This is a genomic window from Parabacteroides faecis, from assembly GCF_014647375.1.
In the GTDB taxonomy this organism is placed as follows: Bacteria; Bacteroidota; Bacteroidia; order Bacteroidales; family Tannerellaceae; genus Parabacteroides; species Parabacteroides faecis.
In genome coordinates this window covers 1-57671 of record NZ_BMPB01000003.1, presented here as the reverse complement: position 1 = coordinate 57671, position 57671 = coordinate 1, and the positions used below count along the sequence as shown (strand labels likewise).

Below are 57671 nucleotides of genomic sequence, written 5' to 3'. Positions count from 1 at the left end.
CTCAACCGTGCTTCGGCAAGCCTTTCCGGTGGGGAAAGCCAGCGTATCCGTTTGGCAACCCAGATCGGCAGTCAGCTGGTCAACGTACTTTATATCCTCGACGAGCCGAGTATCGGATTGCATCAACGCGATAATGTCCGTCTGATCAACTCTTTGAAAGAGCTTCGTGATACCGGTAACTCGGTAGTGGTTGTCGAGCACGACAAGGATATGATGCTGAATGCCGATTACGTGATCGATATGGGACCGAAAGCCGGGCGTCTGGGGGGTGAAGTCGTTTATGAAGGAACGCCGCAGGATATGTTGAAAGTGAATACACTGACCTCTGCATACCTGAACGGGGAGACTGAGATTGCTGTTCCTGCCGAACGTCGTCCGGGAAACGGCAAGTTCATCACCATAAAAGGAGCTGGCGGTAACAACCTGAAGAATGTTGACGTGACCTTTCCGCTCGGAACGCTGATCTGTGTCACGGGTGTGTCGGGTAGCGGAAAATCGACGTTGATCAACCGAACCCTGCAACCGATCCTGAGCCAGCACTTCTATCGTTCACTGGAAGATCCGTTGCCTTATAAATCCATCGAAGGTATCGACAACGTGGATAAGATCGTCAATGTAGACCAGTCGCCTATCGGCCGTTCGCCGCGAAGTAATCCGGCCACTTATACAGGTGTCTTTTCGGATATTCGCAACCTGTTTGTCGACCTTCCCGAATCGAAGGTGAGGGGATACAAACCCGGACGTTTCTCGTTCAATGTATCCGGCGGACGCTGTGAAACCTGTAAGGGTAACGGCTACAAGACTATCGAAATGAACTTCCTGCCGGATGTATTGGTGCCTTGTGAAGACTGTCATGGCAAGCGATATAACCGTGAAACGCTTGAAGTCCGTTTCCGCGGTAAATCCATAGCTGATGTGTTGGATATGACAATCAATATGGCTGTGGAATTCTTTGAGAATATCCCGACCATCCTTTCTAAGATCAAAGTCCTGCAGGATGTGGGATTGGGTTATATCAAACTGGGCCAGCCTTCCACCACCTTATCCGGAGGAGAAAGTCAGCGTGTAAAACTGGCTACTGAGCTGGCCAAAAAGGATACCGGCAATACCTTATATGTATTGGACGAACCGACTACCGGTCTTCATTTTGAAGATATCCGTGTCCTGCTGGGTGTCTTGAACAAGCTCGTGGAAAAAGGCAACACCATCATCGTGATCGAGCATAACCTCGATGTGATCAAATGTGCCGACTACCTGATCGACATGGGCCCCGAAGGTGGCCGAAAAGGCGGCCAGGTCTTATTCACCGGCACTCCCGAGGAAATGATCAAGAAGAAAAACAAGAGTTATACGGCTCCGTTCCTGAAAGACGAATTAAAAAATAAATAGATATGAAGAATCCTATCCAAATGATCAAACAATGCGTAGAGAAGGAAGAACCCTACTTTCTGCTGCGCGGACAAGATATATGTGCTTTGGCGGCGATTGAGACCTATTACGCCGAGGTGAAGAAAAAAGTTAAAGATCCTTACTTTATAGAAGAGATCGAAGAGATAATGAAAGACTTCCGGGCCTTCCGGGAGGAACAGGAAACCCATATCCCGGATTAATTTATGGCGGACGACAGTTACAGAACCATTAAACAAGTAGCAGAGGGCTATTACACGGAGAAGCGCAGCCGCTTTATCTCGTATGCCATCCCGGTGCGTACGGTCGAAGAGGTGAAGGAGCAACTGGATAAATATCGTAAACAATATTACGACGCCCGCCATGTCTGCTGGGCCTATATGCTGGGGGCCGATCGCCTGACTTTCCGTGCGAACGATGACGGCGAACCATCATCCACAGCCGGTAAACCAATTCTGGGACAAATCAATTCCAACGAGTTAACGGATATCCTGATCCTGGTCGTTCGCTATTTCGGTGGCATCGAACTGGGCACCAGCGGCCTTATCGTTGCGTACCGTACAGCTGCCGCCGAAGCGATTGCTGCAGCCGAGATAGAGGAACGTACGGTTGACGAAGATATTACGGTCGCTTTCGAATATCCTTACCTGAACGGGATCATGCGTATTGTGAAAGAGGATAATCCCCTTATTGTATCCCAAAAGTTTGAAATGGACTGTGAAATGACTTTGCGTATACGCAAAGGAGAGGCGGAAAAGTTGAAGAACCGCTTATTGAAAGTCGAGTCGGCCTATCTGAAGTAAATTATTAATAATCTGAAACATGAGTTACCTGCTATTTTCGATTTGAGAGGATTTCTTTATTTTTGTACTCTGAAATCTAAACAAGCAAATAGTGGTAATATAATGAAGAAGATTCTGTTATTTTCTTTTTTCTTAGTGGTTGGTTTGGTTGTCTCGCAGTTTCTTCCTTCTCTTGTAGGAGCGAATTATTCGTTGGTGAAGACAGTATCCAATTCACTGTTGTATGTGTGTCTGGCCTTTATTATGATCAACGTAGGCCGGGAGTTTGAAATGGATAAGACTCGTTGGAGGTCTTATACGGAGGATTATTTCATAGCGATGGCTACCGCTGCTTTTCCCTGGATATTTGTGGCATTGTATTATATGTTCGTCCTGCTCCCCGACATCTATTGGTCGAGTGGGGAAGCCTGGAAAGAGAACTTGTTGTTAAGCCGTTTTGCGGCTCCCACGTCTGCCGGTATCTTGTTTACCATGCTGGCTGCTGCGGGACTGAAAGCATCCTGGGTATATAAAAAGGTACAGGTGCTGGCCATTTTCGACGACCTCGATACAATCCTGTTGATGATCCCGCTTCAGATCATGATGGTTGGCTTGCGTTGGCAGTTGGGAGTGATCATTCTTATCGTGATGGTATTGCTTATGATCGGATGGAAGAAGATGGGAACCTACAATATGCGGCAAGACTGGAAGGCCATTCTGCTTTATGCCATTGTTACGTTGGCATTTACCCAGGGAATCTATCTGGTGTCCAAACATTTTTACGGGGAGGAAGCGAGTATCCATATAGAAGTGCTGTTACCGGCCTTTGTACTGGGTATGATTATGAAACATAAGCATATCGATACGAAGACGGAGCACAATGTGGCGACGGCGATTTCATTCCTGTTCATGTTCCTGGTAGGAGTGAGCATGCCCGTGTTCTTTGGGGTCGATTTTGCCAAACAATCGGCGGAAGCATCGACCATTACCGGTGCACAGCCGATGATGTCATGGCCGATGATCCTTCTCCATGTGGTGATCGTCTCTTTCTTATCCAATATAGGAAAGCTTTTCCCTCTGTTCTTCTATCGCGACAGACGTAAGCGCGAACGTCTGGCTTTGTCGATCGGTATGTTTACACGGGGTGAAGTAGGGGCAGGTATTATTTTTATTGCCCTGGGATATAATCTGGGTGGTCCGGCCCTGATGATTTCTGTTCTGACCATAGTGTTTAATTTAATTTTAACTGGTATATTTGTAATCTGGGTAGAGAAATTGACCCGCAGCGCCTATCAGCTTGAGATGGCTGAGCAGCAAAGGCAATAAACACAGTTAGGAATTACGGAGACAGACCAGCAAGCTGTCTCCGCAAATATTAAAACAGAATGGATCGTACTATTAATGTTATCCTTAAACCGTTGCGCCGATTCGCCACACAGAAGTCGAGTGCCAGTTTTTTATTGTTTATGGCCACGGTATTGGCTATGATACTGGCAAACTCCCCCTGGGCTCACGCCTATCATCATATATTATCTTATCCTATTGACCTTCAGATTGGCAGTTTTAATTTGTTCTCCCATCATGGTGAACCCATGCCGATGCTTGCCTTTGTGAATGATGCTCTAATGGCGGTATTCTTTTTTGTAATCGGACTGGAGATCAAGCAGGAGGTATTGATCGGGGAATTGAGTTCGGTTCGTAAAGCACTCCTTCCGGTTATTGCGGCTTGTGGTGGTATGATCGTACCGGTCCTTTTTTATTTGCTTGTCTGCAATACGGCTCCGGAAGTACGTGGGGCTGCCATTCCAATGGCTACCGATATTGCATTTGCTCTTGCTGTCCTGGGATTGCTGGGGAAACGGGTTCCTTTGGGGATGCGGATCTTCCTGACAGCACTGGCCGTGGTGGATGATATCGGTGGTATTATAATTATAGCTTTATTCTATAGCGGACATATCGCCTATCAACCGTTATTGATCTCTCTGGCTCTGCTGGCTTTATTATATGTAGGGGGAAAAATGCGGGTAAATAATAATCTTTTTTATTATGTCGTCGGTTTCTTTGTGTGGGTATTGTTCCTTGAATCGGGTATTCATCCGACCATAGCGGGCGTGTTGGTGGCTTTTACCGTCCCTGCCCGTCCGAAGGTTAACCTGAATGACTTTACCTGCGATATGACCGGCTATCTGAATATGCTCGATTATACGGAGGTACGTCAGTCCAAAACGGCATCGGTATTGACACCAACACAGATACAAGTATTGAATAATATTCATTCGCTGGCTGATAACACGATCAGTCCGTTGCAGAGCATTGCCGACAAATTGCATCCGTTGGTAAATTACCTGATACTTCCGCTGTTTGCTTTCGTGAATGCCGGGGTTACGTTTGGCGATATCCAACCGGCATCGCTGGTGAATGTGCCGTTGGCTGTCTTCCTGGGATTATTTGTCGGAAAGTCGTTGGGTATTTTCTCGTTCACCTACCTCTTTGCCCGTACGAGAATGGGGTCTTTGCCTACAGGAATGACCCGCATGAATCTGTTTGGCGTTTCCATGTTGGGCGGTATTGGTTTCACGGTGGCATTATTTATTGCCAATCTTTCGTTTACCGGAATGGATGCGCTCGGAGCCGATTTATTGAATCAAGCCAAACTCGGAGTATTCACCGGATCGTTTGTTTCCGGTCTTTGCGGGTACTTACTGCTGAAGAAGTATTTACCGAAAATCCCGAAAGAATAACTTTCTGACTGTTAAATAAAGGTTTTTGTGTTGTCAAACACTTTGAACTTTAAACAGTGAAGAGTAATAATGCTTATTATTGCTTCGGCTTGTTCTCTCTTTTATTTAATACGGAATGATTATGTGTAGAATATGGATTTTTTTAGTGTTTTGTCTGGCTTCGTTGTTGGCATCGGCTCAATCATCTAAGGTGGAAGTTTCTTATGAGCTTTGTGAAGATGATATGATACGTGAGTTAATGGATTTTCAGGAAATTCGTTATTATAAAGTTTTTGTTAAAGGAGACTTTTCCGGTAAGATGTGTAATCTGGTGATGGTGCATTGCCGGGATGGTAAGTTCTCCTATGACAAGCCGGTACGTTTTCAGGAAAAAGATTCGGTGATTCAACTGACCTATTTTGCGCAATCAGTTGATGCCGATACATCTAAAATATCTTTGAAAAGTAAAGCTATACATTCGACCAGTAAATATGATGTGAAGAATTGTAAGAGTCATATATTAATGGAGACTTACACGGAAACTCCTCTGACTACGGCGGATACTATACCAGTAATAGCTTATACGACAGGTTTGGTTCAGAGTTTTATGTTTGAAGGAAAACCTGTAACCGGTATTGATTATTGCGGGTTACGTTTTGCGAAGATTAATCCTGAAAAATGGCCAGAAAAGTATGGGGTGAAGGATTTTGTTTATTATATCATTTATTTTGAACCTTTCGACACAGGGAAAGAGTAACTTTTTACTTCAAACAATATCTTGCGCTGATTGCCCCAATTATCGATCAGCGTAAGCATGTGTTTGCCCGACGGAACGGAACAGGCGATCTGGTGGTTGTCGGTGGTTTCTCCCAGGTAGGTATCGTCAAGATGCCAGTAAATCGTAGCGTCACCCCGGGCATGTGCAGCTTTGAAGACTAACTTTTCGGGTTTGCCGGAGAATCCTTTCGGCAGATACAAGACTGCATGGTGTTCCGGGTAGATCAGTTCGATCTGCTGGCTTTGTGTCTGTTCGCATCCCGGCTTGATGGGCGGGAGGGAAATATAATCTATATGGTAATTGCGGTAATAATATTCCTGGGAAGGTGGGAGAACAAACCAGGGACGGGTGATCATCCGGTCGACTGATTCGCAGGAGCTGTTTACGCGGAAACGTCCGTCGGCAGAGAGATGCAACAGTTGATGGTAAGGGCAGACGGGAGTATTGATACCTGAACGGGGAATATACAATGTGTCTGTCTGATCGCATATCTGCGATGCTTTATGACCGCTGTTACGGCAGATGGCTACCTCCTCCAGTTCATCGTACGGCATATCGAACCAACCACCACCGGGAAGCAAGGAGAACAGATCGAACAACACCGGGGCTGCATTGCCTACACCGGTCAGTCCCGGGCGGCCTTCGCCCGATGCGTTTCCTACCCATACACCGACCACATAACGGGGAGTTGTACCGATGGCCCAGGCATCACGTCCTCCGTAGCTGGTCCCTGTTTTCCAGGCAATCTGTTTCATCGATTCGAATTGTTGCCAGTCGGCTTCCTCTTCCGGGCGGTTGAGGGCGGACATCGCTTCGTAGGTGAACCAGATGGAAGCGGCTGAAAGAAGGGGCTTGTCGGTGAGACGCCGGTCTGCGACCGACCGGATCGGTTCCTTTTCTTTATTTATAAAAGGGGTTAGGGGGTGGATATCTTTCGGGTTGTATCGGCCGTTGTAAGGACGGTAATGTGTGAGAACCCGTGAAAGGGAGGCATACATTCCTGAGAGATCCCATAAGGTTCCTTCGGCTCCTCCAAGGATCAGGGAGGCCCCGTAGTGTTCTTCTGAAAAGCGGAGGGTGGTCATTCCCAATGCTTTCAGCAGTGTCATGAAACGTCCGGTGTTGTATTGCGATAACATGCGGACGAGCGGAACATTTAGGGAACGTTCGATAGCCCGGTGGGCAGGGACGGCTCCGTTGAATGTCTTGTTGTAGTTTTGCGGCATGAAGCCGTTTATATTCAGTGGGACATCAGACACGAGGGTGGAAGGAAGTATCTGTCCGTCGTGGAGCATCCCGGCATAGAGGAAGGGTTTTAATATACTTCCTGTGCTCCGGGGAGAGGTGATGATGTCTACCTGGTTTCCCCGTTTCTCATTGGCCTTGAAACTGGCGTTGCCGGCATAGGCCAGCACTTCTCCGGTTTCGACATCGGCAATGATGGCGGCGAGGTTGTGGATATGATTGGAGCTATATTCGAGCGCGTAGCGGTTGACTAGCTCTTGTGCCTGCTTTTGCAGGGAGTAATATACCGAAGTCGTGATACGTGTTCCTGGTGTGAGGACTGCCAGACGTTCCAACAGATGAGGGGCTTCGTCCGGCAGGGGGACAGGAGCTTCCGGCAGGGGTTCCATGCAGGATAGCTCATATTCGGTGTTGTCGATGATACCTCTTTCCTTCAGGGTGAGCAGAAGGTTATCGCGTTTTGTTTTTAGTTGTTTGCGGTTTTTTCCCGGATGGATCAGAGCGGGAGAGTTGGGCAGGACGGCCAGTGTGGCGCTTTCCGCCCAGGACAGGTCGGAGGCACTACGTCCGAAATAACGCCAGGCAGCAGTCTCTATGCCGACTACATTTCCGCCGAAGGGGGCATGGGAGGCGTATAAGTTGAGTATTTCTTTTTTACTGTGGGTCGTTTCGAGGAAGAGTGCCCAGCACATTTCGATACTTTTCTCGTAAAGAGTGCGATCTTTGTTCCCTCTGGCGATACGTGCCAGTTGCATGGTCAGTGTACTTCCTCCGCTGACGACACGGCGGTATCTGGCATTCAGGTAGGCGGCACGCAGGATAGCTGTCACATCGATCCCGGGGTGATAAAAGAAATACCGGTCTTCATAGGTTGTCAGACAGGTGATAAACTTATCCGGCAGCGAGTCTGTTGCCGGAAACCGCCATTGCCCGTCCGGCGCAATACGTGCTCCCAGCAAGTTGCCTTCCGAAGAATAAAGTAAAGTAGAATAGGATACCGGAAATAAAACACGGGGAACCAATAGGAACATTCCTCCCCACAAAAGAATGACAAACAGCAAAAAGAAAAGAAGTACCCTTTTACGGTTTGTTTTCAGTGAGGTAATTAGTCTTGTATGATTCATCTTATTTGAATAAATCAGAATGTGTACCTGTATTAGTTAGTAGTAGAATTAATTCAATATCATTTTGTTCCCATAGTAACAACCAGTCTGAAGTTATATGACATTCCCATAAATTAGCATATTTTCCGCTTAATTTATGCGGACGATACTTTATTGGTAATTTCCCGGTTTGTGATAAAACAGTAATCACCTCCTGAAATAAGGTAGGGTCACAACCGCGTTTAATACACAATTTAAAATCCTTATCAAACTGTCTGGTGGTTTTGGTTATATACATAAAGCTTGTTCTATTTTAAAAGGTGATCCATTAAATCGTCAATGTCTTTTGATGTGTAGACTCTTCCTTTGGCGGCATCTTCCAGTGATTGATCAATTTTATTCTTTTCTTCTTTGAATTGGATTGACCAGCCAAACTTCTGTGCGAGCTTCTTTAGAAGACTAATATCTACAGAAGGAATTATGATCTCCGCTCTTTGTAATACTCTAGTATCCATATTATTTTGTTTTAGTTGTTACAAAGATAGTCCTTTTTATAATACACATTCATTTCCGGTAAAAATAAATGTGTATATTCGTAAATTATCTGTTTGATCTGGAATAAGTAATAACCGTTAATTGGAAGAAATATGGCAAGGTATCTTTATTGGATGTGTTTATGCTATTTACTGTGCCTGTTGGGCAGTTGTACTTCAAAGAGTAGCGAAGGCGAGACGGATGAGTTGCCTTTTAATCCGAATGTAGAAGCCTTTACATCGGGGAAAATATCCCGGTATACGCCGGTGTATCTGATATTCAATCAGGATATACCGCAGGATAAACTGAAGAGTGACCGGCTGTCTAAACTGGTCCGTATCAAACCGGATGTTGCTGGAGAGTTTTCTTTCGAGAATAACCGGACCATTGTTTTCAAATCGGCAAAAGATTTTGAACGGAATACTTCCTACAAACTGTCGGCGGACCTTTCCGAATGGTTTGACGTGACAGGTAAAGACAAAGAATTTACCTTTGGTTTCTCTACCTTCCCGATGGCTCTGCGTGCGAATTTGGAATCGATGGAGATCAACAAAAAGAATGAGCTTGGCTATGATGTGTTGTGTACCTTGCTGACACCCGATAAGGAATCCCCCGAAACAGTAGAATCCTTGGTACGTTTCTCCGAAAAGGCGGATGCCGTATGGCAACACAGTCCCGACGGGAAAAAACATCAGGTCACTTTGCAAAATGTAGAAGCAGGAACTGAAGGAAGCCGGGAACTGATCCTTTCCGTTGCACCGAATAAACTGGGTGTCGATGAGGCTAAATTACTTTCCGTGAGTATCCCCGATCGGAATGATTTCGAAGTTTATGACGTAACCTATGTAACGGAACCTGAACGCTATGTGGAAGTGACATTCTCTAAGGAACTGGATTCTTCCCAGGATATGCAGGGGTTGGCATTTATTGCCGGTAATACCTCTGAAACGGTGAATGTGGAAGGAAACAGGTTACGTCTGTATCCTGATGCGCAACGTACAGGAGTGATGAATGTACATCTGAACAATCAGATCCGCAGCAAGAACGGACTGACGTTGAAGGATGATGTGACCCGTCAGGTGGAGATCAGCAGTCTGTTGCCGGATGTCAAATTTATCGGGCAGGGCGTTGTTATTCCCCAGTCTACACAGTTGCTCGTACCTTTCCAGGCTGTTTACCTCCGGGGCGTTGTGGTGCGTGTGATAAAGATACTCGAACAGAATATAGGACAATTCCTGCAAGTAAATAATCTGGACGGTACTTCGGACCTGATGCGTGTCGGCCGCCTGGTTGCCCGTAAGACGATCTTTCTGGATGAAGACGGCGGTGATCTGTCTAAGTGGAATACCTATGCCATCGACCTGAAACAACTGATGGACCCGGAACCCGGTGCTATCTACCGTGTTGAGCTATCCTTTAATAAAGACCTGTCCGCTTATCCGTGTGACGACTCTGTGAAGGTATCCCGCGAACAACTGCTGGCTGATAACGAGATCAAGTTCAAAGAAGAAAGTTCCCGTTTCGACAATGGCGGATATTATTATTACAACGGCGATTTCGACTGGAACGATTATAACTACAACGAACGTAATAATCCTTGTTCAAACAGTTACTATTATAATAAGGTAGAAGGTAAGAATGTCCTGGCAACCAACCTGGGCCTGATGGCTATGGCAGGTGAGGACAACGAAATGACTGTCCTGGTCCATAACCTTATTACCACGAACCCCGAGAACGGGGTCAATGTGGCTGCCTATAATTACCAGAACCAGCAACTAGCATCCGGCATCACGGATAGTCAGGGACAAACCCGCCTGAAGATTACTTCCGGCAAACCTTTTTACCTGATAGCCTCAATGGGCAGGGAACGTTCCTACCTGCGTGTGGATGGTGGTTCGGCTTTATCTCTAAGCTCTTTCGATGTTTCCGGCGAAGTTGTGCAGAAAGGCATCAAAGGATTTATTTATGGCGACCGGGGTGTCTGGCGTCCGGGTGATACCCTGTTCCTGAGCTTTATGCTGAATGACCGGGCAAAGAAACTCCCGGCTAATCATCCGGTGGTCATGGAATTGTACAACCCGCTGGGACAACTCTATTTGCGTAAGACGCAAACCAAAGGTGAACTGGGCTTATATTCGTTTGCCATGCCGACCGAGGCAGATGCACCGACAGGAGCCTGGAGCGTAAAAGTAAATGTGGGTGGCGTCAGCTTCACCAAACGCCTGCGTGTGGAATCGATCAAACCGAATCGTTTGAAGATAGACCTGTCCATGCCGGAAAAGACATTGCTGCGGGGCGAACCGCTGAATGCCCGTCTGCATACGGAATGGTTGCAGGGAGCAACAGCCAGGAACCTGAAATATGATATTCAGGGTACATTCATCTCGACACCGACCACGTTTGCCGGTTATAAGGATTTCTATTTCGATGATCCGTCGAAGACATTCAACAGTGAGGAAAGTAAACTGATATCCGGTACGACGGACGAGAAAGGGGATGCAACCATACAGGCAAAGTTCGAGATCGGCTCGACGGCTCCGGGTATGTTGATGGCGAACTTTGTGACCCGTGTCTATGAAGAGTCGGGCGATTTCAGTATCGATGCGAACCGGATGCTTTATTCTCCTTATAAACGGTATGCCGGTATCAAATCGCCGCAGCAGACACGTGATCAACTCAACACGGGGAGTAACTATACCTATGAAGTAGCTTCCACAGACTACCAGGGTAATCCGCAGGCAAACACGGAACTGGATGTGCAGGTCTATAAAGTCTATTGGTATTGGTGGTGGAGTTCGGACAACAGTAGCCTGGCTAATTACGTATCCGATTCGTACAACAAACCGGTCAAACAGTTCACTGTCCGTACCGGGGAGAACGGCAAGGGTACTTTCCAACTCTCGTTCAGTAATGAAGAATGGGGTACTTATTTCATCTCTGTAAAAGATAAGGAAAGCAAGCATTCTACCGGAGTCATGAGCTATTTCGACTGGCCTTACAACGAAGGACGCCGGAATGCCGACGGCAGCGAATCGGCCAGCATGCTGACATTCAAAACAGATAAAGACAATTACCAGCCGGGCGAGAAACTGATTATCACGATCCCGTCGGTAAAAGGAAGCCGTGCCGTTGTCAGTATAGAAAATGGAACGAAAGTCCTTTCCGTAACCGAGCATACCTGCGACGATCAGCAGACCGTGATCAAACTCGATGTGACTAGGGAAATGCAACCGAATGCATACGTCTACGTCACATTGCTCCAGCCTCATGGCATTACTAAAAATGACCTGCCGATCCGTATGTACGGAGTCGTTCCGTTTACGGTGACTTCACCCGAAAGCCATTTATATCCGCAGATCAGCGTGCCGGATGAGATCAAACCGGAAGCTAAATACGAAATCACTATCTCTGAGAAGAACGGACGGGAGATGGCCTATACATTGGCTATCGTGGATGAAGGTCTGCTCGACCTGACCCGCTTCCGTACACCCGAGCCCTGGAAGGCGTTCAATGCCCGCGAAGCTCTGGGAGTCAGTACCTGGGATATGTACAACTTTGTCGTCGGAGCTTATGGAGGACGCATCGAGCAACTATTCAGCATCGGCGGTGACGATGCCCTGAACAAAGGTCCGAAAGCTATCGTAAACCGCTTTAAGCCTGTCGTACAGTTTGAAGGTCCGTTCCTGCTGAGGGAAGGAAAGAAACAACATCATATCTATACCATGCCGAATTATAACGGGCGGGTGAAAGTGATGGTCGTAGCCGGAAACGGAGAAGCCTACGGACACGCCGACAAGAGCGTCTTTGTGCGTAAGCCGGTGATGTTGCTCGGTACGTTGCCGCGCGTGATCGGTGTAGGTGAGGAGATGGTTGTCCCGGCTACTGTCTTTGCGACGGAAAACGGGGTGGGTGATGTTGCTGTGTCAATCAGTTGTTCCGATAATATGGAAATAATGGGTTCGGCAACCCAGCAGCTTAACTTCACTAAGACAGGTGATAAGCAAGCCTCGTTCCGTATCAAGGTGAAAGACATGCCGGGAGCCGGACGGGTAACGATTACAGCATCCGGAAAAGGCGATAAATCAGTCTATGCAACGGATATAGAGATCCGTTCCGTCAGCCGTCCGCAAGTGAAGGTTCTGCCTGTCACCCTAGAGGCCGGTAGGTCATGGACACAAACTGTTCGTTTGCCGGGTATGAAGGGGACTAATTCGCTGACACTGGAGATGTCGGACGTACCGCCGTTGAACCTCTCCTCCCGTTTGTCTTATTTGATCGGATATCCTCACGGGTGTGTGGAGCAGATCACTTCCAAAGGTTTCCCGCAACTGTATATAGGTGAGTTTGCCGCTTTGTCGAAAGAGCAGCAGGTGACAACCGAGAACGCTGTCAAGGAGGTAATCCGCCGCCTGCGTTCTTACCAGACGGTGGACGGAGCATTCTCTTACTGGCCCGGCGGTACCAGCAGCAACGCCTGGGGAACGGTGTATGCTACCCATTTCCTGCTTTCTGCCGAGGCTAAAGGTTATCTGGTTCCCGACGGAATGAAGCGTAACGTATTGAATAACCTGCGGCGTGTAGCGCGCGACTGGAAACCGGTAAGTTCCTACTATGTTCGTTCGGAAGAGATGACGCAGGCATATCGTTTGTATGTGCTGGCATTGGGACAAGTACCTGAGGTTGGTGCCATGAACCGCCTGAAAGAAAATAAATCGCTGACACCGATGAGCCGTTGGCTGCTCGCTGCCGGTTATGCTTTGGTCGGACGTACCGATGTGGCGAAAGGTCTGATCGAAAAGACGACGGAAGTAAAGACTGACTATTCGGATTACGACCTGACATTCGGCAGCAGCCTGCGTGATGAGGCTATCCGTCTGATGACACTGACTTTGCTGAATGACGGTAAAGAGGCTGCTTTGCTAACCCGCGATATCTCGAAGGTTCTTTCTTCGGATGACTGGCTGAGTACGCAGTCCACGGCATTTGCTTTGGTAGCCCTGTCTGACTATATGGCGAAATACAAGGTCGGAGGTTCGATGGACTTTACCTATTCCTGCAGTGGAAAGACGGGCAACGTAAGTTCCACGAAGAATGTATGGACGGAAAAATTACTGGATAAAGCCGGAACATCTGCAATGGTTGACCTGCAGAATACAGGTAAGTCGACCTTGTTCGCCCGCATCCTGACCGAAGGTATTCCGGAGCAGGGCAAGGAAGAGGCCTATGCGAACGGTGTATCGTTGGCTGTCAGCTATACCGATCAGAACGGCCGCGCCGTAGATGTAGCCAAACTCCCACAGGGAACGAATTTTATGGCTGTGGTAACGGTTAAGAATCCATCTGCCCGGGGCATGAACAATCTGGTATTAACGGAGATATTCCCGGCAGGTTGGGAGATTCTCAATACCCGCTTTCTGAATGACGGAGCTACGGATAACCAGGCTACAGGCGTGAACTATCAGGATATCCGCGACGATAAGGTGTATAGTTATATCGATTATCTGCCATCGGGTCGTCAGGTGACTGTAAAGATCAACCTTTGTGCCGTCTATCCGGGACGTTTCTATCTGCCTCCGGTTTATTGCGAAGCGATGTACGATAATCTGATCCGTGCGAATACGGAAGGGAAAGAGGTTGTTGTTGAATAAACAGGCTTTTAGGCCTAAAATCTCTACTTACACTGTTCGACCGGCTTTTAGGAGATCTTGGATCGTAAGATAGTATAAGTATATCGAAACAAAAGCTTGCTTTATTCAGAAGCAAGCTTTCTATCTTTGCAGTATATTTATACAAATAGATTAATGAAGAAAAGACATTTACTATTCGCCCTGCTTTGTGGCGGACTTTTATCTTGTACAGCCCCTACGGCAACACAGCAGTTAGCCAAAGAAATCCTTGCCGATCAGAGTTTCCATGTGGTCGACAGTATGGCCCGTTCTGTGATCCGCAGCGGGTTCAATGCGGGAAGCGGTTATTCCCAGATATGGGCACGCGATATGAATACCTTTATCGAAGTAGCCTGTGAAGAGAGCAACCCGTCCGACCTGCGTAATGCAATCCTACTGTTCTTTGCTTTGCAACAGCCGAACGACGAAATGATAGATGGTTATGTCCTGAAAACAGATTTCAACTGGGGCGATGACCATCCGTATTATTCGGATGCGGCTCCCGACCATGTCGCTTTTAAGAATACGGTCGAAACCGACCAGGAATCTTCTTTGATCCATATCGTAGGAAAGTATATCCGTAAGACCGGCGACACCTCTATCCTGAATGAAACGGTTGCAGGCCGCACGGTCTACCAGCGTATGGTCGGAATGATCGACTATCTGATGAAAGAACGTTATAACGAGCAATATGGCCTTCTCTACGGTGCCATGACGGCAGACTGGGGAGACGTGCAGCCAAACGACGACTTCGGTTGCGATATGAACGAACTGTCCGACCCGGCTATCGATGTCTATGACAACGCCATGTTTATCATTGCCCTCGATTATATGCAGGAGATGACTGCGGACGAGGCAGACCAGACTCGTTGGAAAGAACTCCGCACCCGTATTGCTGCAAATACCCGTAAACATCTGTGGGATGCGCAGCGGCAGAAGTTTATTCCGCATATCTATCCCGAAAATTCTCCGATACCCGAAGGCTTTAATGAACTGGACGTGCATTATCACGGAGGAACGGCCATTGCGATTGAAGCCGGCCTGTTGTCTCCGGAAGAGATCGCTACGGTCAATGCGCAGATGCTGGAAAATGTCCGTCTGTCGGGTATGCCGAGTATCGGTTTAACCTTATATCCCACTTATCCGGAAAACTTTTTCCGTGGAGGAATGTCGAAAGCGTATATCTATCAGAATGGCGGCGACTGGACCTGGTTCGGAGGCCGTATGATCCAGCAGCTTATTGCCAATGGGATGGTAAAAGAAGCCTATGAAGAAGTACGTCCGATGATCGACCGGGTAATCAAAAACAAGGGTTTCTACGAATGGTACGGTATGGGCGGTGTGCCCAGTGGCTCCGGTCATTTCAAAGGATCGGCAGGAGTACTGGCAAAAGCTATCGAGATGTTTAATGAATGGTCAGAAGAAAATAAATAAATAATGAGAAAGAGTAATTATGATAAAAGTCCCTCGACAGCTGTCGACGGGGCTCTTTGGAAAGGTTGGGAGTCTGTGCTGGATAAGTTGAAGGAAGCATGCAACGTCCCGGAAAAGTTGGCACGAAAGGTCGTTGTCATTGAGTGTTATCATGGTGTATATCCGGAAGAACTGGCTGAACATCTGGCAACATTGCAACCTTCTTTGATGATTCATTCGGATCAGTGTTTTAAAGGCGTAAAAGACATTGAGAAGATGACTTATCCTTATCTGACAGACGATCGCCTTTTTGGACGTCGCGCACCCTTTTATTATGCAGACTTTCTGGATGCAGACAAAGTAAAAGAATGCCGGGAGAAGATAACAGCGTCTACCGGGTTGATTCTTATTTACGGACATGCCGCGGCAGAGATTGTCCGCAAAGCCGATGTGCTGGTTTATGTGGATATGGCACGTTGGGAGATACAGCAGCGTTTCCGTCGGGGTGAGATCGATGGGTTAGGTGTGAAGAACCGTGAGGAAGCCCCTTCCTACCATTATAAACGGGGATATTTCATCGACTGGAATGTCTGTGATGCCCTGAAGAAAGAATTACTGCCTGAAGTCGATTACTGGCTGGATACCCATATTGCCGGTATGCCGAAGATGATTACCGGTGAGACGATGCGTGCCGGTCTGGAAAAGACTGCCCATAAACCGTTCCGCGTGGTTCCTTTCTTCGACCCTGCACCCTGGGGCGGTCAGTGGATGAAAGAAGTATGCGACCTGGATAAGGAGCAGGAGAATTTTGGCTGGTGTTTCGATTGTGTGCCGGAAGAGAATAGCTTGTATCTGAAAGTTGAAGGCGAACTGTTCGAGATGGCTTCCAATAACCTGGTGTTCTATCAGACACGTAACCTGTTGGGTGGTCCGGTAGAATCGCGTTTCGGACAGGACTTCCCGATACGTTTCGACTTTCTCGATACGATGGGAGGGGGTAATCTGAGTTTACAGGTTCATCCGACAACTCAATATATCCATGATACGTTCGGTATCTGGTACACGCAGGACGAAAGTTACTATCTGTTGGATGCCGGTGAGGATGCAACAGTTTATCTCGGACTGAAAACCGGTGTCGATCCGGAAGAGATGATCGCCGCTTTGAATGAGGCGCAGGTCTCGGGCGAACCGTTCAACACGGAGAAGTATGTGAACAAATGGCCGGCAAAGAAACATGACCATTACCTGATCCCGAACGGGACCATCCATTGTTCGGGATCGAATGCGATGGTGCTTGAGATCAGTGCGACACCCAGTCTTTTCACCTTCAAACTGTGGGATTGGGGACGTCTGGGACTGGACGGTAAGCCGCGCCCGATCAATATCAAACACGGCTCTCATGTGATCCAGTGGGAACGGCAGACTGATTTTGTACGCGACCAGTTGGTCAATCATTTCGAACCGCGTGCCGAAGGTGAAGGTTGGGTGGAAGAACGTACCGGTCTGCATGAAAATGAGTTTATCGAAACCCGTCGTCATTGGTTTACCGGAATGGTGCCGCACAATACAGGTGGGGGAGTCAACGTTCTTAATGTGATCGAAGGTGATGAGCTGATCGTGGAGAGTCCGACGAATGCGTTCGAACCATTCATTGTCCATTATGCCGAAACATTTATTGTTCCTGCCATAGTCGGTGATTATACGATTCGTCCGTATGGTATTTCCGAAGGGAAACCCTGCGGAACGATAAAAGCATATGTTCGGGTGAAAGGATAAAATCGAATATCAATTAAAACACATATATATAATGTATAGTAACGATAACCGCATAGTAATGACTCTCGACGCCGGAGGAACCAACCTGGTCTTCTCGGCTATCCGCGGGGGCGATGAGATCGTGATCCCGATCACTTTACCCTCCTGTGCCTGCGACCTGGATCAGTGTTTGGGACAACTGGCAACGGGTTTCACCCGTATCCGCGAGCAACTGCCGGAGTCGCCGGTCGCTATCAGCTTCGCTTTTCCCGGTCCGGCAGACTATCCGGCAGGTATCATCGGTAACCTGCCGAATTTTCCCTCTTTCCGGGGAGGTGTGGCATTAGGCCCGTATCTGGAAGACCAGTTCAATATCCCTGTCTTCATAAATAATGACGGTGACCTTTTTGCTTACGGGGAAGCACTGACCGGTGCTTTGCCGGAGATAAATAACCGTTTGGAAAAGGCAGGCAGCATCAAACGTTATAAAAACCTGTTGGGTGTCACATTGGGTACAGGTTTCGGTGCAGGAGTCGTTATCGATGGAAATCTGCTGATGGGCGATAATGCTGCCGGAGGTGACGTCTGGTGTTTCCGCAATAAGAAATATCAGCAGTATATTGTAGAAGAAAGCGTGAGCATCCGTGCCGTACAACGAGTGTACCGGGAGCTTTCCGGAGACACAGCCACTTATACTCCGAAAGATATATTCGATATGGCAGAAGGCACCCGTCCGGGTAACCGGCAAGCAGCCCTTCGTGCTTTTGCCGAACTGGGAGAGATGGCGGGGGATGCCATTGCACAGGCAATCACGTTGATCGACGGCTTGATCGTGATCGGCGGTGGTCTGACGGGTGCGGCTAAATATATCCTTCCCGCACTTTTGCAGGAGATGAACAGCCAGACCGGCATGATGGACGGCAGTCGTTTCAGTCGTTTGCAAAGTAAAGCCTATAATCTGGATGACGAGACTCAATTCAGCCAGTTTGCAAAAGGAGAAGCGGTCAAGATACATGTTCCCGGTTCAGGTCGTGAAGTGGATTATGACCCTTGTAAACGTATCGGAGTTATGATCAGTAAGCAGGGTGCCAGTCGTTCGGTAGCTTTGGGAGCTTATGTTTATGCACTAAATCAATTGACAAATTAGTTGACAGTTGACAGATGACAATTGACAGTTTAGCTTCGCGCTCGATAAATAAATCGGCTGAAAGCCGAAATAGCTGTCACTTGTCACTTGTCAACTGTCAACTAAAATAATAAACAAGTTACGCCATGAATAAAAACAATTTCTTAAGTGCGGCTCTCTGTCTTTTGGCTGGTGGATTGGCTATTGCCTGTTCGCCGGTGAAGGAGGAGAGGGTTGCAGAAGAACTATCCCAATATGTGGAGCCACGTATCGGGACAGCCCATTGCCGTTGGTTCCATTTCACGCCGGGAGCTTATCCTTTCGGGATGGCAAAGCCTGCCCCGTCGACCAATGGGCATCTGGGGAATAACTCCGGTTGGGAAGCTACCGGCTATGATTACCGGGATACTTCGATCGAAGGTTTCCCCTGCTTGCATGAATTTCAGGTGGGCGGCATCGTCCTGATGCCTACGGTAGGCGAGTTGAAGACTGTCCCCGGTGCCGTGGATGATTCTACCGGAACCGGCTATCGTTCCCGTTTCGATCATTCGGAAGAGATTGCAACGGCCGGCTATTATTCCGTTAACCTGCAAGATTACAATATCCGTGCAGAACTGACCGCTACGCCCCGCGTGGCTTTCCAGCGTTACACCTTCCCGGCATCCGACGAGAGCCGTATCCTGTTCGATATCGGTAACAGGCAAGGAGAGAGCGGTGCTGTGAAAGATGCCTCCGTCACCCTGAACGAAGATGGTACAGTGGAAGGCTGGGTAATCACTATGCCGGAATACGTAAAGAAATATCAACCCGGAGCAGAAGTTCCTCTCTATTTCTTCGCCCAACTGGATAAACAGCCGGAAGGTTACGGTACATTTGCCGGAGAGAAGATACAGCCGGACACCCGACATATTTCAGGTATCGGATCAGGTTTGTACCTCACTTATAAAACGAACGAAGGCGAAAGCATTACGGCTAAGGTTGGCCTCTCGTACACATCCGTAGCGAATGCCCGCCTGAACCTGGAGGCAGAAGCACGTACATTCACCTTCGACCAGGCGAAAGAAGCCGCCCATCAGCAATGGGAAAACTACCTCGGACGCATCCGGGTAGAAACTCCGGTGAAGGAAGACAAGGTGAAATTCTACACCGGCCTGTATCATGCGCTGTTAGGGCGTGGGTTGGCGAGCGATGTGAACGGAGCTTATCCCCGCAACGACGGCAGTGTCGGACAAATTCCCGTGAAAGACGGCAAGCCGGTACATAATCTGTATAACACCGATGCAGCCTGGGGTGCCCAGTGGAATCTTTCGCAGGTATGGATATTGGCTTATCCGGAATATGCTTCCGATTACATCAGCAGTCATTTGCTGGTTTATAAAGATGCCGGATGGCTGGCGGACGGTATTGCCAACAGCCGTTACGTATCGGGTGTCGGCACGAACCTGCTGAGTACGATTCTGGCAGGCGCTTATCAATGCGGCATCCGTGACTTTGATGTAGACCTGGCTTATGAAGCATCCCTCAAAAATGAACTCGATGGTACGGACCGTCCGCTCGGTGCCGGTAAGGTCGATACGGACATGTTTCTCAAATACGGTTATGTCCCCCACCAGGATAAAGGCGACGGACCGGACGAAGCGTTTATGTTCTCCGCTTCCCATACTTTGGAATATTCTTATAGTGCCTGGGCCGTTGCCCAATGGGCAAAGAAGCTCGGTAAGACGGAAGATTACGATAAACTGATGTGGTTGTCCAAAGGCTGGGAACGTATCTATGACCCTTCGACCAATTTCGTACGCCCGAAAAAGGCAGATGGACAGTTCATCGGTGATTTCAACCCGATGCAGGTCTGGCGCGGTTTTCAGGAAGGAAACGCCTGGCAATACACGTTCTATGTGCCTCAGGATCCGGCAGGACTGGTCAGCAAGGTCGGTGCGGATGTTTTCAATCAACGCCTGGATAGTATCTTCACTGTTTCCCAAAAGCTGATTTTCAGCGGTGGTACGGAAGTCGGTGCTTTTGCCGGTCTGCAAACCCTGTATAACCAGGGTAACCAGCCTTGCTTGCATATCTCCTGGCTGTTCAATGAAGCCGGACGTCCTTCGCTGACCCAAAAATGGGTACGTGCCATCCTCGATGAGTTCTATGGTACGGACGGAATTCATGGCTACGGTTACGGACAGGATGAAGATCAGGGCCAGTTAGGTGCCTGGTATGTGATCGCTTCACTGGGAATGTTCGATGTGAAAGGCCTGACGGATTCATCGCCGTCTTTTGCTTTGGGCAGTCCGGTATTTGACAAGATAACCATCCGACTCAACAATCGATATTATAAAGGAAAAGAGTTTGTTATCGAAGCAAAGAACAACAGTAAGGAAAACGTCTATGTGCAGCAATACCGCTTGAATGGCGAGGCATATCCTGCCACCCGTATTCCTTTTGAAACAATCACTGCCGGAGGTCGTCTGGAGATGGATATGGGCAATCAGGCTGTGGATGATTACAAATAAAGAATATATACCATGAATAAACAAAATTCAAAAGCTATTTACCCCATCCTCTTCGGATTCTTTGTGATGGGCTTTGTCGATGTAGTAGGCATCGCTACCAATTATGTAAAGGTAGACTTTGCCCTCTCCGATACGCTAGCCAACCTGATACCGATGATGGTGTTCCTGTGGTTTGCCCTGTTCTCGATCCCGACAGGTATCCTGATGGGGAAAGCCGGGCGGCGCAATACTGTTGTGATAGCGTTGGCCGTTACCACTCTGGCCATGTTGCTGCCTTTGTTCCTCTACGATTTTGCTTCAGTCCTGCTGGCTTTTGCTTTGCTGGGTATCGGTAATACGATCCTTCAGGTATCGTTGAACCCGATGGTCGCCAACGTCGTCAACCCGGATCGCATCACCAGCGTCCTGACTCTGGGGCAGTTCATCAAGGCCATCTCTTCTTTTCTGGGACCGATCATAGCGGGAGCCGCCGCCTCTTTCTGGGGTGACTGGAAACTGATTTTCGCCGTCTATGCAGCAACGACACTTGTCTCTACCGTCTGGTTGATCTCGACCATTCCGGGAAAGGAAAAACTGGAAGAAGCGAAGGCTACTTTTGGAACGACGTTATCTCTTTTCAGCGATAAATATATAACCTCCTTGTTCCTGGGAATTCTCTTTATAGTCGGCATAGATGTCGGCTTGAACACGACCATTCCCAAACTCCTGATGGAGCGTACCGGCATGGCTCTTTCCGAAGCCGGATTAGGAACCAGCTTGTATTTTGCCGCCCGTACAATCGGTTCGTTTGCCGGTGCTTTCCTGTTGGCGAAACTTTCGGCAAGCCGTTTCCTGAAATACAGCATGTTTGTCGCCATCGTGGCGTTTGTCCTGCTGTTGGCGGTTCCCGACACATGGAGCATGTTCGTGATGATCGTGATCGTGGGACTGGCTTGTGCGAATGTCTTCTCGATCATCTTCTCGTTTGCCCTTCAGCATAAACCGGAGCGTGCGAACGAAATATCGGCCCTGATGATCATGGGAGTATCCGGCGGTGCGCTGATCACTCCGCTGATGGGGATTGTTGCCGACGGTTTCGGGCAGGTTGCCGGATTATCCATTCTCCTGCTCTGTATCCTTTATATTTGTCTTATATCTTTTGGAATCGATAAAAAATAGATGCTTATGAAAACACTAAAGACCTTATTTCTGGCAGGATTGGCATTGTTCGCTATGTCGTCCTCCGTATGGAGTGCTTCGACAGCGCCTCCGGCGATCGAAACCCACCTGTTCCCAGCCTTATATAAAACAGCGAAAGGCCCGGTGCAGAAAGTACGGGTAACCGTGAAGCATAGCGGTGCGCCTGTTACTGCTACGCTTATGTTGGGAGACCAGTCGCGAAAGGAGAAGTTGAATGATGGCGCTAACCAGTTCTTTTTTGAGATACCGGCTGTACAGTCCGTCGTGCAACTACCTCTGACGGTAATGATTGGGAAAGAAAAAGAGTCTGCTCAGGTAGAAGTGAAACCTATCCGCCATTGGCAGATGAATATGGTACAGCATACCCATACGGATATCGGTTATACCCGTTCGCAGACCGAGATTCTGGCGGAACACCTCCGTTACATCGACTATGCGCTCGACTATTGCGATGCAACCGACAATTACCCCGACTTCGCCAAGTTCCGCTGGACTTGCGAGATCGCTTGGGCTGTCAGTGAATACCTGAAATGCCGTCCCGCCGAACAGATCGCCCGGCTGAAGAAACGGGTAGCGGAAGGACGTATCGAGCTGGCCGCCATGTATCTGAACTTCGACGAACTGCCGGACGAACAGACATTGGCTGCCTCTTTGTATCCCCTGAAACAATTCCGCGATGCCGGTTTGAAGGCGGAAGTCGCTATGCAGAACGATGTGAACGGTATCGGCTGGTGCTTCAGCGAGTTCTTTGCCGACGCCGGTGTGAAGTATGTCAATATGGGAACACACGGCCACCGTGCCCTGATCTGTTTCGATATCCCGACCGTCTTCTGGTGGCAGTCTCCTTCGGGAAAGAAGGTGCTGACCTATCGTGCCGAGCATTATAACCAGGGTAACTTCTTCGGTATCCATACCGATAACTTTGAACAGTTTGAGGAACGCGTTCTGAATTATCTGGGAGAGATGGAAGCGAAAAACTATCCGTACGATATCGTTGCCGCCCAGCACTCCGGTTATTTCACGGATAATTCGCCTCCTTCGACCAAGAGTTGCGAGATGCTGATGAAATGGAACGAGAAATACGAATGGCCTAAACTCCGTACGGCCGTAGCCAGCGAGTTTATCAAAGAGGTGGAATCGAACTATGCCGATAAGATACAGACCATCCGTGGCGCATGGCCCGACTGGTGGACCGACGGTTTTGGATCCGGAGCACGTGAAGCGGCCATATCTCGTATCACCCATTCGGATATTATCGCCAATCAGGCAGGATTATCTTTTGCCGGTATGCTCGGAGCCAAACTCCCCGCACAGATAGACGACCAGATATACGATATCAACAAAGCGTTGTTGTTTTATGACGAACATACGTTCGGTTACAGTGAAAGTGTACGTGATGCCTATTGCAAGGAGACCTGGGAACAACGTTCCCTGAAACAGTCGTATGCCTGGGAGGCTTACCGCCATTCCGGCTTGCTGGGAGAGGTGACGATGGGATTGCTGCAGTCTTTCGTGCCAAAAGCTGAATATCCGTCTGTTGCCGTCTTCAATACCTTGAACTGGACGTATAGCGGCATTGCCAAAGTTTATATCGACCACCAGATCCTGCCGAGCGAAAAGGCATTCGAGATAGTGGATGCTTCGGGCAATGTCATTCCTGCCCAACCGGCAGAAAGCCGTTCGGACGGAACGTACTGGTCTCTTTATGTAAAAGACGTACCGGCTCTGGGATATGCGCAATATTATATTAAGGTAAAAGATGCTCCCCGTGCAGCTATACAATCAGCAGAGAAGCTGGAGAATGCGCATGTGGAAAATTCCTGGTATTCCATCGACTTCAATCCGCGTAAGGGCACTATCAGCAAACTCTTCGACAAGGAACTGAACAAGGAACTGACGACGCCGAATGCAGAGTGGGAGATGGGAGAGTTCATCTATGAGATCATCGACAGTCGTCATCCGATGGAACAATACCGTGCCCCGCAATTCCTTCGCCGCCGTCCGGAACGGATCCGTTTCGAACGTTACGAGAAGGGTGACATCTGGGATACCTACCGTTTCCGTGGCGAGACGGTTGCTGGCCGCGAGCCGAACAACCTGATGGTGGAGTTCCGTGTCTTCAACGTGACCAAGAAGATAGAAATCGTTTACCGCCTGCGTAAGAAAGCCGTTACCGATCCGGAGGCTGTTTACATCTCTTTCCCGTTTGAAGTCAACCAGGGTAAGATTTTCCTGGATGTTCCCGGCGGAAATATTCAGGCTGGTGTAGACCAGATACCCGGATCATCGAACGACTGGTACACGGTCCAGAACTTTGCCACGGCACGCAACAGCGAGTCGCAGGTTGTTATGGGTAGTCCGGAAATCCCTTTGATGCAGTTCGGTGCGATCAATACAGGACGTTATAAAGCCGGCGCCGTTCCGCAGTCCACCAATATGTATTCCTGGCCGATGAACAATTATTGGGTAACCAATTTCAATGCCGACCAGATGGGCGAGTTGCAATGGAGCTATTTCATCAACTCCGATAAGGACAACTCTCTTGGCTATGCCACCCGTTTTGCCTGGGAGAACCGTATCCCGTTCCTGACCCGCGTATTGCCGGCTGGTGCCAAAGGTTCCAAGGTCATCTCGCCGGCCTCTGTCTTTACGATTACCCCTGCCAACCTGTTGCTGGTAAACATGAAGCCTGTTGAAGGAGAAAAGGCCGTCATGCTCCAGTTGCGCGAGGTGGATGGGAAACCGGCTACCTTCGCCGTTACTTCCGATAAGGTCAACTTCACGAAAGTGACGGTTTGCGATGTTGTGGGAGACCCTGTAACCGGAAACGGAACGACAGACTTTGCTCCGTGGGAGAATAAGTTTATAAAGTTATCCTGGTAGTCTCGGATGAAAAAAATAGAGCATGCCGCTTATGGAAAGATTCTTCGGAAGGGAAGGCTTTTCATAAGCGGCATTTCTTTTTACCTCTCCTTCTCTGTCGTTTGATAAGGAAATATTTCTTACCTGAACTTTATTGCGATGAAAGTATCTTTTATATCTTTGTCGTGGCAATAACATTCATGTCTATGAGTTTTTATAAAAACAAGTAATTCCTGAGATAAAAATGCAAGTGGAAAATACAGATATTTTGCTGAAAGATGTACGGAATAATTTTGACAAAATCTATGTGATGTATTATTCCCGTATGTTTCGTTTTGCAAAGGAATATGTATTGTTTGATGAAGATGCGGAGAATATAGTACAGGATGTTTTCCTCCTGTTATGGGAGAAGAGAGAGGTGCTGGATATACAGATAAGTTTGGTTTCTTATCTTTTCGCATTAGTCAAAAATAAATCCCTCGATTATCTCAGGCGCAAAGTCATAGCAGACGAATATAAAGAGGAGCTTAGTGCAAAACTGGCATCTTTGGAATCACTGAATTATTCTTTTACTTCGGATGAAGAGATAGAACAAATACTGATGACTGCTATCGATAAACTTCCCGAACGCTGTCGCCAGGTTTTTCTTAAAAGCCGTATCGAAGGGAAAAAGAACCGTGAGATTGCCGACGAACTTGATTTATCGATGAGTACCGTAGAGAACCAGATGACCATAGCCTTACGGAAACTACGCATAGAACTAAAGGACTACCTGCCTTTATTACTCTTCCTATTGGATGTTAAATAATATTTATTTGCATACTGGCTTTGGGAGTAAATGGAGTTTGAAACGCTCTCCCTGTATACAAGCTGGAAAATGCACTACTTAATAACTAAATATTTTGAAGGAGAAATAACCGCAGAAGAGAGAAAGCTGTTATTCTCAATGATTCGGACGGATGCGAAAGTCAGAAAAGACTTCTCTTCCGTGCAGAATCTGTATGCATTATCCTCTTGGTTACCGAAAGAAAATGATGAATTGGATGCCGTCGATAAACTGGCAGGTTTCAAACAGGCTCATTGCAGGAAGAAACATAATCCGGTACCTTTTATGAGACATGTGGCAGGCTATGCCGCAGCCATCTGCCTGACTATCCTTTCCACCTGGATAGTGTTGGACAACCGACAGTCTCCGGAAGAGCATATTGCTTATGAAGAGTTCTCCATACCTTCCGGCCAGCGGGCGATGGTAAAGTTACATGACGGGACGACTGTCTGGTTGAACGCCCGTTCTACGCTCCGGTATCCGAATCGTTTTACCAGCGGAGAGCGTAAAGTGGAATTGGACGGTGAGGCCTTTTTCGAGGTCGAACATGACGAACAAAAGCCATTTGTCGTATCGACTGAAAAGCTGGATATAAAAGTGTTGGGTACAAAATTCAATGTATTTGCCTATAAAGGCAGGAATGAGTTTAATACGGCATTACTGGAAGGTTCGGTCAAAATATATGAACGGGAAGACGAGGCTAAAGCTCTGTTTATGAATCCTAACGAATGTGCCGAATTAAAAGACAATAAATTAGTAAAACGTCCTATGGGAAATACCGATTTCCTGCTGTGGAAAGAGGGAATTTATGCATTTGATGACGTCCCGTTTGAAGAAATAATAAAGAAACTCGAACTGTATTATGATATCGGGATAACGGTCAGTAACAGCAAGCTTATGAAATATAAATTCAGTGGGAAATTCCGGCAGCGCGACGGGGTGGAAAGTGCACTCCGTACATTGCGGAAAGTCTATTATTTTACGTATATGAAAGACGAAGAAAATAATAGCATAATAATCAGATAAAATAGAGAGATCATCAAATATGTTTAACCTTTAAATTATTTATTGCCTATGGAAGTATAAAGAAGAAAAAACGGCCGAAAGACGTTCCCGCATCCATTCGGCCGTCTGCTAACACGTAATCAAAAATAATTAAGTATTAACAAGTAAACAATACAAAGTTATGAAAAAAGAACCGAAAATTCTAAATGTTATGAGAATTTCAGCCATTCTGCTTTCCCTTTGTGTATTCTCTTCCTTTGCATCGAAAACAAGCTCGCAAAACGTGAAGGTGAATATCAGTGGAAAGACTATGACTATTGCGAATTTTATAGACCAGGTCGAACAACAAACCGACTATCTGTTTGTCTATAGTAAGAATGAAGTAGATGTGAATAAAACCATTCCTGTAAAAGCCGGCAACAGAACTGTCGCCCAATACCTGAATGATGCTTTTGCAGGCTCGGAAGTGAAGTTCGCTTTTGAGAATGATTATATCGTATTGACGAAAAACAGCCTGCCCTCCATCAAACAGCATGGTAAAAAAGTAACCGGTTCGGTGACTGATTCGTCAGGAGAGCCTATCATCGGTGCCAATGTGGTAGTAAAAGGAACGACCAATGGAACGATTACCGATGTCGACGGAAAGTTCTCGCTGGAGATACCGGATAAAGCAGTATTGGTAATTTCTTATATCGGTTACCTCACCCGTGAAGTCCCGGTGAACGGCCAATCCACAGTTAGTGCGGTATTGGCGGAAGACACGCAGGCACTGGACGAAGTGGTCGTTGTAGGTTACGGTACGATGCGTAAATCGGATGTAACAGGATCTATCGGAGTTGCGAAGGGGGAAGAACTGACGAAGAATCAGAACTTCAGTGCGTTGGATAACCTGCGAGGTAAAGTATCCGGTGTCAATATCTTTTCAAACTCCAGCCAGCCGGGAGCCTATTCCAACCGTGTTATTATCCGTGGTATGGCGACTATCAATTCATCTTCCGAACCGTTATATGTAGTGGACGGTGTCGTGATGGAGGATTTCGGATTGGTTAATCCGAATGATATCGAATCGATGGAAGTACTGAAAGATGCTTCTGCCGCAGCGATCTACGGTGCCCGTGGTGCGAATGGTGTCATTATGGTAACAACCAAGCGCGGAAAGAAGGATGGCGAAGGAACAGCCGTGAGCTATCAGGGATCGATCAGCGTTAGCCATATTGCACGTAAAATGGACCTGTTGAATTCTCAGGAATGGTGTGATACCTTTATGAAAGGATTGGAAAATGAAAACACTTACATGGGAAAGAACTGGTCTCTGGATCGTTCCTACTGGTTCCACGACCGTAATTACTTCGATGAGAACGGTAACCCGTTGTACGATACGGACTGGCAGGATGAAGCTACCCGTACAGCCGTTTCACACAACCATCAGATAAATATCCAGCAGGCAGGTAAGAACTCTTCTATGGGTGCTTTCCTGAATTATACCGACCAGCAAGGTATTGTAAACAATACGTATAATAAACGTCTGAATGCTAAGATCGCCTACGATGCCAACCCGACCCCGTGGCTTTCTACAGCCGTGAACCTGTTGGTTAATCATACTTGGGGACGTTATACTCCGGAAGATGGCGGCGGACAGGATGCCCGGCGTACAATGATCGAGATGGTTCCCTGGTTGCCGGTATACGATGCCAACGGCGATTATACGACCAGCACCACTTCTCTGACGGAAAGTAATTATTTCGGTTTGGAGGGTATGTCCAATCCGGCAATGATCCTGGACTTGCAAAAACGTATGCGTTATAATACGCAGATATTCGGTAATGCCGCCCTGACATTCCATTTGATGGACGGTCTGGACCTGAAGACCCAGTTCGGTATCGACAGCCATAATGCGACATACAGAGGCTATTCTTCTATTTCCCTGAATAACATCTCCATGCCTAACGGTTGGGCTGAATACCAGAACTGGAATTCTCTGTACTGGCAGGAAGAAACTTATCTGACTTATAGCAAAGTTTTCGGTCAGCACCGCATAAATGCAATGGCGGGATTATCCTGGCAAGAACGTACGCAACGTTGGAACAAGTCTCGTACGGAAGGGTTTGCCGACGACTTTTATGAAGACAACAACATGGCTGTCGGAACCAATCCGAGCAGTCCGGAATCGAGTTGGGAACGTTGGGCTATGAACTCCTATTTCCTGCGTTTGGCTTATACTTATAAAGATCGTTATTCGGCAACGGTAACAGGACGTGTCGACGGTTCTTCCAAGTTCGGAGATAATAATAAGTATGCCTTTTTCCCGTCAGCAGGTCTGGCATGGAATATTTCGCAGGAAGATTTCCTGGCGGACAGCGAGGTGATAAGCAACCTGAAGCTGCATACCAGCTACGGTCTGACAGGTAACTCGGAAATCGGCCCGTACAACTCTTTGGGTAAGACAGATGCCGGAACGCACCTGATCGACGGTAAACGTGCTCCCTGGTCTTATATCAAAACCATGTCGAACCCGGATTTGAAATGGGAAAAGACAGGACAGTTTGATATCGGTTTCGATATCGGTTTCTTCCAGAATCGCCTGAACCTCGATATTGCTTACTACAATAAGAAAACGACCGATCTGTTGCTCGATTGTCCGGTTCCTCACTCTACCGGTTTCAGTACTATCTTTAAGAATATCGGTTCTGTAAGGAACCAGGGTATGGACCTGATGGTGAATGCCACTCCGGTGCGTAGTAAAGATTTCACCTGGAACTCTGTTGTGAACCTGAACTATAACAAAAATAAAATCCTCGCTTTGGGTGATACCGATGCCGATGTGTACCTGTATGACTGGGTAGGTGGCGGAAGTATCCTGCGTGTAGGCGAAAGTATGGGTAGCTTCTATGGCCTGGAACGTCAGGGCGTTTATACTATAGAAGATTTTGAAGCCGGTAATTGTGAAAAGAGCCAGGTTGGCCGTGCAAAACGTTCTTCCGAAAAGACCATCATCGGTAAAGGATTACCTGATTGGACCGGTAGCTGGATCAATAATCTTTCTTACAAGAACTTCGACCTTACACTCGACCTGCAGTTCGTTTGGGGCGTTGAGACACTGCAACGTTTCTTCCACTCGACTTACGACCGTTTCGGTATTACCAATGGCCTGAAGAATATCCTTTATGATGCTTACGACGGAACAAATCCGGGAACCATGCAGCAGATGATCTATCTGCAGAGCGCCGAGCATAACGGTGTAAAACATGCCGGTCAGGATACTACAACCGATTCGCAATGGGTTGCCAACGGTTCTTATCTGCGTTGTAATATGTTGCAGATCGGATATACTTTCGATAGCAATGTCGTTAAGAAGATCGGTTTGTCCGGTTTACGTCTGTATGCAAGCGGTAACAACCTGTTCCAGATCGTTTCCAAAGATTTCCTGGGCTACGATCCCGAATCGACATCGGAAACCAGTTCGACTGATAAAGGAGCCGGTAAGTTTGGTCAGAACATGACGTTTTTCTCTTACCCGAGAGCAAGAACATTCACTTTTGGTGTTAATGTGACTTTCTGATTCATTTAACTTATTAAGACGATTAAAATATGAAAAAGATACTAACGACCGCGATTTTATGTGCCGGACTGTTCAGCTTTACGGCATGCAGTGATTTTTTGGATGAGAACCCCAAAAGCCAGCTGACTACTGTGGGGTATTATACAACGGAAGCACAGGCTCTGGCAAATGTCAATTATCTGTACCGCACAGGGGCCATTCGTCAGATAGCCTCCGCTCCGAGTGCGTATGTAGGAAGTTTCGCCTCTATTACCGGATTACTGACCGGCTATTTCCTGAACAGTTACGAAGGACAGGAGATCGTGTGTAAATATTCCCGTGAGTTGAACCGCCAGCAATATACCATGCAAATATCCGGTACGATGGACGGGATATGGGATGCCTGTTATAAGGCCATCAATGTCTCTAATGCCGCCATCAAAAGTATTCCGGATATCAAGATGGAGGAAGCCCTGTCCAAAAAACTTATCGGAGAGGCGAAGTTCTTCCGTGCCTTCAATTATTTTTATCTGGTAAAGACCTTTGGTGCCGTACCGTTCTATACGGAACCGTATGTTACTGCCGAAAACATGGAACTGGATCGTACGGGTGTGGAAACTATTTATGCCCAGATCGAGACCGACCTGAAAGAGGCGGCCGATGCACTGCCGGCGGCTAAGTTTGCGGATAATTCCCACAGGATCACTAAATATGCGGCAGCTATGATGTTGACCTCTGTGTATATGCAGCAAGGTAAGTATGCAGAAGCAGTCCCGTATGCGAAGATCGTAATCGATTCCCCGCACAGCCTGGCTACGAATGACGACCTGAAGATGAACAGTGCCTTCAACAAACTTCGTTCGACCGACGATCTGGATGAAGTGATCTATGCCCAGGAGTATGATAATGCGGTAAATACCAGTGACTGGTTCCCGACTTATGCCTTTAATTCGAGTGCCGTTTCCGTATTCGGAACTTATTCGATCTTCGAACGTGTCTATGGTCCGACAGACGAATTCCTGAATGTATACGAAAAGAACGACTTGCGTATCCAGCCGAACCAGTTCTTCCATTGGGAATACACCAATCCGAATACAGGGGCGACATGGTCTTCCAAGAATGCGGGCTGCTGGTATTATTACGACGAAGACGCTTTGCTTAGTACCGGTAAAGGAACGAAAGACTGGAATGTCTACCGGTATGCCGAAGCATTGCTGGACGGAGCCGAAGCTATCGCTCAAAGCCAGGGAGTAACGGCCGAAGCAGCCGGTTACCTGGCACAAGTGCAGGCACGTGCCGATATGGAAGGTAAAACGGCTGATCAGATCGCTTCCGAATTACAGAAATTGTCGAAACAAGCCTTTATCGAAGCCTGTTGGACCGAGCGTTTACGTGAGTTCCCGCTGGAATATAAGATATGGGATGATTGTGTGCGTACAGGTAAATTCCCTGTGATCTCCAAAACTGAGGCCGGCCGGATCGATTATGTCAACCTGGTGGGGGCACAGAATGCTTCCGGTGCGACATTTAAGGAAACCGACCTGTTGTGGCCGATCTCTGTAAATGAGATGCAACGTAATCCGAGTCTGACCCAGAACCCCGGTTATTCTGCCCAGTAAAAGATACTAGCAATGGATAAAAAGTGTTTTTAATTTAGTCGATCATTTTACATGTCAATGGTCAGAAATGGGAGAGGAGGAGTAGGATTACTCCTCCTTTTTTCATAAAAAGAGCCCCTTTATGTGATTTTGTATGCGAATTAAAGATATTTGTGTTCTTTCTGTACCGGATTGTCTTTATATTTGTGTGAATAATGAATTTGATGATTTGGCTAAATTTAAACTTGTGATATATCAACTAAAAATAAGTAAAACATGAATAAGAAAAGTGTATTGGCTCTTGCTTTGGTCACGATGATGGCCTGGGTAGGGAAGCCTGCTATGGCAGCTACCGGTACGGGTGCCTTCGATCCGGTAGAGTATGCAATGCCGTTGATGGGAACTCAATCGAGTTTCGAGCTGTCGACAGGAAATACCTATCCGGCTATTGCGCGTCCCTGGGGTATGAATTTCTGGACGCCACAGACCGGAAAGATGGGAGACGGATGGCAGTATGTCTATACGGCAAATAAAATTCGTGGTTTCAAGCAAACCCATCAGCCAAGCCCGTGGATCAACGATTACGGACAGTTCGCAATTATGCCGGTGGTAGGTACTCCGGAGTTCGATCAGGATAAACGTGCCAGCTGGTTCTCTCATAAGAGCGAGGTGGCTAAACCTTATTATTATAAAGCCTATCTGGCTGACCATGATGTGATAACCGAACTGACGCCGACCGACCGTGCAGCACTGTTCCGTTTCACTTTCCCGGAAAACGACCATTCCTACATTGTTGTCGATGCACTGGATAATGGATCTTATATCAAAGTCATCCCGGAAGAAAACAAGATCATCGGCTACTCGACCAAGAATAGCGGTGGTGTTCCCGAGAACTTCAAGAACTATTTCATTATCGAGTTCGATAAACCTTTCACTTACGAAGCCACTTTCGCCGATAATTCTTTGAAAGAAGGCGCGAAAGAACAGACTTCGAGCCATGTGGGAGCTGTGATCGGTTTCAAGACAAAGAAGGGAGAAATCGTTCATGCCAAAGTCGCATCTTCTTTTATCAGCTTCGACCAGGCTGCCATCAATATGAAAGAGTTGGGTAACGATAATTTCGATACCCTGGTTTCCAAAGGCAAACAAGCCTGGAACGATGTGCTGGGTAAGATCGAAGTGGAAGGCGGTACGTTAGACCAGTATCGTACATTCTATTCCTGCATGTACCGTTCCCTGCTGTTCCCTCGTAAGTTCTACGAAATCGATGCAGCCGGAAATGTCGTTCACTACAGTCCGTATAACGGCGAAGTACTACCGGGATATATGTTTACGGATACCGGTTTCTGGGATACCTTCCGTGCCCTGTTCCCATTCCTGAACCTGATGTATCCGTCAATGAACAAGGAGATGCAGGAAGGTTTGATCAATACATATAAGGAAAGCGGCTTCTTCCCGGAATGGGCAAGTCCGGGACATCGTGGTTGCATGGTAGGTAACAACTCGGCTTCCATCCTGGTCGACGCTTATATGAAAGGTGTGAAAGTGGATGATCTGGAAACCCTGTACAAAGGTTTGATCCACGGTACGGAGAATGTACATCCGACTGTTTCTTCAACCGGCCGTCTGGGACATGAATATTATAACAAACTGGGTTATGTTCCTTACGACGTGAAGATCAATGAGAATGCAGCCCGTACGCTGGAATATGCTTATAACGACTGGTGTATCTACCAGATCGCTAAAGAACTGGGCCGTCCGAAAAAGGAACTCGACCTGTATGCAAAGCGTGCTATGAACTATAAGAACCTGTATGATAAGGAAACCAAACTGATGCGTGGTAAGAACGCCGACGGTAAATTCCAGTCACCGTTCTCTCCGTTGAAATGGGGTGATGCCTTTACGGAAGGAAACAGCTGGCATTACACCTGGTCTGTTTTCCATGATCCTCAGGGACTGATCGACTTGATGGGAGGAAAAGATTCTTTCGTTATGATGCTCGATTCCGTATTTGCCGTTCCGCCATTGTTCGACGATAGCTATTATGGCCAGGTGATCCACGAGATCCGTGAAATGCAGATCATGAACATGGGTAACTATGCTCATGGAAACCAGCCGATCCAGCATATGATCTACCTGTATAACTATGCCGGACAGCCCTGGAAAGCTCAGTACTGGCTGCGTGAAGTGATGAACAAGATGTACACCCCGACACCGGACGGGTATTGTGGTGACGAAGATAACGGCCAGACTTCTGCCTGGTATGTATTCTCTGCTCTTGGTTTCTATCCGGTTGCTCCGGGTACGACCCAATATGTGTTAGGTGCTCCGTTGTTCAAGAAGGCCACTTTACATTTCGAGAACGGCAAGAACCTGGTGATCAATGCTCCCGATAACAGCGACAAGAATATCTATATCGAATCGATGTCGTTCAACGGCGTGAACTATACAAAGAATTATCTCGATCATAACGAACTGCTGAAAGGTGGTGTGCTCGATATCAAGATGGGCGACAAGCCGAATCTGAACCGGGGCGTTAACCCGGAAGATCTTCCTTATTCATTCTCTGTAGATGAAAAAAAGAAGAAATAACAATATATTAATTATAATATGAATGTGAAAAAACAATGGATGATGTCAGGCCTGGTTGTGTGCCTGACATCTTTCGTATTCTCTTGCCAGACGACAGAGAAGACGGCAACGGAGACGGATTACGTTTCTTATGTAGATCCTTATATCGGATCAGGTGAACACGGTCATGTATTTGTCGGGGCGAACGTCCCGTTCGGAGCCGTGCAGATCGGCCCGCAGAACATCCATAAAGGATGGGACTGGTGTTCGGGGTATCATTATTCGGATAGTGTATTGATCGGTTTTAGCCATACCCATCTGAGCGGAACCGGATGTGCCGACCTGGGGGATATCCTGGTCATGCCTTTTACCGGCAAGGTCCGTACGGCACGTGGTGAACAGGATAACATTGAAGGAGCTTGTTCCTCTTACTACCGGCATGAAAACGAATCGGTAAGTCCCGGTTATTACTCTTTACTTTTAGACAATGGCGTTCATGTCGAACTGACAGCTACCGAACGTGTCGCTATGCATCGCTATGCTTTCCCGCAGAACGAACCGGCTCATTTGCTGATCAACCTGAAAGAAGGGAACGGCGACCGTGCGTACGATACATATCTGAAGAAGATCGATGACTATACGGTAGAAGGCTATCGCTTCTCGCATGGCTGGAGTCCGCAGCATAAAGTCTTCTTTACCATGAAATTCGACCAGCCTGTCGCTTCACTCGAAGTATTCAATGACGACGAACCGGCAGGTACCGACGAGTTGACCGGCGAAAAGGTGAAAGGTGTCGTTTCTTTCAAAGAAGGCACCAAAGATGTGCAGGCGAAAGTAGCCATCTCTTCCGTCAGTTGTGAGAATGCGTTGAAGAATATGCAGGCGGAATTGTCACATTGGAATTTTGACCAGGTACACCAGGAAGCTGTCTCCAAATGGAATGACCAACTGGCTTGTGTGGTGGTTGATACCCCCGACGAGCGTGCTAAGAAGATTTTCTATACAGCCGTTTATCATACATTCATTGCTCCGACATTATATTGCGATGTGAACGGGGAGTTTCGCGGACAGGACGACAAAGTCTATACAGATACAAACTGGACGAATTATTCCACTTTCTCTTTGTGGGATACTTACCGTACATTGAATCCCTTGTATACTATCATCGCACCGGAGAAGGTGGACGATATCGTCAATTCCTTCCTGAGTATCTACGACCAGCAGGGCAAACTTCCTATCTGGCATCTGGTAGGAGGCGAAACCAACTGTATGCCGGGATATAGCTCCGTACCTGTTATTGCCGATGCTTATCTGAAAGGCTTTAACGGTTTCGATGCGGAACGCGCTTTTCAGACAATGAAAGGTACTGCGACTTACGAGAAACAAAACGGTGTCCCTTACGTGCTTGAAAAAGGATATATCCCTTGTGATAAAGTCCATGAAGCCACTTCCATTGCTATGGAATATGCGGCAGACGACTGGGGTACAGCACTGATGGCTAAGAAAATGGGTAAGCAGGAGGATTATGAGAATTTCCTGAAACGTGGTAAATATTATGCTCAGTATTATGACCGGGACATTAACTTTGTCCGTCCTAAGATGGATGACGGCAGTTGGCGTACACCGTACGATCCGTTCCGCTCTATTCATGGAGTGGGAGACTTTACGGAAGGTACAGGATGGCAATATACATTCTTCGTACCCCAGCATCCGGAAGGTATGATCGAAATACTGGGAGGCGATGCTGCTTTCATAACCAAGCTCGATTCGTTGTTCGTTGTTGAAGGCGATATGGGAGAGGGCGCATCCAGCGATATCAGCGGTCTGATCGGCCAGTATGCACATGGCAACGAACCGAGTCATCATGTTGCTTACCTGTACCCTTATGCCGGCGAACAGTGGAAGACAGCCGAGAAGGTACGTTATATCCAGGATGAATTCTATACGGATCAGCCGGAAGGGATCATCGGAAACGAAGACTGCGGACAGATGTCAGCCTGGCATGTGATGTCTGCTCTGGGATTCTATCAGGTAAATCCTTCAAACGGCGTGTTTGTCTTCGGCAGTCCGTTGTTCGGTAAGGCCTCCGTTCGTTTAAAAGACGGAAAGACATTTGATGTGGTTGCACAGAACAACAGCAAGGATAATATCTATATCCAGTCTGTTACACTGAACGGCCAGTCGTATGATAAGTCATACATTTTGTATGACGATATTATGAAAGGCGGTAATTTGACGTTTGTCATGGGAAATACTCCGAACAAACAGTTCGGGGCAGCACCTGAGAACCGTCCGAAGTCAGCTGAATAAACAATTATAAATTATAGCAGAAAAATGATTAAAAGATTCAAGACACCCGTAGCCTTTTTGGCTTCCATCTTTTTACTGGCCTCTTGTGCCTCCGGGGGAGATATGTCTTCCCCGCAAAAAAGCCCGGTGGACTATGTGAACCCTTACATGGGAAATATCAGTCACCTGCTGGTGCCGACCTATCCGACTGTACATCTGCCTAACAGTATGCTTCGCGTATATCCGGAGCGTGCCGACTTTACCGGCGACCTGTTGAGCGGACTGCCTGTTATCGTGACCAGCCACCGCGGTAGTTCCGCTTTCAACCTGAGTCCGTACCAGGGAGAGGAATCCGGACTGAAACCGGTTATCAACTACAGCTACGATCAGGAAAAGATCTATCCTTATCGCTATCAGGTATATCTGGACGACAACAATATCGACGTAGATTTTGCCCCGTCTCACCAGAGTGCCGTTTATGGTATTACGTTTGAAGGCGAAGGTCCTGCCTACCTGATCTTCAACAGCCGTAACGGACAGTTGAAGACCGACGGTAAGAACATCAGCGGTTACCAGTTCGTCGACCGGAAAACAAAAGTATACCTTTATGCAGAAACCGACAAGACACCGCAGAAATCCGGCGTATTGAGCGACAACACTGTGAAGTACGGCGAAACATCAGTAGAAGGAAAAGACGCTGCTCTTGTCCTCTCTTATGGAAATGATGTAAAGAAGCTGGGTGTACGTTACGGTATCTCATTTATCAGCGAAGAACAGGCTAAGAAGAACCTGGAACGTGAGATTGCCGCCTATGATGTCGATGTGGTTGCCAAGATCGCCCGTAACGACTGGAACGATGCCCTCGGCAAGATACAGGCTCAAGGCGGAACGGAAGACGACAAGGTGGTATTCTACACCTCCCTGTACCGTTGCTACGAACGTCCGGTCAACCTGAGTGAAGACGGACGCTATTACAGTGCTTTCGACGGCCAGGTACATGAAGACGGAGGTCGTCCTTTCTATACCGACGACTGGATTTGGGATACATACCGTGCAACCCACCCATTGCGTATCCTGATCGATAACGAACGTGAAAGCGATATCATCAACTCCTTCCTGCTGATGGCAGAACAGATGGGTACGAACTGGATGCCGACCTTCCCGGAAGTTACCGGCGATTCGCGTCGTATGAACTCCAACCATGCCGTAGCCACCGTGATCGATGCCTGGAAGAAAGGTTTACGCGGCTTCGACCTGGAAAAGGCTTATATTGCCTCAAAGAAAGGTATCGAAGAGAAAACACTGATCCCCTGGTCGGCTGCACCTGCCGGATGGTTGGATGATTTCTATAAGGAACACGGTTATATCCCGGCATTGAAACCAGGCGAAAAAGAGACTGTAGCCAATGTTTCTCCCTGGGAAAAACGCCAGCCGGTAGCTGTTACCTTAGGTACGGCTTACGACCAGTGGTGTCTTTCACAGATCGCAGCCGAACTGGGTAAGACTGACGAAGCTAAACATTACCTGCGCGAATCGTACAACTATCGTAACCTGTTCAACCCCGATACCCGTTTCTTCCATCCGAAGGATAAGGACGGCAAATTCATCGAGCCGATGGATTACCGTTACGATGGTGGCCTGGGTGCACGCGATTACTACGACGAGAATAACGGATATGTATACCGTTGGGATGTACAGCATAATATCGGCGACCTGATCTCTATGATCGGTGGAGACAAAGCCTTCACTTCGGCTCTCGATTCTATGTTCAACGAACCGCTGGGTATGTCTAAATGGAGTTTTTACTCCTTCCTTCCCGACCATACTGGTAATGTGGGTATGTTCTCGATGGCGAACGAACCGAGTTTGCATATCCCGTATCTGTACAACTACGCCGGTCAGCCCTGGAAGACACAGAAACGTATCCGTACGTTGTTGAACCAGTGGTTCCGTAACGACGTGATGGGTGTTCCTGGTGATGAAGACGGTGGTGGTATGTCTGCTTTCGTTGTCTTCAGTCAGATGGGATTCTATCCGGTTACTCCCGGTTCGCCTACATATAATATAGGTAGCCCGGTATTTACGGATGTGAAGGTCGACCTGGGTAATGGCAATACATTCGAGGTCAAAGCAAATAATGCTTCTCCTGAAAACAAATACGTACAGTCTGCCCGCCTGAACGGTGAAGTGTTGAACCAACCGTGGTTCCAGCACAGCGACATCGCCCAGGGCGGTCTGCTGGAACTGGAGATGGGGCCGAAAGCCAATAAGACATGGGGAACAAAGACTCCTCCGCCTTCAGCTGCTCCGATGCCTCAATAATGACTTCTTTTTTCGTGTTTGATCCGGAAAATACTTAAAAACAAAATCAGCAAAGTAGTATAGATAGTAGCTACTTTGCTGATTTTTTATAATGGATAAGTTACAATTTATCAATTTCTTCGACTGACAGACCTGTACATTGGGCAATTGTTTCGATATTAATTCCCTTCTTTTTGAAATTAGCAGCAATAAGGCGTTGTTCTTCTGCTTTTCCTTCAACTTTTCCTTTTTCTACCCCTTTCTCCATGCCATCATCAAAACTGGTATCGAGTGCAGCGGAAAGGTCACGTTCTACAGAGAGGCTCAGTTCATATTCCAGTCGTTGATCAGGAGTCATTCTTTCTACTTCCACAATACTTTTCAGTTTGCGGAATATCTGATTATTCAGTTCTTCAGGTAATCGTTCCATGATCTCGATATTATTTAATACATATAACCACTTCTTATAAAGCGTATCACACTCATGCAAAGGTAATACAAATTTCGGCATTTCCAGATAGATTTCATTAAGCGTTTCACTGAAAGGAATCTTCAGTTCCCGATCCATGCGTACAATATCCCAACGGTATTTCTCCGAACGTGATGGTTCCATGATATAGTTTAGTACGCAAATGACATATACTTTACTTATGTGATAGTTCCACCGTTTGCGAATCCTTTCATCCGGTTCCTTCTCCAACTTCTCTTTTACGATCATGGATTGTTGTTGGATAGCAAATGATGCATAATACAGCACTCTGTCGGAGAAGTATTTCTGTCGGCTTTTTTGCATTTCAACAATAAAAACTTCTCCCTTTTCATTTTCGCAGAAAATATCGAACACGGCACGCCGTTGGTCTTGTTTCAGACCAAGCATCTCTACATTGCGAAAGGTGATGTCTACGATTACTTCTTGTTGAATGACTTCATTAAGGAAACTGATGATAAGATCTTTACTTACTTCACTGCCAAAAATCTTTTTCCAGCCGTAGTCTGAGAATGGATTAACAAATTTGTTCATAATCAATTGTTTTAGTTACCTCTGTAAATAGAGTTTCAGCAAATGTATGCAATTATTCTTTAATACACGGTGTAAAAATAGAATTGTTTTTGTATCTATATATATAAATTAAGAAATAAGACTGAATAATTGATTGAATTGAAGTGAAATGACTAGGAAAAACGATCGTTTTTTCTAGTCATTTATTTGTGTGCAAAAGTATTCTTTATAATCCAATAATCAAAGTGTTTTCAGAATAATTATTCTCTTAAATATCAATATGCTGTCTTTGAATTTAGCAAAATATCTGTTAATCAGCAATTAACGATTTTAAACAGAAAAAGAGTGACTAGAAAAAACGATCGTTTTTTCTAGTCACTCTTTTTCTTATGTATGCTTTGAAAAATAAGCTTTAAGTGTTAGTCTCATTTTGGGACTGACGAACATTTTTGTGAAATATGGCTAGTATTAATGTGTTGAAAATCAACGATCTTATCATTCTGTTCTCGAAGCAAAAATACTTTAATCGCTGGATAATCTTTTTTATAGACCTATTTTTCTCAGTTTTATCTACTTTTTTAGTTTTTGCGACCCTTGGCAATATTTTGAAAATAAATCTGCCGATACATGAGTTTATTTATATAAACCTCTTTGCTATCGTTTGCAGTACAATCAGTTTTCTTTCCTGCCAGACTTATAAAGGTATTATTCGTCATTCAACTTTTACAGAAACGGGGCGTATTGCTATTGCCTCTTTTGTGAAAGTTGCTTTGATGACTTCTGCTCTTTCCTGTTTTATCCACTCGTTATCTTTTCTACAAATCTTTTTAGGGGGGGGGCTTGACCTATTCCTGACTTTCTTCGTTTTGACGATATTTCGTGCTTTATTAATAATAATGTATAGCATGATAGTCAAAAGTGTGGCTTCCAATAACGAAAAGCTGTTAATTTACAAGGAAGAAGACGCTGTCTCTAATTCGCCTGCGATTTCTCTTTGGAAACAATCTGATAATTATCAGATCGAAGGATATATACGAATAGGAAAAAGAAGTAAGATCCGCATAGGAGGATGTCCGGTCTATTCGGTAAAGGATCAGTTGGAATTTAATGGTTTGGTAAACCGAAAAGGTATCAAGGCTATTTTGTTTACCGACTATCATGCAGTAAAAGCAGAAAGTGAACGCCTGGTTCGTTATTGTGAGCGGAAAAAGGTTCGTATGTTGATGCTTCCTACCGTGGATGAGTTAAAAGGGGGGACAGTCAATTTACGAAATCTACCGGAGGTCCGTATCGAAGATCTGTTAGGACGTGATGAAATTAATATTAATCTGAAAGAGATTGCAGATGAATTAGGGGGTAAAGTCGTTATGGTTACAGGTGCTGCCGGATCTATCGGTAGTGAGCTTTGTCGACAACTTTGTACATTTGGTTTGAAGCAACTGATCTTGTTTGACAGTGCCGAGACACCTATGCATACCATCCGTCTGGAGTTGGAAGACCGATTCCCGGATGTTGTTTTCACTCCGATTATGGGTGATGTCCGGATGCTAGCCCGTGTAGAAAGTGTTTTTAAAAGTTTCCATCCCCAATATGTCTTTCATGCAGCAGCCTATAAACATGTCCCTCTGATGGAGGAAAATCCTTGTGAAGCTGTACATACCAATGTCCAGGGAACCCGTAATATGGCTGACATGTCCGTAAAATATGGAACAGATAAATTTATTATGATCTCTACCGATAAGGCAGTCAATCCAACCAATGTGATGGGGGCTTCCAAACGCCTGGCAGAGATCTATGTGCAAAGCCTGAGTATTGCGATAAGCAAAGGATTACACCCGGGAAAAACCCGTTTTATCACTACCCGCTTTGGTAATGTATTAGGTAGTAACGGTTCTGTTATTCCTCGTTTCCGTGAACAGCTGGCGAAAGGCGGCCCTTTAACAGTCACCCATCCTGATATTATCCGTTATTTCATGACGATCCCTGAAGCCTGTCGTCTTGTTTTGGAAGCAGCTTTTATGGGAAAAGGAAATGAGATTTTCGTATTTGATATGGGTACTCCAGTAAAGATTGCCGACCTAGCACGTCGAATGATAGAATTGGCTGGTCTTATTCCCGAAAAAGATATCGAAATAAAATATACCGGCCTTCGCCCGGGTGAGAAGTTGTATGAAGAGTTGCTGGCAACCAAAGAAAATACTCTTCCTACAAACAATACTAAAATCTTTCATGCGAAAGTGAGGGAATATAATTTTACTGATATATCAACTATCGTTTCGCATTTGGTAAATTTGGCTATTCGAGTAGAAAAGTTGGAAACAGTGAAAGTGATGAAATCGATTGTGCCGGAGTTCATGAGTAAGAATTCGGAGTACGAAAAACTGGATAAATAATTCTAATAATGAATATTGCAATTGTAGGAACAGGCTATGTAGGCCTGGTTACAGGTACTTGTTTCTCTGAAATGGGAGTAGATGTGACCTGTGTGGATATCAATGAAGCGAAGATAAAAGCTTTGCAGTCAGGTGTAATGCCAATCTATGAACCAGGCTTAGAAGACTTGGTTAAAAAAAATGTAGAAGCAGGTAGGTTACATTTCACAACTGATTTCACCACTTGTTTAGATAATGTATCTGTTGTTTTCAGTGCTGTAGGAACTCCCCCAGAAGAAGATGGAAGTGCCGATTTGAGATATGTTTTAGATGTGGCACATACAGTTGGTCGTTTCATCAATAAATATACATTACTTGTAACGAAAAGTACGGTTCCGGTTGGAACTGCCCAGAAAGTAAAGGCTGCTATTCAGGAAGAATTAAATAAACGGGGAGTTGCTATACCTTTTGATGTGGCATCTAATCCTGAATTTCTGAAAGAAGGAGCAGCCATTAAAGACTTTATGGCTCCGGACCGGGTGGTGGTCGGAGTTGAAAGTGAACAGGCAAAGAAAATGATGGAGAAATTATATCGTCCTTTCACATTGAATGGCTATCCCATCCTGATCATGGATGTTCCTTCAGCTGAAATGACGAAATATGCAGCAAATGCCATGTTAGCAACCCGTATCAGCTTTATGAACGATATAGCAAATCTCTGTGAACGTATCGGAGCAAATGTAGACAATGTGCGTAAAGGTATGGGGGCGGATTCCCGTATCGGTAGCCGTTTCCTGTATGCCGGTTGTGGGTATGGAGGTTCCTGCTTTCCAAAGGATGTAAAAGCTCTATTGCATACGGGAATAGAAAACGGATACCACATGCGTGTTATAGAAGCTGTAGAATCGGTAAATGAAGAGCAAAAGAATATTGTGTTTGATAAATTGAGTAAGGCTTTTAATGGAGATCTGAAAGGTAAAACTATTGCTATGTGGGGATTGTCTTTTAAACCTGAAACAGACGATATGCGCGAAGCTCCTGCGTTGGTTGTGATTGATAAACTCCTGAAAGCAGGTGCTGTGGTCAATGTATTCGATCCTATAGCTATGGATGAAACAAAGCGTAGGATAGGGGATGTAGTCACTTATTGTAAGGATATGTATGAAGCAGTGATCGATGCAGATGCTATTGCTTTGATGACGGAGTGGAAACAATTCCGTATGCCTAGTTGGGCTATCATCCGTAAAGCCATGAAGAATTACGTGGTTGTGGATGGACGGAATATCTATGATGGTGAAGAATTGAAAGAGTTAGGTTTTATTTATTCGAGAATCGGACAAAAATGAAACGTATATTAGTAACGGGTGGAGCCGGTTTTCTTGGTTCCCATTTATGTGAACGTTTGGTGAAAGAAGGCAATGATGTGATTTGCCTGGATAATTATTTTACCGGAAGTAAGGATAATATTCGTCACCTGTTGCAGTATGACAACTTTGAGTTGGTTCGTCACGATGTAACCTCTCCCTATTATGCTGAGGTCGATGAGATTTATAATTTGGCTTGTCCTGCATCGCCTCCTCATTATCAATATAATGCCATCAAGACAATGAAAACCTCCATTTATGGAGCAATGAATATGTTGGGGTTGGCTAAACGAACTAAAGCAAAGATTCTCCAGGCATCGACCAGCGAAGTGTATGGAGATCCGGCTATTCATCCGCAGGTAGAATCTTATTGGGGAAATGTGAACCCAATTGGAATTCGTAGTTGTTACGATGAAGGCAAACGCGCAGCCGAAACTTTGTTTATGGACTATCATCGTCAGAACGGTGTACGAATTAAAATCATCCGCATCTTCAATACGTATGGTCCACGAATGAATCCGAATGACGGACGTGTCGTTTCTAATTTCATCGTACAAGCGTTAAAAGGTGAAGATATCACAATCTATGGAGATGGAACTCAAACTAGAAGTTTCCAATACATAGACGATTTGATAGAAGCCATGATCCGTATGATGGCTACCGGTGATGACTTTATTGGCCCTATCAATACAGGGAACCCGGGAGAGTTTACGATGTTGGAATTGGTAGAGAAAGTGATAGAGTTGACAAATTCGAAATCAAAGATTGTGTATTATCCGTTACCTGGTGATGATCCGAAACAACGGAAGCCAGATATTACATTGGCGAAAGATAAATTGGATTGGGAACCTATTATCCCATTGGATGAAGGATTGATAAAGACAATTAGATATTTCGAGAATAAAATAAAAGAGTCCCACTTGAAATAATAAATTTATTCCCATTTAAGCTATATGAGTGATTCATTAGAACATCAAGCTGTAAAAGGCGTGATGTGGAGTGCTGTTGAACGGTTTTCCGTACAGGGGATACAGTTTGTACTGACTATCATTATAGCCCGTTTGGTGTTGCCTTCTGATTATGGATTGATAGCAATGCTGAATATCTTTTTGGCTATTGCACAAGTCTTTGTGGACAGTGGTTTCTCCAATGCTTTGATACAGAAGAAGGATCGTACGGAAACTGATTTTTCAACAGTTTTTTATTTTAATAGTCTTATTTCGATAGTCTTTTATTTACTTCTGTATATCAGCGCACCTTACATAGCATCCTTTTATAAGGAACCTGATTTGTCTCCTGTAACACGTTGGATAGGATTGAATATTATTATATCAGGTTTTTCTATTGTCCAACGGGCTAAATTGACAATCAATGTAGACTTTAAAAAACAAGCTAAAGCTTCTTTGACTGCTGTACTGATCAGTGGGATAATAGGAATTTTGCTGGCATATAAGGGCTGGGGTGTGTGGGCATTAGTATTTCAGACTTTATCAAATAGTCTGTTGAATACATTATTATTATGGATATTTGCTAAGTGGGTTCCAAAATGGACATTTTCAAGAGAATCTTTTAGCGTATTATTCTCTTTTGGTTCTAAATTATTGTTGTCAGGATTATTGCATACAATTTATATAAATTTGTACAGCTTAGTAATAGGAAAGCGATATTCTTCTATGGATGTAGGTTTTTATAATAGGGCGTACCAATTTGCCAGTTTTCCTTCTATAAATATAGTGGGGATTATTAATAGAGTAATTTATCCAATACAGTGCGAAATGCAAGATGATGATAAACGCCTTAAAACATCTTTTATCAAGTACTTAAGAATGTCTTGTTTTATTGTATTTCCGTTGATGATTATTGTGGCTACTTTGTCTAAACCATTAATATTATTGTTACTGACAGAGAAATGGCTTCCGGTTGCTGAATTGCTTTCCATATTATGTTTTGCTTATATGTGGTATCCGGTGATGGTTGTCAATAATCAGATATTAAATGTAAAAGGACGTTCTGATTATTTTCTTTATGCAGAGATTCTTAAGAAAGTGATAGCTATTACTATACTGTTTATTACTTTACCTTTTGGAGTTTGGACACTATGTTGGGGAATAGTTGTATATAATTTCTTTGATATGGTAATTATTTTCTATTATTCAAAGAAAGTAATATCTGTAAAATATTTGGAACAAATTCGTAATATAATGCCTTTCTTTTTTATCTCATTGCTAACAGGAGGTGTAGTTTATTTAAGCATACAATTTTTTAAAGGATACTTATTAGAACAATTGACGATAGGCTGCCTTATAGGTTTATTGGTTTACATATTATTTTGTCTTATTTTTAGAATAAGTGAAGTAGATCAGATAGTGTTGAAAATAAAAAATATATATATAGAATGTACAAAGTAACCCTGTCTATGCCGATATATAATGTGGCTCCGTATGTGGAACGTGCTTTACTATCTGCATTGAATCAAACATTTGAAAGTATCGAGTTTTTGTTAGTGGACGATCGAGGGACAGATAATAGTATGGAGATCGTTCGTCGGATCATCAAAGACCATCCGAGAGGGAAAGATGTCCGTATTATAGAGCATCCATATAATGTTGGACTTGGTGCTACTAGAAATACAGCTATAGATAATGCCCAAGGAGAATATTTGTTTTTTATGGATAGCGATGATGAGATCACTCCTGATTGCATACAGGTGTTGTATGATAAGATGATGGAAGAAAAGGTCGATATGGTGGTAGGATCAAGCCAATCCATAAATATGAATGGAATGGTGTCTGAGCAACTACGGTTGGATAATGTAAATAGAAGAGGGGTAGGGATATTAATAAACTATCATTATGTTGAAAATCATATATTTCCTGTATATACATGGAATAAGTTGTATAGTCTATCTTTTTTAAAGGAGAACTGTATACGTTGTATAGCTGGACATAATTGTGAAGATCTATATTTTTCTTTTAATGTAGAAAGATGTGTTCAATCTTTTTCGTACATTAATAATATTACATATTCATATTATATAAGATCTAACTCTTTTATGGATAGGATACAAAGTCATTTATCAATAAGAGAGGTTGGTATGTTGATGGATTTTCTTCTGTATAAAAAATCTTATATAAGAGAGATTAAAGATATAACTCTTCAGGATATTTTATTACATAGTATTTACAGATCTGTTCGAGTTTGGGGTGAATATATTTTATCTTCTGATAAAATGAATATGAATGAGAAGTATAGGGGGATTGTTGGGTTTTATAGCGATATGAAATTCAATAAATATACAACTAATAATAGAATTGAAAAAATTTCCATAGGCTTATATTTTATACATAGATTGTCTGATGTATTGTTGTTTACTGTTTTGGTTATGATGGTTTACATAAAAAAAGCTATAAGATAGGTTTTATGATCTACGTAATAGTTAATGCTTTACTTTATATATTCTTACTATTATTCTATATGTTTAGTCGTGAGAAAAATATTTTAGGTGTTATATTAATTGCGTTATATACTATTGTTGCAATATTTGCGATACCTAGATATTATCTTTCAATAGAATTGTTACATGATGTAGATGATATAACATTAGAACCTTTTATCTATTTATTTATTGTATTTATAATGTTTGTTAGATATTTTGTAAAGGTAGATATACGAAATCTTACAAATATTTACGCGAAAGGACGATGGAAAAAGATGTATTTTTTAATATATGTGTATATCTTATCTACTGTTGTTGTTTTTTATTTGTCTATAAACGATGTTATATCAAATATTTATTCTGGAGAATGGGGGGATATTAAAAAAGCTTCTAGTGAATTAGATGTAGCTTTTAATTATCATTTTTTTCTTGAACAAATTCTTGTTGTTTTTAATTCTCAATCAACTATTTTTATGTCTGTTATATGTTTTTTCATGTTGACAAATAATAAAAGTAAATCTCTATTGTACATATTGTTATTTTGTATGTTTTTTTCGATATCATTATTATCTTTAAAAGGAGGAGGTAGAGGGGTTTTTGTTATTTTTTTTATATCTATAATTACTCCTTATTTATTGTTTAAAAAAAACTTACCATATAAGACTATTAAATTGATAAATAAAATTCTATTTTCTTCCATTTTTATTGCCACTGTTTATTTTTTTACTGTCACTGTTTCTAGATTTGGAGATTTTGATACTTCTTATAATATTTATGAAACATATAATGGACTGACTTCATTGTTAAGTTATATGGGACAGTCTTTTTTATTTTGGAATGTAGGTGTATATCCTATTTCTGAATATGGATATGGAATTTATGGATGTGAATTTTTATATGGAAATGATGCATTTATGAACTTTACATTAGGTACAAGATGGATTACGAAATTTTATACATTTGTTGGTAGTATTTATGTAGATGTAGGTCCTTATATAACTTTTTTTATAGCTCTTATTGTATTTGTTTATTCTTTTATTTTATTGAATATTAAACGTTATAATATTGAGGATGTCTGTTTTTTTACATATGTTTATGTTAAGTTGTTTATAGGGGTTTTTTCTTGGGCAGATAATTATGTGATTGATTATATTATTTGCTTTATTATTTATTTATTCCTAAAAATAAAGATATCTATTTGTGTTAAAAAATGAGTGTTAAAGTATTGATGAATAATGAAAATAATGCGGTGTTTTATTTTATTTTTTCTATGATTGGAAAATGTTGTTTGAGATTTGGTATGACCGTTTCCTATTGACAAAAAATATGATAGGATACAGAGATAAGAAATAACTATATCGTTAATTCATAAATATATGTTGAAATGATAGCTATATTGATGTCCACCTATAATGGAGAGTGCTATTTGAAGGACCAAATAGAATCGATATTAAGCCAAACTTATAAGGATTGGATATTATATATTCGAGATGATGGCTCAACGGATAGGACTATCCGTATAATTAAAACTTATGTTGGTAATTATCCTGATAAAATCATTTATGAATATGATAGATTAGGGAATTTAGGATCAGGACGTTCGTTTATGAAACTGTTATCATCAATTGATTCTGATTATTATATGTTTTGTGACCAAGATGATGTATGGCTTCCTTCTAAGATAGAAAAGACCTATTTGAAAATGAAATCATTAGAGATGAATCATGCTCATAATGCTATTGCAGTATTCACGAATTTGTATATAGTAGATAAGTCTTTAAATATAATATCTGATTCTTTGTGGAAAAGATGTCATAGGAACCCTGAAAATGTATTTGATTTGTATAAATTGATTGTTTATGGATCTCCTTCTTATGGTTGTACTATGATGTTTAATAGGATTACAAAGTCACTACTTTTTCCATATAAAAATTGGAAGTTTCATGATCATTGGACAATATTGATAGTATCTCATTTTGGTTATGCAGGATTTGTGGATGAACCACTTATTTATTATAGACAACATGGAGAGAATGTTGCTGGATTTCAAGATTCTGGATATTCTGTAAAACAAATGTTAAAATGTTTATTATTTGCTCCTATTCGATATGTTAAAGAGTCTTATCTTTATATGAATCATTTCAAAGATTTACCGTTTCCTATTTCTATGTGGACTTTGATGAAATATAAAATAGTCAAATGGGGTAGAATTATATTTGGAATGGGATAAATATTTTATAAATCTAAAACACAAACTTATGGATATAAAAAGAAGGGGTAATATAGCTGTTATTTTTGCTGGAGGTTCTGGTAAACGAATGAATACGGTGTCAAAGCCCAAGCAGTTTTTGGAATTGAGAGGGAAACCTATCATTATCTATACTCTTGAAATTTTTGACAATCATCCTGCTATTGATGGTATTATAGTATCGTGTATAACAGATTGGATACCTTATCTGGAGAAATTGATTCGTAAATTCGAGATAACTAAAGTTTGTTCTATCGTTCCTGGAGGAGATACTGGACAGGATTCTATTTATAAAGGGTTGATGGCTGCGGAAAAACTATTTGCAGAAAATAGTTGCGTATTAATTCATGATGGGGTTAGACCGTTGATTACAGGGCAGACTATTTCTGATAATATAAAAGCCGTGCGTCAATATGGATCGTGTATTACTTGTATTCCTGCGGTCGAAACATTTGTGGTTTCTAAGTCCGAAGGAGAGCTAGAAATACCCTCCAGAAAAGATTCTTTGGTGGCGCGTGCTCCTCAAAGTTTTGTATTGTCTGATGTTTTATTGGCTCATCGTAGAGCATTGCAAGAGGAAAAACATGATTTTGTTGATAGCTGTTCCATGATGAGCGCCTATGGATACAGGCTACATACGATTATAGGTCCGATGGAAAATATAAAAATCACAACACCAACAGATTATTTTATTTTCAAGGCGATGGTGGATGTACATGAGAATCAACAAATCTTTGGCTTTTGATAGATTATGTTTAGTTATAAGAATACGATTATACAAAACGATATGAAGGAGATGATTAATATTCCTATCTCTTGGGATCGTTTGGATGGAAAATATTGTTTGGTGACTGGGGCGAATGGAATGATCGCTACATATTTAATTTATCTATTAATTTCTCTTGTCCGCGAGAAAGGTTTGGATATTCATATTATAGCATTGTCACGAAATCGGAAGAAATCGGAGGAACTATTTGTTGATTTTCTTGATGATTCTCATTTTGAATTATTGATTCAAGATGTATGTGAGCCGATTCGTATTATAAGCCGATTGGATTATATTTTTCATTTTGCAGGAAATGCCAGTCCTTTTTATATAAAAAATGATCCTGTAGGAATCATGAAAAGTAACCTATTGGGGACTATAAATGTATTGGAGTTGGCGCGAGAAAAGGGGGTGGACAGAGTAATATTTGCCTCCACTCGTGAAGTCTATGGTGAGAATAGAAGTGAAACTTCTTTGACGGAAACTTCTTTCGGACATATAGATTGTATGGAGAGTCGTTCATGTTACCCGGAAAGTAAGCGAGCTGCAGAAACTCTATGTAAAAGTTATTTCTTGCAATATGGAATAGGTTTCAATTCTGTACGTATAGCTCATACGTACGGACCGGGTATGAGACTGGATAATGATGGTCGTGTGATGGCGGATTTATTAAGTTTCGTTGTGAAAGGTAATGATGTCGTATTGAAAAGTAAAGGGAAAGCATTGAGAGCATTTTGTTATATTACGGATACTTTATTAGGATTGATGTATGTTCTTTTTTACGGGGAAAACTCTAGTGCATATAATCTGGCAAATGAGACAGAAGAGGTAAGTATCTATTCATTAGCAGAAATGCTTCTTGATCTCAATCCTGGGAAGAGATTACAGATACAGTATGATATCCCAGAAAATAATTCAAATGTTTATTGTGATTATGTTAGAGTTGGATTGGATACTTCAAAATTGGAGAGGTTAGGTTGGAAGCCTTCTATTCCTTTATGTATAGGTATTGAACGAGTAGTAAAATGTTGTAATAATGATCCGGAATGAAAAGAACTTCTGATTATTTAAATGAAATAGCGAGGCAGTCAGATCTTTTTTATGAGTTGACTGATGAAGAAAGAGATGCCTTGAAAAAGTGTCTATTATCCATTTATATCGATGTTAAATCGGTATGTGATAAATATGGTCTGACATTGATGTTAGGTGGAGGATCTGTATTGGGAGCCGTTAGACATAAGGGGTTTATTCCTTGGGACGATGACTTTGATATGATGATGCCAAGGGAGGATTTTGATAAGTTGAAGGAGGTGTTTGAAAAAGAATTATCTGATAAGTATATATTATCGGTTCCTAGATATAGAGGACTTTGTACCTCTCTTTATATGCAAATATTGAAATCGAATACTGTATTGAAAACCCCTTTTAATAAGACTGGATACGATAATGTTTTAGTCGATATTTATGCTATTGAAAAAATGCCTGATATTCTATTGTTAAGAAAACTGAAATGTTTTTTTTTAGATCTATTAAGAATAATATCATTGTCTATATCGGAGTATAAAAATAGAAAGATACGTAGTAAATATTTTAAAAAAGATAGAGTTGCTAGTATTTACTATAAAACAAGATGTATAATAGGTTTTATTTTTTCAGCTTTGGGTCGAGAAAGAATGTATGGTTTTTTTGATAAATTAGCATCATCTAGTACAGGAATGGATTATTGTACGATTCCAACAGGGAGGAGAATGAGTTATGGAGAATGTTTAAAGCGTGAGGTCTTTTTTCCTGTTTCAAAAGGATCCTTTGAGGGGATGGAGGTAAATCTACCTCACAATCCAGATGTTTACTTAAAAAATTTGTATGGTGATTATATGCAAATACCACCAGTAGAGAGGCGGGAACGACATTTTTATACAGGGATTGATTTGAGTTCGGAATTTTTTATTGAGAGAAAGGATGTGTAAAAATGAAACTGAATAGACTAAGAGTTCTCTTATGGGAATTATTTGTTCGCTTCTATCCTTGGTATCTTCGTAAGATATATAAGGTAGATATAGGATATAATGTTCGTATTTCTTGGCGGGCAAGATTAGATCTTTCAATAAATCCTAGTGGAATTCATATAGGTGATAATACGTTGAGGTGGTGTACGTATTCTTTCTCATGACGTGGCAAGAAATATGAAAAAAGATGTTTTTATAGGTGCCAATTGTTTTATAGGAGTAGCTTCTATTATTTTACCTGGTGTACATATTGGTGATAATTGTATAGTCAGTGCGGGTTCTGTTGTGACGAAAGATTTTTCGGAAAATAGTATTATTGCAGGTAATTCAGCAAGAAGGATTAAAGAAAATGCAAAGATGAATGAGTGATAGTTTTTATAGATTAATTTATTGATATTTTATTTCTTTGTAATTATGAATATTTTAATTATTGATGGTGGGCTTCAAGCTCTTTCCGTTGCTCGTTCTTTGAAAAAGGCTGGATATTATGTTTGTGCCATGTTACAAAAGAATGATGTGGCTGTAAGATCAAATTTTATAGATGATATATATATAACGTTTGGAACTTTAGATAAAGCAGAGGATTGTATTCGTTTTTTGTACAGGATTTTGGATAATAAGGAATTTGCTGTTATTATTCCTTTAAGTGATAGGACATCCGATTGGTTAAGCTTATATAAAAAGTATATAGAAAAAACTTATCATTTGAAGTGCGCGATACCAGATTATTGTGTTTTTCAAAAAGCAAATGATAAATGGTTGCTTATGGAATTATGTGAAAATAATAATATACCACATCCAAAAACGAGAATATTGACTTATGATACTTTATTTGAAACTGCTTCTTTTGTTGGTTTTCCGGCCTTAATTAAACCTAATTTATCTGTAGGTGCTAGAGGTATTACATTGGTTAATGATTTTAATGATTTGTGTAATAAATATGGTTTAATATATAATCAATACGGAGAATGTACATTGCAGGAATATATCCAAAATGATGGTTCTCCATATTATAATGTAATGCTTTATAGGAATAAACAAGGCGAAATTATTAATTCTGTAATTATTGAGATAATTCGATATTTTCCTGTAAAAGGAGGAAGTAGTTCATTTTGTAAGACCATAGAATCAAAAAAGTTAGTAGATATTTGTGCTAGAACACTGTCTATATTGAATTGGATAGGATTCGCAGATTTTGATATATTGAAAACGATTGATGGCGACTATAAGATAATAGAGATAAATCCTCGTGTGCCAGCTTCTATTCGAGCCGCAGAAATATCGGGTGTAAATTTTCCTGATATAATCGTGAAAGATATTTTAAATAAAGTATCTGACAAATACCTTTATATTCCCAATAAACAACTCCGTTATTTGGGACTGGATTTTATATGGTTTTTGTCTTCTTCTAAACGTTTTTCGTGTAATCCATCTTGGTTTAGATTTTTCGGTGAGGATTTATATTATCAAGAAAAAGGTGCGATGTTGTTTTCTTTGTTATCTGGATTTTGTAAGATCTGTTCTCCTTCGTTCTTAAAATCAAAATTAGGTTTTTAATATAAAAGGAGTTGTAATATGAATATTTTGACATTTGATATAGAGGATTGGTGGGGGTACGATTATTATAAACTGGGAAATAGGCAAGACTGGAAACCACGATTGGATAAATACCTTCAGGATATTTTGGATTTATTGGATGAAAGAAATATCGAAGCAACTTTCTTTATTTTAGGAGAAGTTGCAGTCTCAAATCCAAGTGTCGTTAGATGCATTGCGGATAGAGGACATCATATAGGATGTCATTCATTTTCCCATACTTTTTGGAAACAACCTACGGAAAAAGAGATTCGGGAAGATACATATAAAGCTTTGAATACGATAGAGGATTGTACCGGTCAAAAAGTGACGGCTTACCGTGCGCCCGCGTTTTCTATCACGAGAGAGAATTGTTGGATTTTGTCTGTTCTTGCAGAGGCTGGTATTTTATATGATTGTTCGATCTTTCCTACCAGTCGCAGTTTTGGTGGTTTCCCGGAGTATAAAAGTAAGTTCCCTGGTAAAATAGAGATAGATGGAGTATCTATCAAAGAGTTTCCGATAGCTCCATCTACAATATGGGGACGTGAAATCGTATATTCAGGGGGAGGTTACTTTCGTCTGTTCCCGTATTTTAAGATAAAGGCTTTGACAGTTGATTCGAATTATGTTATGAGCTATTTTCATATCAAGGATTTTGATAAAGAGCAGAAACGTTTGTTTACGACTTTAGATGGGGAGTCTGCTCTTGCTCGGTATTTTAAGAATTATGTAGGTCTAAATACTTGTTTTAAGAAGTTTACGAAATATATTTATGATTTTGACTTTTGTAGCGTAAAAGAAGCTGATGCTAAAATTAACTGGGATGAATTACCAGTGATTCATATGTAACTCAATAGGTGATGAGCTTAGTGGGTTGATGTAATATTCATTTACCATGTATAAAAACTTTTTTAAGAGAGTGATTGATTTCATCCTCGTATTCTGTGTATTAACTATTATTTGGCCGATATTGCTTCTGATTACCTTTTGGCTACATTTTGCAAACAAGGGGGCTGGTGCTTTCTTTTTACAAGACCGTCCAGGTAAAAAGGGTAAAATATTCAAGGTAATCAAATTCAAAACCATGACGGACGAACGTGATACAGATGGAAATCTTTTACCAGACGAGAAACGTTTGACGAAAGTCGGGAGGTTTGTCCGTTCTACTTCGATCGACGAATTACCGCAATTGATTAATGTTCTTAAAGGTGATATGGCATTAATTGGTCCACGTCCATTGTTGGTGCAGTATCTCCCTCTATATTCAAAAGAGCAGATACGTCGACATGAAGTTCGTCCTGGGATTACAGGTTGGGCGCAAGTTAATGGGCGTAATGCAATTTCGTGGACAAAGAAGTTTGAACTGGATGTTTGGTATGTGGATCATTGCTCTTTTTTACTTGATTTGAAAATTATATTTTTAACGATAAAGAAAGTCTTTGTTCGTGAAGGAATTTCTCAAGAGGGGCAGGCAACGAAGGAATATTTTACAGGTAACAACTAAGCTATGGAGATGAATATACTTATTACTTCCGCAGGAAAACGTGTGGTTCTTACAAAAAAATTTCAAGAAACATTGAAACGGTTTTATTCAGATTCGAAAGTCTTCACCACAGATATGAATCCGGATATGGCTCCCGCAGGGATTATTTCGGATGGATGTTTTGTAGTTCCAAGAGTTACGGCAACGGATTATATAGATAAATTATTGCAAATATGTAAAGGACAAAAGGTAGGCATAATCATACCAACAATTGATACCGAACTTTTGGTCTTGGCAGAGAATAAGGAATTGTTTCAGAAAAACGGAATAGAGCCAATTGTTTCGGACTTAGCTTTTATACAAGCGTGCCGTGATAAACGGAATACAAGTATATTTTTGAGTGAACATGATATACGTGTACCAGCTCCGATTGATAAAAATCATCCTACATTTCCTCTTTTTGCCAAGCCTTATGATGGTTCTTTAAGTAAGGATTTGTATGTAGTAAGAAATAGGGAAGAATTAACACCGGAAATTTTGAATCATCCCAAATTGATCTTTATGGAATACATAGACAAGCGTGAATATAAGGAGTTTACGGTGGATATGTATTATGGCAAAGATAATCGGGTGAAAGCTATTATTCCTCGTGAGCGTGTGGAGATTCGGGCCGGTGAGATAAACAAAGGTTTTACCAGAAAAAATTTTCTAGTCCAGTTCCTAAAAAAACGGTTGGATTATTTATCAGGAGTAATAGGTTGTATTTGTATCCAATTGTTCTACAGGGAATCAGACCACGATGTGGTGGGTATCGAAATAAACCCGCGTTTTGGAGGTGGATATCCGCTTTCTTATTATGCAGGGGCAAACTTTCCGGAATATATTGTTCGGGAATATATACAAGGAGAGAGTTTGGAATATATAGATACTTGGCGTGACAATACGTTGATGTTACGCTACGATAGCGAGGTGATCGTCTATGAAAAATAAAATATTCGTGTTTGACCTGGACGATACATTATATAAAGAGATCGACTTTTTGTATTCGGCTTATCGGGAGATTGCTCGATGGGTCGAGTTGAAATTTTCTTTAAAGGATATCTATTCATTTATGTTGAGGGCTTATGAAAATAAATCGGATGTTTTTTCATTATTGATTAGAACTTATGATTTGCCTCTGACGAAGGATGATTTATTGGATATGTATCGGTTACATTTTCCCGTTATTTGTTTGGATGGTGATACGGAAGGTGTATTGAACGTTTTGAGTTTGAATTATAGGTTAGGTATGATAACGGATGGGCGTTCTATTACACAACGAAATAAATATCGAGCCTTAGAACTTGATCGGTTTATAGATGATAATGATTTGATTATATCAGAAGAATTTGGTTCTGAAAAACTTTCGGAGAAGAATTTTCTATTTTTCCAAGATAAATATATTAATGCCGATTTTTTTTATATAGGTGATAATCTTCGGAAGGATTTTATAACTCCTAATCGTTTAGGTTGGACAACGATTTGTTTATTAGATGATGGGCGGAATATCCACAGTCAGGATTTCTCTTGTCCGGAAATTTATTTACCTCAATTGGCAATAAATACCTTGAAAGATTTATTGTCTTTGCCTGGAAAAAATGAAGATATTTTAATCACAAAAAATAATTATGAATAAGCGAATCTACCTTTCTCTCGCTCACATGTCCGGCCATGAGCAGGACTTCATAAAAGAAGCATTCGACACCAATTGGGTAGTTCCCCTAGGTCCTAACGTAAATGCATTTGAAAAAGAACTAGCGGAATATCTTAAAGAAGGCCGACATATTGTAGCATTATCTTCCGGCACAGCCGCTCTTCACCTGGGTCTTATCGAACTAGGAGTGCAAGCTGGTGATGAAGTTATCTGCCAGTCCTTTACTTTTGCTGCTTCTGCTAATCCGATAGCGTATCAGTCAGCTACTCCGGTCTATGTAGATAGCGAACAGGATACCTGGAACATGAGTCCCTTATTTCTGGAGGAAGCAATCAAAGATCGTTTGCGTAAAACAGGAAAACTTCCGAAAGCAATTATCCCGGTCCATCTATACGGCATGCCTGCAAAAATGGATGAAATTATGGCTATTGCTTCTCATTATGGAATACCTGTCTTGGAAGATGCCGCTGAAGCTTTGGGTTCAGAATATAAAGGACGGAAATGTGGTACTTTCGGA

General features: G+C 43.4%; 41 protein-coding genes (1 of these 41 running past the window's edge). 37 read left to right on the top strand and 4 right to left on the bottom strand.

Translation table 11 applies throughout. The features are described 5' to 3' along the window. From uvrA to IEY67_RS04650, 6 genes are all read left to right on the top strand, one after another. Positions 1-1389, top strand: the 3' portion of a protein-coding gene (gene uvrA / locus IEY67_RS04675) for an excinuclease ABC subunit UvrA (protein WP_183669506.1). 1455 nt of this gene lie to the left of the window's left edge; 1389 of the gene's 2844 nt are visible here — the last part of the coding sequence; the start codon falls outside the window, past its left edge; the stop codon is at positions 1387-1389. 2 nt (positions 1390-1391) lie between these two features. After that, positions 1392-1610: a hypothetical protein gene (locus IEY67_RS04670; RefSeq protein ID WP_122352419.1), complete on the top strand. Its 219-nt coding sequence runs from the start codon at positions 1392-1394 to the stop codon at positions 1608-1610. 3 nt (positions 1611-1613) lie between these two features. After that, a complete protein-coding gene (locus IEY67_RS04665) occupies positions 1614-2210 on the top strand; it encodes an IMPACT family protein (protein ID WP_122374304.1) in 597 nt (198 codons plus the stop codon). A gap of 102 nt (positions 2211-2312) precedes the next feature. Beyond that, positions 2313-3515, top strand: a complete 1203-nt coding sequence (locus tag IEY67_RS04660) for a cation:proton antiporter (protein ID WP_122352421.1) — start codon at positions 2313-2315, stop codon at positions 3513-3515. A gap of 59 nt (positions 3516-3574) precedes the next feature. Continuing rightward, a complete protein-coding gene (gene nhaA, locus IEY67_RS04655) occupies positions 3575-4930 on the top strand; it encodes a Na+/H+ antiporter NhaA (protein ID WP_122374305.1) in 1356 nt (451 codons plus the stop codon). A 121-nt stretch (positions 4931-5051) separates the two neighbouring features. After that, positions 5052-5666: a hypothetical protein gene (locus tag IEY67_RS04650; RefSeq protein ID WP_122374306.1), complete on the top strand. Its 615-nt coding sequence runs from the start codon at positions 5052-5054 to the stop codon at positions 5664-5666. Here the strand turns inward: IEY67_RS04650 and pbpC are convergent. From pbpC to IEY67_RS04635, 3 genes are all read right to left on the bottom strand, one after another. Then, positions 5633-7963, bottom strand: coding sequence for a penicillin-binding protein 1C (gene pbpC, locus IEY67_RS04645; RefSeq protein WP_183670006.1), 2331 nt, complete (start codon positions 7961-7963; stop codon positions 5633-5635). The genes IEY67_RS04650 and pbpC overlap by 34 nt on opposite strands. 94 nt (positions 7964-8057) lie before the next feature. Beyond that, the gene (locus tag IEY67_RS04640; RefSeq protein WP_122352448.1) at positions 8058-8333 is read right to left on the bottom strand and encodes a type II toxin-antitoxin system RelE/ParE family toxin; all 276 of its coding nucleotides are present in this window, start codon (positions 8331-8333) and stop codon (positions 8058-8060) included. Positions 8334-8343: 10 nt separating this feature from the next. After that, positions 8344-8550, bottom strand: coding sequence for a hypothetical protein (locus IEY67_RS04635; RefSeq protein ID WP_122352449.1), 207 nt, complete (start codon positions 8548-8550; stop codon positions 8344-8346). Between the two features lie 132 nt (positions 8551-8682). Between IEY67_RS04635 and IEY67_RS04630 the strand changes: the two genes are divergently transcribed. From IEY67_RS04630 to IEY67_RS04565, 14 genes are all read left to right on the top strand, one after another. Beyond that, positions 8683-14217 carry an alpha-2-macroglobulin family protein gene (locus tag IEY67_RS04630; RefSeq protein WP_183669509.1) on the top strand — a complete coding sequence of 1845 codons (5535 nt, stop codon included), beginning with the start codon at positions 8683-8685 and terminating at the stop codon, positions 14215-14217. A gap of 153 nt (positions 14218-14370) precedes the next feature. Continuing rightward, positions 14371-15669 (top strand): alpha-L-rhamnosidase-related protein, encoded by a 1299-nt coding sequence (locus IEY67_RS04625; protein WP_183669511.1) that lies wholly within the window; start codon positions 14371-14373, stop codon positions 15667-15669. A gap of 3 nt (positions 15670-15672) precedes the next feature. Further along, on the top strand, positions 15673-17424 hold the full coding sequence (locus IEY67_RS04620; RefSeq protein WP_183669513.1) for a class I mannose-6-phosphate isomerase: 1752 nt from the start codon (positions 15673-15675) through the stop codon (positions 17422-17424). A gap of 31 nt (positions 17425-17455) precedes the next feature. Next, positions 17456-18550, top strand: coding sequence for an ROK family protein (locus tag IEY67_RS04615; RefSeq protein WP_183669515.1), 1095 nt, complete (start codon positions 17456-17458; stop codon positions 18548-18550). 125 nt (positions 18551-18675) lie between these two features. Then, complete coding sequence (locus tag IEY67_RS04610) at positions 18676-21039, top strand: GH92 family glycosyl hydrolase (protein ID WP_183669517.1); 2364 nt, start codon at positions 18676-18678, stop codon at positions 21037-21039. Between the two features lie 12 nt (positions 21040-21051). After that, entirely contained in the window at positions 21052-22197 is a 1146-nt protein-coding gene (locus tag IEY67_RS04605) for an MFS transporter (RefSeq protein ID WP_122352455.1), read from the top strand. 6 nt (positions 22198-22203) lie between these two features. Then, a complete protein-coding gene (locus IEY67_RS04600) occupies positions 22204-25101 on the top strand; it encodes a glycoside hydrolase family 38 N-terminal domain-containing protein (RefSeq protein ID WP_183669519.1) in 2898 nt (965 codons plus the stop codon). A 223-nt stretch (positions 25102-25324) separates the two neighbouring features. Beyond that, the gene (locus tag IEY67_RS04595) at positions 25325-25888 is read left to right on the top strand and encodes an RNA polymerase sigma-70 factor (RefSeq protein WP_122352456.1); all 564 of its coding nucleotides are present in this window, start codon (positions 25325-25327) and stop codon (positions 25886-25888) included. A 69-nt stretch (positions 25889-25957) separates the two neighbouring features. After that, a complete protein-coding gene (locus IEY67_RS04590; RefSeq protein WP_122352613.1) occupies positions 25958-26932 on the top strand; it encodes a FecR family protein in 975 nt (324 codons plus the stop codon). Between the two features lie 160 nt (positions 26933-27092). Next, positions 27093-30470: a TonB-dependent receptor gene (locus tag IEY67_RS04585; RefSeq protein ID WP_122352457.1), complete on the top strand. Its 3378-nt coding sequence runs from the start codon at positions 27093-27095 to the stop codon at positions 30468-30470. Between the two features lie 29 nt (positions 30471-30499). Further along, positions 30500-32068 carry a RagB/SusD family nutrient uptake outer membrane protein gene (locus tag IEY67_RS04580; RefSeq protein ID WP_183669521.1) on the top strand — a complete coding sequence of 523 codons (1569 nt, stop codon included), beginning with the start codon at positions 30500-30502 and terminating at the stop codon, positions 32066-32068. A 255-nt stretch (positions 32069-32323) separates the two neighbouring features. Next, on the top strand, positions 32324-34639 hold the full coding sequence (locus IEY67_RS04575) for a GH92 family glycosyl hydrolase (RefSeq protein ID WP_122352459.1): 2316 nt from the start codon (positions 32324-32326) through the stop codon (positions 34637-34639). A gap of 18 nt (positions 34640-34657) precedes the next feature. Then, positions 34658-36928, top strand: a complete 2271-nt coding sequence (locus IEY67_RS04570) for a GH92 family glycosyl hydrolase (protein WP_183669523.1) — start codon at positions 34658-34660, stop codon at positions 36926-36928. 24 nt (positions 36929-36952) lie between these two features. Continuing rightward, positions 36953-39229 carry a GH92 family glycosyl hydrolase gene (locus IEY67_RS04565; protein WP_183669525.1) on the top strand — a complete coding sequence of 759 codons (2277 nt, stop codon included), beginning with the start codon at positions 36953-36955 and terminating at the stop codon, positions 39227-39229. A 100-nt stretch (positions 39230-39329) separates the two neighbouring features. Here IEY67_RS04565 and IEY67_RS04560 read toward each other — a convergent pair whose 3' ends face one another. Then, positions 39330-40229 (bottom strand): Rpn family recombination-promoting nuclease/putative transposase, encoded by a 900-nt coding sequence (locus IEY67_RS04560; protein ID WP_183669527.1) that lies wholly within the window; start codon positions 40227-40229, stop codon positions 39330-39332. A gap of 437 nt (positions 40230-40666) precedes the next feature. On the opposite strand from IEY67_RS04560, the gene IEY67_RS04555 reads away from it, so the two are divergent. From IEY67_RS04555 to IEY67_RS04475, 17 genes are all read left to right on the top strand, one after another. Beyond that, positions 40667-42601, top strand: a complete 1935-nt coding sequence (locus IEY67_RS04555) for a UDP-N-acetylglucosamine 4,6-dehydratase family protein (protein WP_183669529.1) — start codon at positions 40667-40669, stop codon at positions 42599-42601. An 8-nt stretch (positions 42602-42609) separates the two neighbouring features. Beyond that, entirely contained in the window at positions 42610-43926 is a 1317-nt protein-coding gene (locus IEY67_RS04550) for a UDP-glucose dehydrogenase family protein (protein ID WP_183669531.1), read from the top strand. After that, a complete protein-coding gene (locus tag IEY67_RS04545) occupies positions 43923-44873 on the top strand; it encodes a UDP-glucuronic acid decarboxylase family protein (protein ID WP_183669533.1) in 951 nt (316 codons plus the stop codon). Before IEY67_RS04550 ends, IEY67_RS04545 begins: the two co-directional genes overlap by 4 nt. A gap of 24 nt (positions 44874-44897) precedes the next feature. Beyond that, positions 44898-46352, top strand: a complete 1455-nt coding sequence (locus IEY67_RS04540; protein ID WP_183669535.1) for a lipopolysaccharide biosynthesis protein — start codon at positions 44898-44900, stop codon at positions 46350-46352. Next, entirely contained in the window at positions 46340-47359 is a 1020-nt protein-coding gene (locus IEY67_RS04535) for a glycosyltransferase family 2 protein (protein WP_183669537.1), read from the top strand. Before IEY67_RS04540 ends, IEY67_RS04535 begins: the two co-directional genes overlap by 13 nt. 5 nt (positions 47360-47364) lie before the next feature. Continuing rightward, positions 47365-48594, top strand: coding sequence for an O-antigen polymerase (locus IEY67_RS04530; RefSeq protein WP_183669539.1), 1230 nt, complete (start codon positions 47365-47367; stop codon positions 48592-48594). 170 nt (positions 48595-48764) lie between these two features. Next, the gene (locus IEY67_RS04525) at positions 48765-49610 is read left to right on the top strand and encodes a glycosyltransferase family 2 protein (RefSeq protein WP_183669541.1); all 846 of its coding nucleotides are present in this window, start codon (positions 48765-48767) and stop codon (positions 49608-49610) included. A 28-nt stretch (positions 49611-49638) separates the two neighbouring features. After that, positions 49639-50373, top strand: coding sequence for an IspD/TarI family cytidylyltransferase (locus IEY67_RS04520; protein WP_183669543.1), 735 nt, complete (start codon positions 49639-49641; stop codon positions 50371-50373). Positions 50374-50415: 42 nt separating this feature from the next. Further along, entirely contained in the window at positions 50416-51444 is a 1029-nt protein-coding gene (locus IEY67_RS04515; protein WP_183669545.1) for an NAD-dependent epimerase/dehydratase family protein, read from the top strand. After that, complete coding sequence (locus IEY67_RS04510) at positions 51441-52361, top strand: LicD family protein (RefSeq protein WP_183669547.1); 921 nt, start codon at positions 51441-51443, stop codon at positions 52359-52361. The genes IEY67_RS04515 and IEY67_RS04510 overlap by 4 nt, the downstream gene beginning before the upstream one ends. A 216-nt stretch (positions 52362-52577) precedes the next feature. Then, positions 52578-52769: a DapH/DapD/GlmU-related protein gene (locus IEY67_RS25115; protein ID WP_229800954.1), complete on the top strand. Its 192-nt coding sequence runs from the start codon at positions 52578-52580 to the stop codon at positions 52767-52769. A gap of 45 nt (positions 52770-52814) precedes the next feature. Continuing rightward, on the top strand, positions 52815-53957 hold the full coding sequence (locus IEY67_RS04500; RefSeq protein WP_183669549.1) for a carboxylate--amine ligase: 1143 nt from the start codon (positions 52815-52817) through the stop codon (positions 53955-53957). 18 nt (positions 53958-53975) lie between these two features. Then, a complete protein-coding gene (locus tag IEY67_RS04495) occupies positions 53976-54827 on the top strand; it encodes a polysaccharide deacetylase family protein (protein WP_183669551.1) in 852 nt (283 codons plus the stop codon). A gap of 46 nt (positions 54828-54873) precedes the next feature. Beyond that, a complete protein-coding gene (locus tag IEY67_RS04490) occupies positions 54874-55482 on the top strand; it encodes a sugar transferase (protein ID WP_183669553.1) in 609 nt (202 codons plus the stop codon). Between the two features lie 3 nt (positions 55483-55485). After that, positions 55486-56451 (top strand): ATP-grasp domain-containing protein, encoded by a 966-nt coding sequence (locus tag IEY67_RS04485; protein ID WP_183669555.1) that lies wholly within the window; start codon positions 55486-55488, stop codon positions 56449-56451. Beyond that, complete coding sequence (locus tag IEY67_RS04480) at positions 56441-57136, top strand: HAD family hydrolase (protein ID WP_183669557.1); 696 nt, start codon at positions 56441-56443, stop codon at positions 57134-57136. Before IEY67_RS04485 ends, IEY67_RS04480 begins: the two co-directional genes overlap by 11 nt. Further along, on the top strand, positions 57129-57671 hold a 543-nt coding region (locus IEY67_RS04475), incomplete at its 3' end, for a DegT/DnrJ/EryC1/StrS family aminotransferase (RefSeq protein WP_189086819.1). The genes IEY67_RS04480 and IEY67_RS04475, both read left to right, overlap by 8 nt.

Coding starts and splice junctions, on each gene's coding strand:
- IEY67_RS04670 (WP_122352419.1), top strand. CDS start 1,392: ATGAAGAATCCTATCCAAATGATCAAACAATGCGTAGAGAAGGAAGAA.
- IEY67_RS04665 (WP_122374304.1), top strand. CDS start 1,614: ATGGCGGACGACAGTTACAGAACCATTAAACAAGTAGCAGAGGGCTAT.
- IEY67_RS04660 (WP_122352421.1), top strand. CDS start 2,313: ATGAAGAAGATTCTGTTATTTTCTTTTTTCTTAGTGGTTGGTTTGGTT.
- nhaA (WP_122374305.1), top strand. CDS start 3,575: ATGGATCGTACTATTAATGTTATCCTTAAACCGTTGCGCCGATTCGCC.
- IEY67_RS04650 (WP_122374306.1), top strand. CDS start 5,052: ATGTGTAGAATATGGATTTTTTTAGTGTTTTGTCTGGCTTCGTTGTTG.
- pbpC (WP_183670006.1), bottom strand. CDS start 7,963: ATGTTCCTATTGGTTCCCCGTGTTTTATTTCCGGTATCCTATTCTACT.
- IEY67_RS04640 (WP_122352448.1), bottom strand. CDS start 8,333: ATGTATATAACCAAAACCACCAGACAGTTTGATAAGGATTTTAAATTG.
- IEY67_RS04635 (WP_122352449.1), bottom strand. CDS start 8,550: ATGGATACTAGAGTATTACAAAGAGCGGAGATCATAATTCCTTCTGTA.
- IEY67_RS04630 (WP_183669509.1), top strand. CDS start 8,683: ATGGCAAGGTATCTTTATTGGATGTGTTTATGCTATTTACTGTGCCTG.
- IEY67_RS04625 (WP_183669511.1), top strand. CDS start 14,371: ATGAAGAAAAGACATTTACTATTCGCCCTGCTTTGTGGCGGACTTTTA.
- IEY67_RS04620 (WP_183669513.1), top strand. CDS start 15,673: ATGAGAAAGAGTAATTATGATAAAAGTCCCTCGACAGCTGTCGACGGG.
- IEY67_RS04615 (WP_183669515.1), top strand. CDS start 17,456: ATGTATAGTAACGATAACCGCATAGTAATGACTCTCGACGCCGGAGGA.
- IEY67_RS04610 (WP_183669517.1), top strand. CDS start 18,676: ATGAATAAAAACAATTTCTTAAGTGCGGCTCTCTGTCTTTTGGCTGGT.
- IEY67_RS04605 (WP_122352455.1), top strand. CDS start 21,052: ATGAATAAACAAAATTCAAAAGCTATTTACCCCATCCTCTTCGGATTC.
- IEY67_RS04600 (WP_183669519.1), top strand. CDS start 22,204: ATGAAAACACTAAAGACCTTATTTCTGGCAGGATTGGCATTGTTCGCT.
- IEY67_RS04595 (WP_122352456.1), top strand. CDS start 25,325: ATGCAAGTGGAAAATACAGATATTTTGCTGAAAGATGTACGGAATAAT.
- IEY67_RS04590 (WP_122352613.1), top strand. CDS start 25,958: ATGCACTACTTAATAACTAAATATTTTGAAGGAGAAATAACCGCAGAA.
- IEY67_RS04585 (WP_122352457.1), top strand. CDS start 27,093: ATGAAAAAAGAACCGAAAATTCTAAATGTTATGAGAATTTCAGCCATT.
- IEY67_RS04580 (WP_183669521.1), top strand. CDS start 30,500: ATGAAAAAGATACTAACGACCGCGATTTTATGTGCCGGACTGTTCAGC.
- IEY67_RS04575 (WP_122352459.1), top strand. CDS start 32,324: ATGAATAAGAAAAGTGTATTGGCTCTTGCTTTGGTCACGATGATGGCC.
- IEY67_RS04570 (WP_183669523.1), top strand. CDS start 34,658: ATGAATGTGAAAAAACAATGGATGATGTCAGGCCTGGTTGTGTGCCTG.
- IEY67_RS04565 (WP_183669525.1), top strand. CDS start 36,953: ATGATTAAAAGATTCAAGACACCCGTAGCCTTTTTGGCTTCCATCTTT.
- IEY67_RS04560 (WP_183669527.1), bottom strand. CDS start 40,229: ATGAACAAATTTGTTAATCCATTCTCAGACTACGGCTGGAAAAAGATT.
- IEY67_RS04555 (WP_183669529.1), top strand. CDS start 40,667: ATGGCTAGTATTAATGTGTTGAAAATCAACGATCTTATCATTCTGTTC.
- IEY67_RS04550 (WP_183669531.1), top strand. CDS start 42,610: ATGAATATTGCAATTGTAGGAACAGGCTATGTAGGCCTGGTTACAGGT.
- IEY67_RS04545 (WP_183669533.1), top strand. CDS start 43,923: ATGAAACGTATATTAGTAACGGGTGGAGCCGGTTTTCTTGGTTCCCAT.
- IEY67_RS04540 (WP_183669535.1), top strand. CDS start 44,898: ATGAGTGATTCATTAGAACATCAAGCTGTAAAAGGCGTGATGTGGAGT.
- IEY67_RS04535 (WP_183669537.1), top strand. CDS start 46,340: ATGTACAAAGTAACCCTGTCTATGCCGATATATAATGTGGCTCCGTAT.
- IEY67_RS04530 (WP_183669539.1), top strand. CDS start 47,365: ATGATCTACGTAATAGTTAATGCTTTACTTTATATATTCTTACTATTA.
- IEY67_RS04525 (WP_183669541.1), top strand. CDS start 48,765: ATGATAGCTATATTGATGTCCACCTATAATGGAGAGTGCTATTTGAAG.
- IEY67_RS04520 (WP_183669543.1), top strand. CDS start 49,639: ATGGATATAAAAAGAAGGGGTAATATAGCTGTTATTTTTGCTGGAGGT.
- IEY67_RS04515 (WP_183669545.1), top strand. CDS start 50,416: ATGAAGGAGATGATTAATATTCCTATCTCTTGGGATCGTTTGGATGGA.
- IEY67_RS04510 (WP_183669547.1), top strand. CDS start 51,441: ATGAAAAGAACTTCTGATTATTTAAATGAAATAGCGAGGCAGTCAGAT.
- IEY67_RS25115 (WP_229800954.1), top strand. CDS start 52,578: ATGAAAAAAGATGTTTTTATAGGTGCCAATTGTTTTATAGGAGTAGCT.
- IEY67_RS04500 (WP_183669549.1), top strand. CDS start 52,815: ATGAATATTTTAATTATTGATGGTGGGCTTCAAGCTCTTTCCGTTGCT.
- IEY67_RS04495 (WP_183669551.1), top strand. CDS start 53,976: ATGAATATTTTGACATTTGATATAGAGGATTGGTGGGGGTACGATTAT.
- IEY67_RS04490 (WP_183669553.1), top strand. CDS start 54,874: ATGTATAAAAACTTTTTTAAGAGAGTGATTGATTTCATCCTCGTATTC.
- IEY67_RS04485 (WP_183669555.1), top strand. CDS start 55,486: ATGGAGATGAATATACTTATTACTTCCGCAGGAAAACGTGTGGTTCTT.
- IEY67_RS04480 (WP_183669557.1), top strand. CDS start 56,441: ATGAAAAATAAAATATTCGTGTTTGACCTGGACGATACATTATATAAA.